Below are 56,813 nucleotides of genomic sequence, written 5' to 3'. Positions count from 1 at the left end.
GCACGTTCTCGCTTCGGTAACAAAAGAGGTGTTCTAATGGCTCAGACAAAACTGAATGTTGTCGAAGATACGATCGAAAACCAGATTGCCGAGTTGCGCTCGCAAATTTCGTCTCTCTCCAAATCCGTTTCCGCCCGCGCGGAGGGTGTCGGCGAGGATGCGTCGGAATTTCTGGATGAGGCGCGTGGCCGCGTTCGCAAGGCAGCGCATAATGTCCGCGCCCAGGGCCAGAATGTCGTGGAGGCGGTCAAGGAAAACCCAGGCACCGCAACCTCGCTGCTGACGATCGTCGGCGCACTCGGTTTCGCGATCGGTTATGCGATCGGCTCCGGCTCGCAGCATAGCTCCTCGAACAGCAGCCTTTATCGCTGGCGTTGATCGCCGCTTATAAAGACCGTATCCAGGCAAGGCGAGACGCATTCCGCCTTGCCTGTTCGCATTGATTTCAAGGACACGAAAACGGGGGGCGGAATGCTGTTCAGTGACGATCTTGAAGAGGCATTGTCGGATTTTGCGAGAGATCACGGCATCGACAGGGATGAGGCCATCCAGCGCATCATCCGCGCCGCCCTTATAAATACGGGTTATCTCGCCTCCGGCGAAGAAGGCATTCCGCCGGAAAAGCTGAACGCCAGCAACGACGATTGAGTTTAATAGCCGGATTTCGCCGGTGCGGGCGCTGCCCCACCCTTGTAGCGGGCGGAGAGAGAACGCAGCGTGTTGGCGAACTCCGTCACATCCGCGCCGACCGCGACGAAAGACGCGCCGAGTTCCAGATAACGGCGATTGAAGGTCTCGTTGAAGGTCAGGATACCGGCGGCCTTGCCGGCTGCGACGATCTTGACGATCGCGGCTTCGATCACTGCCTGCACTTCCGGCTCATCCAGCTTGCCAAGATAGCCCATATCCGCCGCCAGATCGGCCGGGCCGATAAAGACGCCATCCACGCCCTCCACCGCCAGGATATTGTCGAGATCGTCGATTGCGGCCCGCGTTTCGGCCTGAACCAGCAGACAAACGCTGTCGGAAGCGCTTTCCGCATAATCCGAGATGGTGTTGAAGGCTGACGCGCGGGCAACGGCCGCCCCCATGCCACGAATGCCGCGTGGCGGATAATGCATTGCGCTGACCAAACCTTCAGCCTGATCAGCCGAATCGACCATCGGCACCAGAAGCGTGCGCGCGCCCGCGTCCAGCAGCTGCTTGATCATCCAGCTTTCGCCGACAGGCACGCGCACCACCGGTTCCGCCGGTGAGGTGGCAAGCGCCCGCAACTGGTCGATGATGCTGCGCAGATCGTTCGGCCCGTGCTCGCCATCTATCACCAGCCAATCGAACCCGGCCGTTCCGGCGATTTCCGCCGTGATGGCCTCGCCCATATCCAGCCAGAGGCCAATTTGCGGCTTACCCGCGTGAATGGCGGTTTTGAAACGGTTTTCGGGAGCGGGCATGTTTTCCTCAGGAGAGCAGTAATTTCAGATCGGCGGACAAGTCCGCCAGGATGGCGCGATCCGGCTCGGCGCCGGTATCGAGCAGCTTCTTGCCGGCAACATAGGCCTTGGCATCGTTGACGGCATCGACGGCCACGAAGCGCCCGTCGCGGAAATACCAGACCGACCAGCTGCCTTCGCGCGGGCCGCGGCGCAGGACCGTTTCGTCGTAACCGAGATTGAAACCGGCGATCTGCAGCTTCACCTCGTATTGATCCGACCAGAACCATGGCTTGGCGTCATAGGCGACATCGGCGCCAGCGAGGACCAGAGCGGCGGCCTCGGCCTGATCGACCGCGTTCTGCACCGATTCGAGGCGCACATGTTCGCCCCGCCAGGGCAGCAGCGCGCAATCGCCCACCGCATGAATGTCCTTGTCCGAACTGCGGGTATAGCTGTCCACCACGATGCCATTGCCGACATCGAGGCCCGTTTCGCGGGCAAGGCGGTCGTTCGGGGTTACGCCAATGCCGACGATGACAAAATCGACATCGAGCACCGAACCGTCCGAAAGCTCGGCGGCGGCCACCCGGCCTTCCATGCCGACAAGCCGCACGAGGCCGGTCTTTTCGCGGATGGAGACGCCGTGCGCCTGATGGATATCGCGCATGATGTCGGCGGTTTCCTTCGCCGCGACGCGCTGGAGAATGCGATCGGCCATTTCGATGAGCGTGACCTCGAGACCGAGCTTGCGGGCGACGGCGGCCGCTTCCAGGCCGATATAACCGCCGCCGATCACTAGCAGCCTGCGACCGGGCTTCATCTCCTCGACCAGCAGGTCGGCATCGCGCTTGTCGCGAACGGTCAAAACCCCTTCGAGATCACCGCCAATGCTGGCGGGCAGCAGGCGGGGCGCTGCCCCGGTCGCCAGCACCAGCTTGTCGTAGGAAAGCGTGCTGCCATCTTGCATACGCACGGATTTGGCGGAGCGGTCGATCTCCTCCACCCAGGTGGAGAGCCGGATATCGACATTGTTTTCCGCGTACCATTCCTCCGGCCGGAACATCAGCCGGTCGAATGTCATCTCGCCGAGAAGGTATTTTTTCGAGAGCGGCGGCCGCTGGTAGGGATAGGCGTCCTCGGAGCCGATGATGGTGATGGCGCGTTCGTCCTTCAGCGCCCTGAGCTTTGCCGCCAGCGCGAAAGCGGCCTGCCCCGCCCCGACGATTACCAGCCTTCCCGTCACAGTCCACTCCCAGAACAATCGCCAAGCGGCCGATCCTGCCGCACCTCGCGAAGCTATATTGCAGGATCAGGCGTAACGCCAAGTACGGCCCGCGTCAACCGCACAGCGACACCAGCCCGGTGCAAGCATGACACATTATCAGCACAGACTGCGACACCCCTGCAACCGGACGGAGCCGAGCGCATTTCCCTGAAGGGAAACATCGGCTTGCGAAAGGCGATCTGGCCCATGTCGAGACGGACAACAGACAATTGCGCGGATTTCCTTCACCCATCGGCAAGGAAGCGGCGTTAAAATCGGCACTAGGAAAAGGCAATCCGGGAGGTTGTCATGGCTTTACATATGAATCCCCATCAAAGCGTCCCTCAGGACGAGCAGTATGAGAAATTTCAGATCGACCGGCCCGGCAAGATCACCTTCATCGGGCATCATCTCAGCGCGAAGGACACCATGCGCTGCCTCGTGCGAACCATCTCCCTTTATGGTGCGGAGCTTGAGGTCAGCCCGCATCTGGAGATGCCCGCCAATTTCTATCTGGAAATTCTCGGCATCCGCGACGAGATCGGCTGCACGATGATCCGCCGGGAGGAAGAAAAGGTCACCATCGGCTTTAACATGCTGATCGATGCGGAATTCCTGCACCATGTGCGCCGGCTGAGCTTCGAGACCAGCGTCTAACACCTACGAAATCCAGCTCAGAGAATGCGGCTGCGCGGTGGCGGGAGGCCGTCACAACGCCTTATGACAGTCCAGACGTTTGGGTCTGCCGCCCTGCTCTTTCGACCGACTGCAACCGTAGCCGGAGGTCGAAAGTCAGGGCGGCCGTTATCATATCTTCACGACGGCCGCCGTGACGTACATGAACAATACGCCTGCCGCGAGGCCGCTAAGGACGGCTGGAGACAACGACAGCGAAGCAACGTCCCGGCCGTTGGTGCGGGCCATATAGGCTGCGACCTCGACGATAACCTGCAGGATGGCTCCCGCCCCGATGGCAAGCGCGAAGGCTGTCCAATGCGGCGCATAAGCGAGGCTGCCGAGCCACATGCCGAACACAGCCGGGCCGCCGGCCAGCAGGGTCAGTCCGGCGAAGACCCACAATGACGGCCGCTTTTTGAGAATCGGCGCGGCAATGCCGATGCCTTCGGTGACGTTGTGGATCGCAAAGCCCAGCACGAGGAAAGCGCCCAGCCCCGCAGAGCCTGCCGCAAAGGCCGCGCCGATCGCCAGCCCTTCGCCGAAATTGTGCAGGCCGATGCCGAGCGCGATATAGGTGGCGAGCGCCAGCCCGGTGGGCGTGCCATGCCGGCGGCCGACCGCCATCAGGACCAGGAAGGCCGCAAAAGCGCCGAGCACGACCATGACCCGACCCTGAAAAAGCGCGGCCGTCTCACCGGCGATTTCCAACGCCTCTTCCGTCATGTCGATGAGAAGATAAAGCAGCAGGCCGATCGTCAGCGCCAGAAGGAAATTCATGCCGCTTTGGCCGACATTGCGCAGGGCAGGATAGAACATCAGGCCGATCGCGACCGGCATGACCCCGACGATGATGCCGATCAGCGTCTGGGTCCAGAGTTGCCCCGATGTCGCGGTGGGGGTCGGCACCGCCACGGCGATTTTATGATCGAAACTGGTGCCGGAATTGGTCACGACGCGAACGGCGTGGGCGTCGGCGAGGTTCCACGGAAAATCGACATCCAGCCAGGCGGACGAACCTCTTGGGATTTCGCCCGGAGGTGATTGGGTGAATGTCCAGTAGGCGGCGTCCACCTGCACCTGGGCGATCGTCATCGGCTCCGAACCGCCGGCCCGAACCAGCAATTGCATGCCCTTGTCGTTGAGGATCGTACGCTCGAAGGTCAGGTTCTCGACAGGCGGCGCGCCGTTGTCGATCCGTCCGAGAGGATCGGCGACAAAAATCCAGGCGATGGCGGCGGCGAGCGCCAGAAGCGGCAGGGCGATCCAGACAAGGGTGATGCCGGAACGGGCGGGTGCGGTTGTTTTCGTTTCCATGACATTCATGACAGCTTCTCCACGACGTCGAACATGCCCATCCAGCCGAGTTCGGTGAATTCGGTCTGGTGGGGGTGGAACATATAGAGCCCGGGTTCGTGCTCGGCGAAGGTGAATTCCAGAATGCCGCGTTCCGCCTGGCACTGGGTAATGAGGTCGACAGTCTGCAATGTCGGCGTCAGCGTCGTGCCCTGATTGAAGTAGTTGAAGAAATTCGCATGCAGGTGGAACGAGTTGATCGGATCGAACTCCAGCACGTTGACGAGATAGATGCGCACCGGCTTCGAGCGGAGAATTTTGATCGGTTTTTTGGCGAAGGCATGCGCGACGGTGTTGACGGCGTAGAACTCGTTGTCCTCGTCGAAATTGGTGTCGAAGGCGTTCGAAACCATCACCATTTCCTGCCAGCCCGCGTTTTCGGGCGTGCCGAGCAGGCGCGAGCGCGCGACATCGGCGTGTTCGGGATGCCGGTCCGGATCGGGATCGATGATGAAGGCGCCATACATGCCCTTGTGCATGTGCCGGCGCAGCGGCACGTTGTGGCAATGATACAGGTGGCAGCCGAAAGGCTTGGCGTCGAATTCGTAGGTGAATTCGCCGCCCGGATCGACCATGCCCGGCGTGCCGGGAATGCCGTCCATCCGCGCCGAATGGATGCCGTGGAAATGCAGGGAATGCGGGTGGGAACCGTAATTCTTGAAATTCACCCGGATACGGTCGCCTTCCTTGGCGCGCAGCGCCGGTCCCGGTACGCGGCCATTATAGGTCCAGGCCGGAAACATGACGCCGGGAGCGATCTCGATGTCCTTGTCCTCGGCGGTAATCTCGAAGGTGCGAAGGGTGCGCCCGTCAGCGGTGCGCTCCACCGTGCCGGTCTCCCAATCCGTCAGCATCTCGTGGGGATCGAAGCCGTTGGTTTCGGAATTAACCTCGCCGACCGTCATCATCGATCCATGCGCGCCATGGGTGGAGGCGGCAGCGCTCGCCGGGGCGGACGCAGCTGTTGTGTGTCCCGAATGCGCGGTCTGGCCGGAGGCGTTCGTTGCCAGAAGCGCGCCTCCGCCCGCAGTGATCAGTCCCCCGGCGAGTAATCCTCTACGACTGACCAGTTCGCTCGCAGGCCGCGTCGGTGACTTCTTCTCCATTTTGAAACTTTCTTTCCATTTTTTGCAGCGGCTGTTGTCGTAAAACCCACCGACCTTGCGCTCATTATTGCAATTAAGAATTATTTGCAGAATATAACTATACTCACTATTCCATCCATATTCTGCAATTAGGAATTAATTGCAACAAGCTTTTGCGCGTGGGGCACAATATAGTGGCAGTCGATCGCCTCGCCCCAGCGGCTTCCGGCCGGGCAGCTCGATTTTCTACCAAGCGTCATTACAACAGGAGCGCAAATTCCGGCATGAGGGGGTTTCCAAACCGTTGGAAATCTGACTCATTGTGGCAAACTGCGCTTTGTCAGAACGAGCCTTCCCAACTGCATATCGGATTCAACAATGTCATCCTTTTCACGCCTTACGCCGCTTGCCGTCTCTCTTCCTTCAACCGTTCCTTTCGTCGGCCCGGAAGCCATCGAGCGCAACCGTGGCCTGAAGGTGGAAGCGCGGATAGGCGCCAATGAAAGCGGCTTCGGCCCCGCCCCTTCCGTGCTTCTGGCCATGCGGGATGCGGCGGCCGAGACATGGATGTATAGCGATCCTGAGAATTTCGAGCTGAAGGAAGCGCTCGCCATCCACCATGGCGTCTCGCGCGACAATATTGCCATCGGCTGCGGTGTGGACGGGTTGCTCGGCGAAATCGCCAGATTGATCGTCGAGCCGGGTACGCCGGTGGTCACGTCGCTCGGCGGTTATCCCACCTTCAATTACCATGTGAACGGTTTTGGCGGAAAACTCGTGACCACGCCCTATGTCGACGATCACGAGGATCTCGACGGGCTTCTCGATCTGGTTATCCGGGAAAATGCGCCGCTCGTTTATTTCGCCAATCCAGACAACCCGATGGGAAGCTGGTGGGAGGCAAGCGAGGTCGTGGCTTTTGCCCGCGCGCTGCCGGAAACCTGCCTGCTCATTCTGGACGAGGCCTATTGCGAAACCGCGCCCGCCAGCGCCGTGCCAGTCATCGATACGCTCGTCGGCCAGCCGAACATCCTGCGTATGCGGACTTTCTCGAAAGCCTACGGGCTTGCCGGCGCCCGCGTGGGTTATGCCATCGGCACGCTTGGCAATGTCGAAGCCTTCGACAAGATCCGCAACCATTTCGGCATGGCGCGCATTTCGGTCGCCGGCGCCCTGGCCGCACTTAGGGATCAGGCCTATCTGCATGAGGTTGTCGGAAAAATTTCAGACGCGCGCGAGCGTATTTCCGCAATCGCCCGCGACAACGGCTTCTCACCCCTGCCCTCCGCCACCAACTTCGTCACCATCGATTGCCATCGCGACGGCACCTATGCCCGCGCCATCGTCGACGGATTGATGGACCATGGCGTGTTTATCCGCATGCCGGGCATTGCCCCGCTCAACCGCTGTGTTCGCGTGAGTGTGGGACCGGAGGACAAGCTCGATCTTTTCGAGCAGGCTCTACCGAAGGTCATCAAGGCGCTTGGGTAAGGTTTAGCAACTCCCGTTCCGTCATTCGGCCTCGAGCCGGAATCCAGCATGATCAAGTCCTTGATCATGAAAGACTCTTTCACGGCGCAGACGCGTCGTGGCTGGATGCCGGATCAGGTCCGGCATGACGGAGAACAACAGCATCCCGATGAGCCTGCGGCATCAGGTTCAAGCTGAACGTCGGGTGCTGTGAAGATGATTCAACGCCCTCCCGCAAACCACTGTTCGCGAATCGTTTTCCAGCAACCGATATCGCCAAACATAAGAAAACCGCGCCGGCCTTGTTCCTGCCGGTCGCGGTTTGATGTGTCAGCGCAAAAGCTTCTTTTTCAGAAACCCTCGCCGCATTCCCCTTCGGGTTTACTTTCGTTTGCACCGGTCTTCGGGACTGGAGGGAACCGGACCGGAAATTCTATCGCGGATGCGGTGCTTTAGTGCATCGTCATCCAGTCGCGTGCGGCACGCAGCGCTTCGGCCAGTTCCGCCTTGGTCATGTTGCGGGCGAGATCAGCGCGCAGCGAGGCGGCTCTTTCCGATCCGCGGATCGCGGCGATGTTGAGCCATTTGTGAGCCGCGACCAGATCCACCTCGCATCCCCGGCCGGTCGCATAGACCAGGCCGAGATTGCAAAGGGTGTCGGCGCGGGTTTCGCTACCGGCAACTGCCATTTCGATATCGCGAATTTCAAAGCGTGCCATTGTTTTAATCCCTGTCTTCTCGCCTGTTTCATCAAGTGCCTTCTTGTCGAGGCTAACCTTTGGAACTGCCGTCTTTTGCGGCTTTTTTGTTCTTCCGGCCGGCAGGTTTTCCCTGCGCTTTTGATGAGCCCAATATGCCATGAGGCTTTCAACGGGCGCTTAAAAGGCATGATTAATGTGAGGCAAACAAACTGCAAACGATTGGTAAAATTGGGTTTTTGTTAAATATCACAAGGTGCGGAAATTAAGGACTTTGGAGCGAATTTTACGAAAACTTTAGAATTGGATTTCAACCCTTCATTCACCACGATCCAAACAACGATTTTCGAATTTCCCGCTCTTCCGCGTGTTCCGCAGGTGCAAATCCCCCGTCACAGCCGTAAATTTCTATTTCCTTTTACGTGAACGTAAAATAATATCCGCCTGCCTGTCATGAGGATGAAACAGGCAAAGGACAAAGCGAACGTGGCGAGCAATCGTTGCGCCGCAGGGTGGCCATGCGTCGTGGATGGCGTATGGCATGCCGAAGAGGTTTGGATCTGCGCATATAGTCCCTGACCGGGTTCAGGAGAGGCTGTGCGAATTTCGGGAGGAGTTTTTATGAAGCGTGTGATGATGATTGCCGCCGCCCTCATGCTGGGCGGCAACCTTGCTTTTGCCGCCGAGCCGATTGAAGGCAACTGGAAGACGGCAAGCGGCGAGACAGCCGTAATCGGCCCCTGCGGCACGGCCTTTTGCGTGACGCTGAAGACCGGCAAACATGCCGGAAAACAGATCGGCAAGCTTTCCGGCAAGGGAAACAGCTATGCCGGCGATATCACCGATCCCGCCAACGACAAGACCTATAGCGGCTCCGGCACCGTTTCCGGCAACTCGCTGAGCATGAAGGGCTGCGTGCTGAAGATCCTGTGCAAATCGCAGACCTGGACACGGCTATAAGATAGGCGCGGCGGGCAGGCCTTTGACCGCTTGTCCGCCCTCGCAAGCGCATGCCGTGTGGAACACATGTATCCGTTGATGTATCGTTGCGGCCAGCCGAACACCATCGAGAGCGACGCATGCGCCCCACCCTTTCGACAATCCTGATTTCGGGCACCTCGCATGTCGGTAAAAGCACCCTTGCCGCTCTGTTGAGCGCAAAGCTTGGTTGCGAGGCAATATCGACCGACGGTCTCGCACGCCATCCGGGACGGCCCTGGCCCGGCATACCGGCGCCTGTGGAGGAGTATTACAGGCAGCTGTCGGCAGACACGATCTATTGGTTTCTGAAGGTCCATCACCAGAACATCTGGCCGCTTATCCGCGCGCGGATCGACAGCCGATCCGGCACCGGCAAGCTCACCGTTTTCGAAGGGGCTGCTCTGCGGCCGGAACTCATAGCGCCGCTTTTGGAAGACACCACCGCCGGTGTCTTCCTGCATGCAGAGAATGATTTTCTTCTTGAGAGAATGCGCTCGGAGGCACGATACGAAGATGCGGCGGCTGACCAGCGCCGGATCATGGACGCCTTCATCGAGCGATCGCTGCGTGAAAATACCGAAATGCTGGCATCGGCGCGGCAACACGGTATGCAGCTTGTCGATGTTGCGAAACCCACAGCGCTCGAGAGGCTTGTCATTGAACTTGCCGAGCGCGCCGCAGCATCTCCTATATGATGCGAAAGGCGGGCGTCCACGCTCCTCCGCCATCGAAAGTTTCAATTTCTGCCGCAACGATCCCGTTAATCTCCCTGAACACCATATGAACCGGGGTCTCAGGGTCCGTTCAGTCCGAGTGTGGCAAAACTCTGTCCATGAACTCCAATAAAGGGGAATGGACATGACAAAGTTGATCAGCCGGCTGGCAATCTTCGCGTTTCTCATGGCGATCTTCGCCATGTCCTTCGCCTCGCTCGTCGTTAATCCCAACCGCAGCTTTCAGCGGGTGAATGCCGGTGCGGCCATTGCCTGCCAGCATAGCCCGACGACCAGCGCCAATTGCCCCGTCGTGCTTTGAGGATCGACCAATGACCCGCAGCTTTTCCAACGGCCTGTTTTCCGCACTGAGACTGGTGCTGATGGCCTCGATCTTTCTCGGCCCGGTGGCGGGCCTTGCGGTCTACAAGGCCGATCCCCGCACCGCATCGAAAGGCGCCGGTTTCGTGCTGCTGATGAGCCTGCAACGCGGTGCGCTCGGCTGAGATTTCGCCGCCCCGCCACTATCCCCGCCGCTTTTTCCGTTTCTTTTCAGTTTCTTCGTATTTCTGTCGCTTGCCTGTCGAAATAGGCCTCTTATAATGGGCCATGACAATAGCAAAACGAACGATTCCGCCCTTTGCCTTCATCAGCCCCGAGCCTTTCGCGCCGCAGACATTCACGGACCCGAAAGAAGCAGTCGAGGCTTTGACCGCGCTTTACGAACGCAATACGGCGTTCCTCATCAATTCCTTCACCGAACTTGCCAAGGGCGCACCGATCACCGGTCGTTACCGCGCCTGCTATCCGCAGGTCAGCCTCGAGACCGCCACCTTCGGCCATGTCGATTCGCGCCTTTCCTATGGCCATGTCTCCGCCCCCGGCGTCTATACGACGACGATCACCCGGCCGGAGCTTTTCCGCCATTACCTGAAAGAGCAGCTGGGGCTTCTGATCAAGAACCACGGCGTTCCGGTGACGGTTGCTGAATCGGCCACGCCCATTCCCTTGCATTTCGCTTTCGGTGAAGGTGCTTATGTCGAGGCGGCTGCGGCATCCTCGCTTTCCGACGTGCCGCTGCGCGATCTTTTCGATACGCCCGACCTTAACAACACCGACGATCTGATCGCCAATGGCGAATATGATCAGGTGCCGGGCGAACCCGCGCCGCTGGCGCCCTTCACCGCGCAGCGCATCGATTACTCGCTCGCCCGCCTCAGTCACTATACGGCGACGAGCGCCAGCCATTTTCAGAATTTCGTGCTGTTCACCAACTACCAGTTCTATATCGATGAATTCGCCGCATGGGCGCGTCAGTTGATGAAGAATGGCGGCGAGGGTTACACATCCTTCGTGGAGCCGGGCAACATCATTACCCTCGCCGGCTCCGACAAGCCGGAAACGGACTCGGTGCTCGGCCGCCTGCCGCAGATGCCCGCCTATCACCTGAAGAAAAAGGGCCATGCCGGCATTACGCTGGTCAATATCGGCGTCGGCCCTTCGAATGCCAAGACGATCACCGACCATATCGCCGTGCTGCGCCCGCATGCATGGCTGATGGTCGGCCATTGCGCCGGCCTGCGCAACAGCCAACGGCTGGGCGATTATGTTCTGGCGCATGCCTATGTGCGCGAGGATCACGTTCTGGACGACGACCTGCCGGTCTGGGTGCCTATTCCCGCTCTCGCCGAAGTGCAGCTGGCGCTGGAAGGTGCGGTGGCGGAAGTCACCGGTTACGAGGGCTTCGAGCTGAAACGCATCATGCGCACCGGCACCGTCGCCACCATCGACAACCGCAACTGGGAGCTTCGTGATCAGGCGGGTCCGGTCAAGCGCCTGTCGCAATCGCGCGCCATCGCGCTCGACATGGAATCGGCCACCATCGCCGCCAACGGCTTCCGCTTCCGCGTACCCTACGGCACCCTGCTCTGCGTCTCCGACAAACCGCTGCATGGCGAACTGAAACTACCCGGCATGGCCACGGAGTTCTACCGCACGCAGGTCGCCCAGCACCTGCAAATCGGCATCCGCGCCGTGCAGAAACTGGCCGCCATGCCGACGGAAACCCTGCATTCGCGCAAGCTCAGAAGCTTTTACGAGACGGCGTTCCAGTAAGATCGCGCATCTTCGCCCTCAAGGTGTCTATGTTGTCTCAAACACCTTGAGACGTTGAAATGCATGTCACTATCGACCTTGATGACGAGTTGATCGCGGAGGTCATGGACATTACCGGGTTATCCAACTGCGAAGCAGCAGTTGAAATGGCCTTAAGAGAATTTGTCCGGATACACCGGCAGCGACGCGCGCTTGAGGAACTGCGGGGCATTGGCTGGGAAGGCAATCTCGAGGAAATCCGCGAAAGCTGGAGCACGGATAAAGCCTAGCAGTTGAAGGTAGACGTAAGCTGTCATCTTCCGGTTTGCCCCCTTGCTGCCCGGCTTAATTTCGGGACACGCTGCATTGCATTGAAGTTAATCGCAAAGAGTGCGCATCTTTTCAGCGTCATCCTTGGGCTTGTCCCAAGGATCTAAACACATCAATAAAGTCAATCCGTTGCAGATCCTCGGGACAGGCCCGAGGATGACGGCAGAGTGTTTGGCGCGATTCATCATTCCATCTAACGACGCCACGCTTCGTTCGTTTCCGGCGCGTCGCGACACGTCTGAATGCCATGGACCTTGTCCAGAAATCTAACCGGACAGCGGTGGTCAGGCCCGAGCATGACATCGAGTGTGAAGTAAGCCTTTCAGCAGCTCGCGATGAAAGGTTGGGTCCACCTAAACCACCTTCACCGTACCCTCCACACGCACGGAAAAATTCACCGACCGTGCGATGAAACATTTCTCGTGAGCGTCGTGGTGCAATTCATCCGCCCTGGCAGGATCGCCTTTCGAGATGGTGATGACGGGTTTCAGCACCACTTCGCTGAAATGGCCCGCACCGTCCTTTTCCATAACCAGCGTGCCTTCGGCATTGTCGATGTAGTCTTCGACGATGATGCCGTTGACCGAGCAGAAATGCAGGTACCAGAGCTTGTGGCAGGCCGAGAGCGAGGCAACCAGCAGGTCTTCCGGGTTCCAGCGGGAGGGATCGCCGCGGAAGGCGGGGTCGGATGAGCCGGCGATATCGGCTTTTCCTTCCGCCGAAATGACGTGATCGCGTTCATAGTCGCGGTAGCCGGAAGTCCCCTTGCCACGATTGCCCGTCCACTTCACCTGAACGGCGTAATGATGTTCCTGTCCTGCCATGTCATTCCTCCCTTAGAGTATTTTGTCACATTTCCGGCCGCGCATCGCGCAGGTGGTCGAGCCCCTTGCGCAACGTCTCGATGATCTGGTCCACTTCTGAGCGGCTGATTGTCAGCGCCGGCGAGGCGAGCATACGGTCGCCCGTGGCGCGCATGACGAGACCGTTTGCCAGGCAGTGGTTGCGCACCGCAGTGCCGATGTCATCAGGCTTGGCAAAACGCCGGCGAGTCGCCTTGTCCGCCGTCAGTTGCAGGCCGCCCATAAGGCCGACATTCACCGCCTCCCCCACCAGTTCGTGATCGGTCAGGCTATTCCAGCCTTGCGAAAAATAAGGGCCGATATCGTCGCGCACCCGCTCCACCAGCCCCTCATCCTCGATGATTCGGAGGTTTTCAAGGGCGGCAGCGGCGCAGACGGGGTGACCGGAATAGGTAAAGCCGTGGTTGAAATCACCGACTTCGGACAACATCACCTCCGCCACCCGGTCGGAAACGATGACGCCGCCGATCGGCAGATAACCGGATGACAGGCCCTTGGCGACGGGCGCAAAATCCGGCTCGACGCCGAAATGCTGATATCCGCACCATGAGCCGAGACGGCCGAAACCACAGATCACCTCATCGGAAACCAACAGGATATTACGCGCCTTGCAGATGCGGGCGATTTCCGGCCAATAGGTCTCAGGTGGCACGATGACGCCGCCTGCCCCCTGAATGGGTTCCGCTACGAAAGCGGCGACATTCTCCTCGCCAAGTTCGTCGATCTTCGCGTCAAGTTCGCGGGCGACCTTGAGACCAAATTCAGCCGGTGAGAGATCGCCGCCTTCCGCATACCAATAGGGCTGGCCGATATGGGCGACACCCTCGATCGGCAGGTTGCCCTGCTCGTGCATCCATTTCATGCCGCCGAGCGAAGCGCCGGCCACGGTCGAGCCGTGATAGCCGTTGCGCCTTGCGATCACCTTGATCTTTGCGGGATGGCCGAGCGCCTTCCAGTAAACCCGCGCCATGCGGAACCAGGTGTCGGTGGCTTCCGAACCGGAATTGGTGAAGAACACATGGTTCATCTTCGGCCCGGCACGGGACGCGATCTTCTGCGCCAGAAGCGTGGCTGATGGTGTCGTGGTGCCGAAAAAGGCGTTGTAGTAGGGCAGCTCGTTCATCTGGCGCTGCACGACATCGGCAATCTCGCGACGTCCGTAGCCGATATTCACGCACCAAAGCCCGGCAAAAGCGTCGAGATACTTCTTGCCGGTGCTGTCATAGATGAAGACCCCTTCCGCCCGCTCGATGATGCGGGTGCCTGCGGCGTTCAGCTTGCCCATATCGGAAAAGGGGTGAAGGTGGTGGGCGGCATCGATGGCGGCCAGATTGGATATCGCCGTGGGGACTTCATTCATGACAGATCGCACTCCCGCAAAAGCAACGGCGCTCGCGCCACCGCATCCAACCGAACATGGCCGGGCGGCTCCGATTTGGCAAGACTGGCGTTTTCGGGGGAACAACCATCCTTTGAGCGAGCGGTCGCCGCTTGTTTCTTCTCCCCGCCGGGGAGAAGTCCGCGGCAGCGGGATGAGGGGGCGAGCGTCGAGGTGTACGGAGGGGTTGCCCCCTCATCCGGCGCTTCGCGCCACCTTCTCCCCGGCGGGGAGAAGAAACCGGCGGCACCCCCTCGTTCTTTCTGCCGTGTGGGCGCTACGCTAAGAACCCTCGCCCCACCAGCACCTTCAATTCGCCGGCATGGACCTTCAGCGCCACGTCGCGTTCCATCGGCAGCAATTCGCCATCGATGACGCAACGCAGATCGTGGCGCCTCTTCGGAAAATGCAGTTCCACATCTGTCACGGTCGTGGCCGTCACGGCGGCGTTTTCCTTCAGCCTGCCGCGCAGAATGTCGAAAACAAGCCTTGCGACACCTGAAGGAGAAAGAGGATCGGTGAGGTAAAAACCAAGATGACCACCTGACACATTATCCGCCACCAAAAGCGAATTCTGGCCGAATTCGTTGTTGGAGACGGAAATGGCCGAGACCTTGCGGTGCTGCATCGCGCCGTTGACGGTGTACTCCACCTCGAACACCGGCGGATTGAGAATGACGCTGATGGCGGCGCGGATGCTGGCCTTGATCTTGCCGAGGCGGGAGGCGAAGGCGAGATTGTTGCGGTAGCGCACCATGCGCGAATGCAGGCCCGCAGAAAACTGGTGGACGAAGAGGCGGCCGTTGGCGCTGGCGATATCGACATTGGCGATCTCGCCATTCGCCAGCGTCTCCAGCACCTGGCGGATGTCGAGCGGCAGCTTCAGCGAGCGGGCGAACAGGTTCATGGTGCCGGCCGGCACGACGCCGAGTGCGATGCCGTGTTTCCAGGCGATGCTGGCCGCCACCGAAATGGTGCCGTCGCCGCCGCCGGCAATGATGCCTTCGATATCAGGCTCCTCGGCGGCATATTGCATTTCCTCAACGATTTCCTTGCCGGAAACGACGCGGCAATCGATAGCGTGGCCGGCGCTTGAAAAGACCTCGCGGACGTGGTCACAATAGGCATCCATATCCGTGGTGCGAAAGGTGCCGCCGTCACGATTGAAAATTGCAATGAGCTTCATATACCAACCCGATCCCGTGATGCAGCCGCGCGTAAATGCCTGGCGCCCCATAGAGTTCCGAACACCATCGCGTGAAGATCGTCTTTTGCCGAGAATCGCTCTACCGCAATGCATCATTTCATGTTAGGGATCACTTAAGGTCATTTTCATGACCGCGCATCTCCAGTCAGGGCAGGCCGTTCCCATACGGTCTTGCCCTTTTTTCTGTGGGGTCCTCCCCCTTCTCAGGTAGCAATGAGCCAGTCGAATATGTCGGAAGCCCGCCTTGGGGTGGAGAGTGAAACCGTTTACACGGCAGCGCCGGCTGTGGCCCTGTCGCCGCTTGCCGTCGCTCTGATCGAACTGGCGCTTGCCGCCGGCGGCTTTGGCATCGGCACCGGCGAATTCGCCATCATGGGCCTGCTGCCGGATGTCGCCACGACCTATGGCGTGACGGTGCCGCAGGCAGGTTACGTCATCACGGCCTATGCGCTGGGTGTCGTCATCGGTGCACCCATCATCGCGGTTCTGGCTGCGCGCATGACGCGGCGCACATTGCTTCTCGGCCTCATGGGACTTTTCGCACTCGGCAATATCTTAAGCGCCGTCGCACCTGATTTCCTGAGCTTTACCGTGCTGCGCTTCATCACCGGCCTGCCGCACGGCGCCTATTTCGGCGTTGCAGCGCTGGTCGCCGCCTCCATGGCGCCAATCCATAAACGCGCCCGCGCCGTCGGCCGCGTCATGCTCGGCCTCACCATCGCCACCCTGCTCGGCACCCCGCTCGCCACCTTCTTCGGCCAGATGCTTTCCTGGCGCGCGGCCTTCATGCTGGTCGGCGGCATCGGGCTGTTGACCGTCGCCCTCCTGTGGCTGTTCCAGCCGCGTGACAGGGTAGAGGAAGGCGCGAGCGTGTGGCGTGAACTCGGCGCTTTCCGCCGCGTGCAGGTGTGGCTGACGCTCGCCATCGCCTCGGTCGGTTTCGGCGGCATGTTTTCGGTTTTCAGCTATATCGCCAAAACCACCACCGATGTCGCGATGATGCCGGTTTCCACCGTCTCCATGGTGCTGGCGCTGTTCGGCATCGGCATGAATGTCGGCAATGTGGTCGGTTCGCGGCTCGCCGATATCTCGCTCAATGGCACGATCGGCGGCATGCTGGCTTTCAACGTGGTGGTCATGGCCGTCTTCGGCATGACGGCGCATGATCCGTTCATGCTGTGCCTCTGCGTTTTCCTGATCGGCTGCGGTTTTGCCGCCTGCCCCGCCGTGCAGACACGGCTGATGGATGTCGCGGCGGATGCGCAAACGCTTGCGGCCGCCTCCAATCATTCCGCCTTCAACATCGCCAACGCGCTCGGCGCATGGCTTGGCGGCATGGTCATCGCCATGGGCTATGGATATGCCTCCACCGGTTATGTGGGCGCGGTTCTTTCCCTTCTCGGGCTTGGCGTTTTCCTCGTTTCCGTCACCGTCGAACGGCGCGCAAAAGCCGGCTGAATGCCGGTTTTTCAGCAGCCGGAACACCCGTTCCGGCACCTGCGTGAAATCTTACGCAGATTTCACATTTGGCTCGCTTGACTCTTTTGCATTTCAGGCGCAACACGGCCTCACGCGCAGGCCGTAACCCGGCACGGCGCGGATTTCAACGGAGCATCATTTGATGTCTAGCGACAGTAGTAGTCGATTGCCTTTGCCGAAAGCGGCGAACGGGAACTGATCCGACCCCTGTCGGCTCACCACCGCGTTCGCCGTAATCGGCGAATCGACGGAAAGGTGAGCAATCATGAACTTCCACACCCTCTCCCAGAGAGCCAGCAAAGCTGCACGTCTTCTCCGCAGCGGAAATTCCGGCTCCACGACCATTGCAGAACGCGTCGAGCACCTCAACACGCTCGATACCGACGCTGCCGTAACCGCGCTCCTTGCCTTGCCGCAGGCAAAGGCCGTCGCCATTCTCGACCGGCCGGAACTGCATGACGCAGCCGCGATCATTGCCGGCATTCCGCTTGAACAGGCCGCCCGCTTCGTCAACCTGATGTCCGACGACCGCGTGGCCGACGTTCTGGCGGAAATGGCAGAAGAGCCCCGCGCAAAGCTGTTTTCCCGGCTGGACCGCACGACCGCGCTCTCCATCCAGCATCTGATGGGTTATCCGCCGCGCACCGCCGGCTCGATCATGACCACGGAATTCGTCAGCGTGCCTGATGACTGGACGGTGGAACAGACCCTTTCGCACATCCGCATCGTCGAGCGGTCGCGTGAAACGGTCTATGCCATCTATGTGCTGGCGCAGGACGGAACGCTCTCGACCGTCGTGACGCTGCGTCGCCTGCTTACCGGCGAGGCCGGCGCATCCATTCTCTCCGTCGCATCGAAGGAAGGCACCGTCTGTGCCAGCCCCTTGATGTCGCAGGAGGATGTCGCCCGGCTGATCCGCAAGCACGACCTTCTGGCGCTTCCCGTCGTTGACGACCACTCGCACATTCTCGGCATCGTCACCGTCGACGACGTCATCGACACCATGATCGCCGACACCACGGAAGACGCCCACAAGTTCGGTGGTATGGAAGCGCTCGGCAAGCCCTATATGGCAATGGGCTTTCCGGACATGGTCCGCAAGCGCGCCGGCTGGCTTGCCGCCCTGTTCCTCGGCGAAATGCTGACGGCCAGCGCCATGCAGCACTTCGAAGGCGAGCTGGAAAAGGCCGTCGTACTGACGCTGTTCATTCCGCTCATCATGTCATCCGGCGGCAACTCCGGTTCGCAGGCCACCTCGCTCATCATCCGGGCGCTGGCGCTCGGCGAACTCAAGCTTTCGGACTGGTGGCGGGTGCTGCTGCGGGAAATCCCGACGGGTCTCACGCTCGGCTGCATTCTGGGCGCCATCGGCTTCCTGCGTCTGACCATCTGGCAGCAGGCGGGCTTCTATGATTACGGCGAGCACTGGCTGCTGGTCGGCGCCACCGTGTTTTCCGCCCTTGTCGGCATCGTCACCTTCGGCTCGCTGGCCGGCTCCATGCTGCCTTTCCTGTTGCAGCGCCTGCGGCTCGATCCCGCCAGCGCATCCGCACCCTTCGTCGCCACGCTGGTGGATGTCAGCGGCCTCGTCATCTACTTCTCGGTGGCGCTGATGATCTTGAGCGGTACGTTGCTTTGAAATATCCTTGCACAATATTGGCATAGATCAAACGGCTCACTGAACATTGTCAGTGAGCCGTTTTTTTAATTTCCTCCGCAAGTGCTTCGACTTCTTCTAAGCGAAAAAGCTTCGCACCAGCTCGTTCAAAATCATGTCGAAGGTTTTCGACGAAACGATCAGGTTGATCACCAAACTCTCCAACAACGATCAAACGGTTGCCTAGCGTTTCTGATAGCGCTCTTCCTTCCAACACCCTTTTCCCCGCCTCCGCTAAACCACGTTGAGGGTTATCGAAGCGGGCCGCATCTATGAAGTTATAGACTCCATTTTGATAACCGTAGTCAGCTTGCAGATTAACGCCATATTGTTCGATAAGAACTGGACTTGGCCGTTTATCGAGAAGAGATAAGACACCCGCCTCTCGGAAGGCGCTAGTAAGCAACGTGTTAACTCGATCAACCTTCTTCGATCGTGCATCCCATGCCACAAGATCAATAAACAACTTTTCTACTGCAATATGGGCACTTTTACCAGCAACTGCATTCAATGGCGTTAAACGAAATATATCTGCTCTTTTAGAATTGAAGTCATCAATCCAACTACGAGTAATCGCAGGCCGCGAAAAATGAAATTCGATCCTCTGATAGAAATCGTGAAGAGCATATTTTAGAAATGTCGTATTTATATCTCCAAATACTTTTCTTGCGCGAGTAAAATCATCCGCTAATTTAACGACAACTTTACCCTGATCATTTTCAAAAACGGCCACTCCGACATTTATATATTCAAATCGCTCAGGAAACGGGCTGAGTTGTATTATCGAATAAAATAGCTTCATCTTTTCCACGTCATCCCTCCTTCCTAATCAAACTTCATTTCTTGTTGAGCAAATATCGCATCTGGAACCCAGTTACGCATGCAATCTGCCCGGTGAACCAGCGCTTCTGCCAATCGATGGGCTGTATTATTCATAAAGCCCCATTCGGGTGGAGAGGCGGCACATATATCCTCTATTTTATCAATTGCTATCGTGCACAACCTATCTAAGGCGCTTTTAACGTCATTTCGAGTTAGCATTGCGGCAAACTCTTTAAATAGTCCGTAAACTATTTGCTCCTTCGCCCACTCATCATTGATTTCGTCCTCCAGAGAGGTTTCTGCAAAGGCGTGGCTATGATCAATCACAAGTAGCTGGGTCTTCCGTCGATCCGCCTTGAATAGAATATTATCGTAATTTAATACCTCCCCGTTTGCGTCGTCGGCGAAGCGATCCTTGTTTCTAATCCAAGTGTCAAACACAACAAGAAGCGCGACTTCACTTGGATTTCGTAGATTTGCCAGAAGCCTTGAATTTGGTGCCAGACTAGATGCTTGCTCCCAACGTGAGAAAAATGCCGGCCCGGGCAGAACCGTTACAAAGGGATCCTCGGTTGTCAGCTCTGAAATTTCAGCAACGGCGAAATCGGGAGTACACAATCCGACAAGTCCGGCCAATTCGGCGGCCAACAACTCGCTCACAAGCGCATCTAATCCTTGTCGGTTTCCCATATATTTCACTAAAGCCATTCCGGCATCTGTGACAACGTACAATGGCTTGGTGCTTGTTGAAAGCACCGAGCTAATACGTTCTATACGAGTGGGTCGCCACTTCGTTCCTGCCAGCAATTTCCACCCTCCGTTGCATCGGTGGTACACCAGCAAACCAAGGACTTCAATTAGGGAGATTATAACGGCCGCTTTCTGTCCAATAAAATGGCGGGCAAGAGCTGCTTAGCCGCCAGCATTGATGACGCCCGTGCCCAGCAGCCCCAGAAGAATGACGCCGATGACGACACGGTACCAGACGAAGGGCATATAGCTCTTGGTGGATACCAGCTTGAGGAAGACGACGATCACGGCGTAGCCGACCACGAAGGCGATCAGGGTCGCGAGCCCTGTCGGTCCCCAGCCGACCGGATTGTCCTCGCCGATGCTTTTGAACAGCTGGTAGAAACCCGAGCCGAAGACGGCGGGAACGGCGAGCAGGAATGAATAACGTGCGGCCGCCTCACGCGTGTAGCCTAAAAGCAGGCCGGCGCTGATGGTGCCGCCAGAACGCGAGACACCAGGGATGAGCGCCATGGCCTGCGCGAAACCGAACAGGATGCCGTCGCGCCAGATCAGCTGGTTGAGCTTATAGCGTTTTTCACCGATCCTGTCAGCAATGCCAAGGACGATGCCGAAGACGATCAGCATGACGGCGGTGATATAGAGGTTACGCAGCGAATGCTCGATGGCGTCCTTGAAGAACAGGCCAAGCAGCACGATCGGCACGGAGCCGACGATGATCAGCCAGCCGAGCCGCGCATCCGCCTTGTCATAAAGGCCGAGGCGAAAGTTCTGCCGGAGCCAGGCGGCGGCGATCCGCATGATATCCGACCAGAAATAGACCAGCACCGCCGCTTCCGTACCGATTTGCGTGATCGCGGTGAAGGCGGCGCCGGGATCTGCACCGGAGGGCAGAAACTCTCCCGCTATCCTCAGATGCGCGCTTGAAGAAACCGGAAGAAACTCCGTAAGCCCTTGCAAAAGGCCGAGAAATGCGGCCTCCAACCAACCGATGCTCATGTGATTTGATGTCCCTGCTGCGAATCGAGTTCGCAGCATTATGCATCAATCGGGGCAAATCCGTGTTGCAGCGCACCATGAAAAAAGACCCGGCGCGGGCATGGTTTTACCCGTGATTTTTCAGGCCGCCTTCTCCGCAGCCTCCGGAAGTTGGGTGTATTTCGTGCCGTTCTTGCACACGACATGGGCGTCGCCCCAGCTTTTCAGCGCCGCGATCACCGGCTTCATGGTCTCGCCGAGCGGCGTCAGCGCATAATCCACGCGCGGCGGCACCACCGGGAAGACGGTGCGCGAAATCAAGCCCGCCTCTTCCAGCTCCCGCAGCTGCTTGGTCAGCATGCGCTGGGTGACGCTTGGAATGTGGCGGCGCAGTTCGTTGAAGCGCAGCGTGCCTTCGTTGACGAGATGATAGAGGATTACGCCCTTCCATTTGCCGTCGAGAAAACTCAAGGCGGACTCCACCGGGCAGCCGGGAAAATTGCCGGTAAGCTTGGCGCGCGGTCGCGACATCACAGTATCCTTTTTGTATGTATCGTCACAAAATGTGCATTCTTGCGATCGATGTTCATATGTATCAAGTAAGAGGCACGCAAACAAGCAAAGGAGACTGTTCATGCGCGCCATCGGTTACAAGACAAGCCAGCCCATCACCGCGACGGATGCCCTTGTCGACATCGACCTGCCGCAGCCGGAAGCCACAGGGCACGACATTCTGGTGGAGGTGAAGGCCGTTTCGGTCAATCCTGTCGACACCAAGGTGCGACGCAACCAGGCGCCGGAAAACGGCGCTGTCCGCGTGCTGGGTTTCGATGCGGCTGGTGTGGTCAAGGCCGTCGGCGACAAGGTCTCGCTGTTCAAGCCCGGCGACGAAGTGTTTTACGCTGGCGTCATCAATCGCCCCGGCTCCAACAGCGAATTCCATCTGGTCGACGAGCGCATCGTCGGCGCAAAGCCGAAATCGCTGAATTTCGAGGAGGCCGCAGCACTACCGCTGACCGCGATCACCGCTTACGAGACGCTGTTCGACCGGCTGCGGGTGAAGGAGCCGGTTCCGGGTGCCGCCAATGCGGTTCTGGTGATCGGTGGTGCCGGCGGCGTCGGTTCGATCGCCATCCAGCTTCTGCGCGCGCTGACTGATCTCACCGTCATCGCCACGGCTTCGCGGCCGGAAACGATGCAATGGGTGAAGGAACTGGGCGCGCATCATGTCGTAGATCACAACAAGCCGATTGCCCCGCAGGTGGAGGCGCTTGGGCTCGGCGCACCGGGTTTCGTGTTCTCGACCACCCATAGCGACATCCACGCCGCCGACAGCGTGGCGGCCATCGCGCCGCAGGGTCGTTTTGCGCTGATCGACGATCCGGTCGGCGGTTTCGACATCATGGCCTTCAAACGCAAATGCGTTTCGATCCATTGGGAAATGATGTTCGCCCGCGCCGTCTTCCAGACGCCTGATATGATCGAACAGCACAGGCTGCTCAACCACGTCGCCGAACTGGTCGACGCCGGCAAGATCAAGACGACGCTTACGGAGGTTTTCGGCACCATCAATGCCGCAAATCTGATCAAGGCGCATGCGCTGATCGAGAGCAACAAGGCCAGGGGCAAGGTCGTGCTTTCGGGCTTCTGATCGACGCTCGGGGCATCCGCATTTGCGCGGATGCCGCCATGCTGCGTTTTTTTACCTCAGCCATGCGCGAAAGATCGCGCGTGGCTTTCCCTTCCCATCAATCGTCGTCCGGGTCTTCCGGGCAAGGCCACGAGGCGGGCGTCGTCAGGCCGTTCGGCAATTTGGTCTTGGCGTCGCCGCAGGCAATATCGATCTGCCTTTGCTCCAGCCCGGTCGCCGCGGAAAGATCCACCCCTTCGATCCGGGTCAACAGCAAGAAGGCGCTGGTGAAATCCACTGGACCACCGAGCTTTGCGCCACCGAAACGGGCGCGCGACAGGTTGGTCAGGGAGAACTTCGAGCCATTGAGCGTTGCACCCTCGAAATCGGCCCGCCCGAGTTCCGCCTTGGTGAAATCCGTGCCGTCAAGCTTGGTGTTCTCGAACTTCGCCCGCTGCATTTCCGCATTGTTGAATTTGGCGTTGGTGGCATCGGCAGCGGAAAAATCGCTGCGATAGGCTTCCACCTTGGTCAGATTGGCGCCCTGCAGGTTCGCCTCTCCCAGAGCCGAGCGGATGAGTTTCGCCTTTTCCAGATTGGCGCCCTTCAGCGACGAGCCGCGCAAGTCGGTATAGGTGAAATCCGTCCCGTAAAGCATCGCCGAATCGAGATTGCTGCCGCCGAGCATCAGGAGGCGCTTGTTGCATTCGCGCCAGTCGATGCCGGCCATGGCATCGGCGCGGCAGCTGGCAGCCATGGCGGGGCCACCGCTGAGCGAAACTGCGATTGCCACACCTGCCGCCAAACCGGTAAAAAACCCTGTCTTCCACAGTATATTCAGCCTTTGAAAGCCGGACATTCTCTTACTCCTGCCGCCGGGCAACGGCGCAAACGCAACAGCTTTTGAGCCGAACCAGGGACCATATGTACATTCAAGGCGTTACCGCATCCTTGACCCACACTCCATGGGCCACGCGACGGTACAACACCCCAACATCCTATATGTAAGAAATCGAAGGGCAATCCACAAATACAGGGGGGAAGAGGCTTTCGACGCCTCCCGCACACGACGTCATCCTCGGGCTCGTCCCGAGGATCCAACCACGTATCGTAAAATCAATTGGTTGCAGATGCCCGGGACAGGCCCGAGCATGACGAAGGTTGTCGGCTGGCCGGCACCAAATTCACATATTGGCGTAAACCGGCCCCTCGCCACCCTGTGGCGGCACCCAGTTGATGTTCTGGTTGGGGTCCTTGATGTCGCAGGTCTTGCAGTGCACGCAGTTCTGCGCGTTGATGACGAAGACTTCCTCGCCGTCCTTTTCCACCCACTCATAAACGCCTGCCGGACAATAGCGCGTCGAAGGGCCGGCATAGACGTCGTGTTCGGAACGCCTTTGCAACTCCATATCCTTCACCTGAAGATGCACCGGCTGGTCCTCTTCATGGTTGGTGGAGGACAGGAACACCGATGACAGCCGGTCGAAGGTCAAAACCCCGTCCGGCCTCGGATAGGCGATCGGCTTGTGTTTTGAGGCCGGTTCAAGGCTCTGCGCATCGGTCTTGCCGTGTTTCAGCGTGCCGAAGAACGAGAAGCCGAACAGCTGGTTCGTCCACATATCGAGACCACCAAGACCGACTCCAACAAGCGTGCCGAACTTCGACCAAAGCGGCTTGACGTTGCGCACTTGGCTCAGGTCCTTGCCGATGTCGCCATCGCGCCATTCCGCCTCGATCTCGGCTACCTCGTCATGGGCGCGGCCGGCAGCAATCGCGGCCGCGATCTTTTCCGCCGCCAGCATGCCCGACAGCACCGCATTGTGGCTGCCCTTGATGCGCGGAACGTTGACGAGCCCGGCGGAACAGCCGATCAGCGCCCCACCGGGGAAGGTCAGCTTCGGCACGGACTGGTAACCGCCCTCGGTGATGGCGCGTGCACCGTAGGAGATACGCTTGCCGCCCTCGAAAGTGTCGCGGATGGCCGGATGCGTCTTGAAGCGTTGGAATTCCTCGAAAGGATAGAGATAGGGGTTCTTGTAATTGAGATGCACCACAAAGCCGACGGCAACGAGATTGTCTTCCAGATGGTAGAGGAACGAGCCGCCACCGGTCTTGAAGCCGAGCGGCCAGCCGAAGGAGTGCTGGACAAGGCCCTGTTTGTGGTGTTCCGGCTTGACCTGCCACAGTTCCTTGATGCCGATGCCGAATTTCTGCGGCTCGCGATCTTTCGAGAGGTCGAATCTGGCGATCAGCTGCTTGGCGAGCGAACCGCGCACGCCCTCGCCGATCAGCACATATTTGCCGTGCAGCTCCATGCCGCGGGTGAAGGCAGGCCCCGGCTCGCCGTTCTTCTCGATGCCCATATCGCCGGTGGCGACGCCGATCACAGCACCTTCGTCATTATAAAGCACTTCGGTGGCGGCAAAGCCCGGATAGATCTCGACGCCGAGCGCTTCCGCCTTTTCCGCCAGCCAGCGACAGACCAGCCCCAGCGAGACGATGTAATTGCCGTGATTGTTCATCAAGGGCGGCATCATGAAGTTCGGCAGGCGGATAGAGCCGGCCGGGCCCAAGAACATGAACTGGTCGTCCGTGACCTCGGTCTTGAAGGGATGCCCCTCCTCCTCGCGCCAGCCCGGCAGCAGCCGGTCGATGCCGATGGGATCGACCACAGCACCTGAGAGGATATGCGCGCCGACCTCAGCACCTTTTTCCAGAACGACGACCGAAAGCTCCGGCTCGACCTGCTTCAGACGGATCGCGGCGGCAAGACCCGCAGGACCTGCACCGACGATAACAACGTCGAATTCCATCGCTTCGCGTTCGGGCAGTTCCATCGCTTCCGTCATCTTATCCTCTCACATCGCCGGTCCCTTCCGGCTGTAGTTATATCCGCTTTCCGGCATTCACGCCGTATTGTCCGCGCCGGGCAAAAAGCCCGTCTGCAACAAGGCGTTCACATCGTCTGTCTTCGCAAAGCGAAACGCCTTTGTCGAGCTTCCATAGCGGCAAAACATGTCGCATGCCACCCAATTGTCAGACAACCTGATGAGTATTTTATTACTTTTACGTGCACGTAAGACAAAGAATAAGAACTGGAAGCGTAGGCGTCAAGGGTAGTCAGCATTTGCGCCGCTCTTGCGTTTATCGCCGCAACTGAAACGCCCATTCGGCTAGCTTCATCAATGACGACGCTTCCGTTTTGCGCCAAAAGAAGCCATACGGTTCTGATGGTTTCGTGCTACTGGCGTGCACGCGTTGAAACCAGCACCTATCCTCGGGAACAGCATCCGTGGTCTACAGCAGGAAAGATCGAGCGTTGGCCCGCAAGAACAGAGATGAGCTAGCTTCATGGGACGAGCCTACGCCAGAGCTGGTGTTCTGTCCGATGTGCGAGCGCGTCATCCCGGAGGATCAGAGAGATGAGCATCATCTCGTTCCCAAGAGTAAGGGTGGAAAGAAAATCGTCTGCCTGCACCGTATCTGCCACGACCAGATCCATTCGATCTTTACCGATGCCCAACTCGCCAAGAAGTTTTCCACGATCGAAACCATCATGGAAGACCCTGCGGTGCGGACATTCGTCACTTGGGTGAGAAACAAGCCTCCGGGCTTTTCGGATTCTGCAAAGGAATCACGGCAATCATTCCGTCGAGGCCGCTAACCGCCATGATTTCGTGGCTGTCGACAACTTTGGCGAAATCGGATTTGAGATGGGCCATGGTGACATCAAAAATCGCGCGAGCAGACAGATTTTCATCGGGAAGGTCGAAACACATGACGGCATCGCGGACCACGATCATCGTGAACCCAAGATCCGACCCAACTCGAACGGTCGTGTTAACACAGTAACCTGCAACGGCACCCGTGACGACGAGAGCTTCGATGCGATTGTCCCGGAGATAGTTTTCCATCTCGGTCGATGCAAAGGGCGATGATGTGCTTTTGACAAAAACGGGTTCGCCGCAAAGGGGTTCGACGCCTGGCATCACCCGTTGTGCTGGTGCGCCTGGGTGCATCGGCGATGCCGGATCGGGGTCGCCATGATGAACATGGATTATCGTCTCACCGTCCTTACGAAATTTCGCAGCTAGTGCGGCGATCTTGACGATGGCATCGCCATTGATATGATCCCGCCCGCTATCGAGGCGGTCCTGCAAGTACGTCTGCATATCAACGATAACAAGAGCTTTTTTCAAAATCCGTGATCCTGTACGTCTGCAAAGGCAATAGTCTCGCCTATCATGTGCCAACATGTCCGCAAAGGGCCACAAGCCGACTTAGCTACAATCACTCTCCCCACCTCAAATCGCCCATTCCTCATCCGTCGTAAACACAATCGTCAGCCACCGATCCGTCCCCTCGCCGCCGAGCGCATCGCCGATCTCGTCGCGGATCGCGTCCCACTCTTCCAGACGCCGGGCTGGCCAGTTCTTCGGCACGATGAAGAACAGTTCGATCTGACGGCCGCGCCCTACCCTTGCCACATAGGAATAATGCGAGGCGAAGCCGAATTTTTCGACGGTTTCCGCCGCCACATTGTCCACATGCTGTTTGAACTCCAGCGGCGTCACCAGAAGTATATCGCCGAGCGCCTGTTTCACATTGCCGAGCGGCATGGGAATGATGACGAGGCAGACCAGTGCCAGCACGGCGGGGTCGATATAGGGAGCGATCCACTGATGCGCCGTTCCCGTCAGCCCGTAACCGATGGCGAAGGCGAGGAACAGGGCCACGCTCAGGAGCGCGCTCATCAGCCAGCTTTTGGCGTCCAGCGCCACGAAGGCGGATTTCAGCTTGCGGTTTTGGCCTCTGACGAACCATGCCATGGCGAGCGAGACGGCGAAACTGACGAAGGTGACGATGACGGCGTAGTCGAACTCGATCGACCTGCCGCCGTCCATCAGGCTGTCTATGGCATTGATCAGGGCATAAATCGCAGCCCCCATCAGGAGCGTGCCGTTAAGGCCGAGCACCATCGGCTCCAGATGCCAGAAACCCATGGTGAAGCGTTCCGCCAGCCTGCCACCGGGCTTGGGTGCAGCAGAGGCGGCAATCAGCCGCGCCACGAGCAACGCCAGCACCGTCATGAAAGCGTCGGTCAGGGCATAAACGCCATCGAACACCACCGCGAAGGAACCGGAGAACAAGCCCGCGCCGATGCCGACGACGGCCAGAAGAACCGTAACGGCGATGGAGACTTTAAGCAGGGATTGTTCCGTCATGACGTGTATTTTACCTTCAAAAGCGGACGCCACCTTCCTATAAACAGGGCAGACACAGCGGGATAGCGAAAAATATGTGCGATTTTCGCCGGTAATCCCGCTCTCATTCTTCGATCTAGTGCAAACAGGACAGGACAAAACCCATGGATCTCGGTATTTCCGGCAAACGCGCCCTCGTTCTCGCCTCTTCACGCGGCCTTGGGCTGGGCATTGCAACGGCGCTGGCGAAAGAAGGGGCGCATGTCCTTCTGGTTGGCAGAAGCGGTGAGAAGCTGGATGCGAACTGCAAGGCGATCAATGCACTCGGCAAAGGCAAGGCCGATTGGGTGTGGGGCGATCTGGCAGAGGATAATTTCGTCGAGGCCATGGTTCAGGCCGTCAAGGACAAGCTCGGCGGCATCGATATTCTCGTCAACAATACCGGCGGTCCGACGCCGGGTAGCGCGCAGGAGATCACGGTCGAGAAGCTGGAGGGCTTCTTCCAGTCGATGGTGCTGCGGGTCATCACGCTTACCAACGCGCTGTTGCCGCAGATGAAGGAACAGGGTTTTGGCCGCATCCTGACCGTCGCTTCCTCCGGCGTGTTCGAACCGATCCCCAATCTGGCGCTGTCCAACACGCTGCGCGGGGCGCTTGTCGGCTGGAGCAAGACGCTGTCCTCCGAAGTGGCCGGGTTCGGCATCACCTCCAACCTTCTCCTGCCCGGCCGCATCCACACCGACCGCATCGACGAACTGGATGGCGCCAACGCCAAGCGTCTGGGTAAAAGCGTCGAGGAAATCCGCGAGGCTTCCGTCAAGAGCATTCCGGCTGGCCGCCTCGGCACGGTCGAAGAATTCGCCGCCGCTGGCGCTTTCCTCTGCTCGGTGCCGGCAAGCTACATCACCGGCACGATGCTCAGGGTAGATGGCGGCGCGGCAAAATCGAACTGACGCCGAAAAGACATCAAGAGACCGCTCCGTAGATCACGAAGCGGTTTCGGCCGGTATTCTTGGCTTCATAAAGCGCCGTGTCGGCGCGGCGCAGCACCTCGCTGGCGCTCTCACCGGGATTTGCGAAAGCGATGCCGGCCGAGCAGCTATAGCGGAAATCGGGCACATCCTTCAGCGGCGACGCCTCGGTCAGCGACGATAGCAGGCTTTGCACGATGCTTTCGGCGCTCAGCATTCGCGAACCGCTGAGCACCAGCAGGAACTCCTCGCCGCCGATCCGGCCGGCCAGATCGTCGCGGCCGATGGCGGCGGAAAACCGGGCCGCAAAATCCTTGAGCACCAGATCGCCGCACGCATGCCCGAAACGGTCGTTCACCGCCTTGAAGTGATCGATATCCATGATGATCACCGCAAGGGCCTGGGCCTTGTTGGGTCCAAGCATCTGGTTGAGAATATCCATGGCGTAACGGCGGTTGCCGAGGCCGGTCAACTCGTCGCTCAGCGCCGATTTCAACGCCCTGTCGCGCTCCTGCCGCAGATCGCGCAATTCGACGCCAAGCTCGGAAATATCGGTCATGACACACAACATCCAGCCGCCCGGCAGCGTCGTTTCCGTCGTCAATATCCAGCGTCCGTCATTGAGGCTGGTTTCGATGGTGCGGAAAGGCAACTTGCCGCGCCTCGTTTTGGCGGAGCGCAGCCATAGTTCGAAATCGGAGGTTTCGACGGCGGTGCCGGTGGAACTGCGGTAGCCGCTGCGCATCAGTTCCACCCAGCTTGAAAAGTCATCCGGCCCCATGCCGAGCGCGTTGCGGAACGTAGTATTGGCGAAACGCAGCTCGTCGTCACCGTCGAAAAGGGCATAACCCTGCTGCGACGCTTCCATGAGATCCATCAGGTGGCGATTGAAGCTATCCGCGTCGCCGCGCACAGGGACCATTGGTTCGGGCAGCGCATCTTCGAGGGCGGAACGGGCCGGCTTGTGGGACATCGAGGCTTCCGTTTACAAACGCAACACGATAAAACGAAATCTATTCTTTAGCGCTATATTTCAACTTTATACTCAGCGTGTACGAAAAAATATTTAATGCGGACGGCGAGACTGCATCCCCTTGCGAATATTACTTCATGCAAATGTCACGATAAACCTCAAGACGGCGCTTGCCATTCCATCGGGCTTGTGCAATCAACCGCCCTCCTCTGACATCGGGACGCCAAGGGCGTCCTTTATTTTCACGCAGGGCCGCTTTTCAGGCCGGGCGAGCATTTCTATCGGCGACAAGGATATGGCGATGACGCAAAAGCGGGCACTGGGCCTCGATTTCGGCACGACCAACACGGTCATGGCTCTTTCCGACGGCAGCGGCGACAGCCGTTCCATGCGCTTCACCAGCAGCGCGGGCACGGATGACAGCATGCGCACGGCGCTCTCCTTCATGAAGGATTCCGGCCTCGGTGCTGCCGCCCTGCATGTGGAAGCGGGCCACGCCGCCATCCGGCAATTCATCGACAATGCGGGCGATTGCCGCTTTCTGCAATCGATCAAGACCTTTGCGGCCTCGTCGCTGTTTCAGGGCACGCTGATTTTCGCCAAGCGCCAGAGCTTCGAAGATCTGATGGACGTGTTCCTGCGCAAGCTGAAGACCTATGCGGGCGCGGAATGGCCGAGCGACGTCTCGACCGTCATCGCCGGCCGGCCGGTGCGTTTCGCCGGCAGCAATCCGAACGAAACCCTGGCGCTCGCCCGTTACAACGAGGCGCTGACCCGGGCCGGTTTTCCGGACATCCACTATGTCTACGAGCCGGTGGCGGCCGCCTATTATTTCGCCCAGAGCCTGAAAAAGGACGCCAACGTGCTGGTGGCGGATTTCGGCGGCGGCACCACCGATTATTCGCTGATCCGCTTCGAGACCCATGCCGGCAAGCTTTCCGCCACCCCCATCGGCCATTCCGGCGTCGGCGTGGCGGGCGATCATTTCGACTTCCGCATGATCGACAATCTGGTCTCGCCGGAAATCGGCAAGGGCAGCAAGTTCAAAAGCTTCGACAAGGTGCTGGACGTGCCTTCCGGTTATTACGTGAATTTCGGCCGCTGGAACCAGCTGTCGATCTTCAAGACCTCCAAGGAATTCACCGACCTGAAATCGCTGGTGCGCTCGGCGATCGAGCCGGACAAACTCGAACTCTTCATCGATCTGGTGGAACATGACGAGGGTTATCCGCTCTATCAGTCGATTTCCGCCACCAAGATGGCGCTGTCTTCGGCTGAGGAGGCGGAATTCAACTTCGCGCCGCTCGGCAAGGCCGGCCGCAAGATGGTCAAGCGCAGCGATTTCAACAGCTGGATCGCCGATGACCTTGCCAAAATCGAAGGCGCACTGGACGAGGTTCTGGAAAAGACGCAGGTCGCACCTGATGCAATCGACAAGGTGTTCCTCACCGGCGGCACCTCTTTCGTGCCGGCTGTGCGGGAGCTTTTCACCCGCCGTTTCGATGCGGGCCGCATCGAAACCGGCGGCGAGCTGCTCTCGATTGCCCATGGTCTCGCCATGATCGGCGAAAGCGGCGACATTCAGCGCTGGACAGCGTGATTTACGGGTTCCCCGAGCGGGGAACATGGGATAATTTCCGCCCATGATCGCCGCTCACGACCTTTCCCCGGCCGAACTCGCCGCGCTTCTGCATTTTCATGCGGATGCGGGTGTGGACTGGTTGCTCGAAGAGCAGCCGGTCGACCGTTTCGCCGAGTTTGCCGCCGCCCGCCCGGCCCGCCCCGCAGCGCGGCAGGAAAGTTCTGCGCCCGCGCGCCAGACGGAGGGCGGTTCGCCCGAGCGCCGTGCCGATGCTCCCCAGCGGCAGACGGCAAGCCGCACCGCGCCGGCGAGAGGCGCGCCGCCTGCCCCCGCAATTCAGCAAAATGTCGCCATGCCGGACGAACAGGCCGTGGCGGCCGCACGGTTTGCGGCAGAGAGCGCAAGGTCGCTTTCCGAACTGAAGACCGCGCTAGAGGGTTTCAGCGGCTGCAACCTCAAGAACAGCGCCCGCAACACGGTATTCACCGAAGGCGATCCCGCCTCCGCCGTCATGGTCATCGGCCCCATGCCGGATGCGGATGACGACCGCGAGGGCATGCCCTTTGCCGGCAAATCCGGGCTGCTGCTCAACCGTATGCTGGCCGCAATCGGCCTTGAACGCTCAGGCATCATGCTCGGCAATGTCGTGCCCTGGCGGCCGCCGGGCAACCGCCCGCCGACTCAGGCCGAAATGGATATTTGCCGGCCCTTCATTGAGCGGCAGATTGCCCTTGCGGAGCCGAAACACCTGTTGCTTCTTGGCAACTTGACCGCACGTTTCTTCTTCGGCGGCACCGGAACGATCCATACGCTGCGTGGACAGTGGCGTGATGTCGCAGCCGGACACCTGGTTTTACCGGCGCTGGCCAGCCTGCATCCGCAGGAACTTCTGAACGCACCTGCCAGCAAGTCATTGGCATGGCAGGATTTATTAGCCTTTCAGGCAAAAATATCCGAAGGCTGATTGCCTCATTCTTATTCAGTGTAAATGAATTATGAAAAAAGCCATGCGCAGTTTGCATAACAGCGCCGCATTTGGCCGCATTGCCGAATCCATGCTGCACTGCGATAAGCCGTCGTGTCTTGGGAGGAATTCGGTTTAAGGAACCAAGGCAATGACCACTCGCTTCCGTCCGGTGCATTCCGGCTTTGAAACGCTCCGCCTGGCGGGCCTCGGCCCTCGCTCCAGTCAGGGTTACCATCGTTTCGGCGCTGCCGCTAACGAACAGATGACCGCACGCGCTGCCATGCAGCAGGTTCGCGTCACACGTCCTGCAGCTGTCTTCGCGGATTTCCGCGAGCGCTGAGAACACTCAGACCGGCGTAAAACCGGTCACATCTATGATTGCGCGCTGGCGTCTTTCTTCGGGAGGGCGCCTTTTGCTTTTGCAGGGCTCATACGCCGACTTGGCCTGAAGATGCCGCGCGGCTTGCGGCACACACCGCGCATGCCGCGTTGCGTTTGGGCGCATTCATGCGCAGCATCACCCCTGCGGCGTTGAGGCCTTGCGGGCCGCCCTTCGCGCTAGCCCCAGCTGATGTTCACGGAAAATGATGAAGATGCCTGCGAATACCACGATCGCCGTACCGATCAGCATGGTGAGGGTGGGAATGTCTCCGAACAGGATGTAGGCGACCGCGATCCCGAACACGATGGAGCTGTATTCGAAGGGTGCGATGGTGGAGACCTCCGCATGACGATAGCTCTCCGTCAGGAAGATTTGCGCGACGCCGCCACAAATACCGCTGGTGATCAGCAGAACGGACTGTCTCGCATCCAGGTCGCTCCAGCCGAAAGGCACGCTGACCAGCGACAGCAATGTGGCGGTAAGCGAGAAATAAAGCACGATGGTCGGTGTTTTTTCCGTGTCCACCAGTTGCCGCACCTGGATCATCGCAAGACCGCCGAGTGCCGCGCCGCAAAGCACGGCAATGGCGCCCAGCCCCTCGCCCGCGGCAAAACCGCCCTCCCTCAGCAGCGTCAGCTTCGGCCACAGGATCACCAGCACGCCCATCATGCCGACAAAAACCGCGCTCCAGCGGTAGATGCGCACCTTCTCGCGCAGGATGAAGGCTGCAAAGACGACGGCCAGTAACGGCGAGGCGTAACCGATGGCGATGAATTCCGGCAGCGGCAACAGGGTCAGCCCGTAAAAACCGCAGGCCATGGAGAGAATGCCGAGAAAACCGCGCTTGAAATGGCCGAGAAGATTGTTGGTGTGCAGCGCGCTTGTCAGCGCATGCAGCCAGGCAAGGTAAACGACGATGGGAATGATGGCGAAAGCGGAGCGGAAGAAGGTGATCTGGCCCGCCGGCACATCGGGACCGGAGGCCTTGATACAGGTCTGCATTACCAGAAAGAAGCCGACCGAAATCAGCTTCATACTTATCCCCCGAAAGGGATTTGTCGGTTCGGCGTTCATCGGGCAGTTACTCATATCGGCTGCGCAAACACGCCATCTGGTAATTTTTCACGGGGGAAGGACGACCTAAGGGGAATTGGACTGGCGCAAGGCTAGAACAATTACACCAATCGCTTACATCAAAAATTGTTATTCACCCATGAATTCGGTTGATCTGACTGCGGCGCGGGACCGTTTTCGACCGGCAAAGGCACGCCTGCTAAAATTTGAAGAAAATAAAATACAATTTCAGCAATCGTTCAACATTTGCTGGCATGGTCCGCAGGTCCGGCAGCGGGAGGATCGTCTGCGGGGCTGGAACAGCCTTCCATGGCGGGACAGAACGTCCTCCGACGCGCACATGATCGTGACGAATACTGCACCTATTTTACATCCGGGCCTTATGGCGACATGATGCCCCGGAGGACAACGACAAAGTTATTCAGGAACAGTCATGCGAACAGACACGGGCCAGATCGTTCACCTGGCAGATTACCGCCCCACCGATTTCGTTCTGGAGCGGGTGGATCTCACCTTCGAACTCGACCCCAGGAATACCAAGGTCGAAGCCCGTCTCATCTTTCACCGCCGGGAAGGCTCGGACCAGACGGCGCCGCTCGTTCTCGATGGCGACGAGTTGAAGCTTTCAGGCCTGCTGCTCGATCAGATGGAGGTTCCCGTCGCGCAATATGATGCGACGCCGGATAGCCTGACCATCCGCGATCTGCCGGCGGAGGCCCCCTTCGAGATATGCATCACCAATTACATCAATCCGCAGGTCAATACGCAGCTGATGGGGCTTTACCGCACCAATGGCGTCTATTGCACCCAATGCGAGGCGGAAGGTTTCCGCCGCATCACCTATTTCCCGGACCGGCCGGATGTTCTGGCGCCCTATACGGTGACGATCATCGCCGCCAAGGAAGGCAATCCGCTGCTGCTGTCGAACGGCAATTTCCTCGGCGGCGGCAATTACGATGAAGGCCGCCATTTCGCCGCATGGTTCGATCCACACCCGAAACCCAGCTATCTGTTCGCGCTCGTCGCCGGCGATCTCGGCGTGGTGGAAGACACGTTCACCACCGTCTCCGGCCGCGAAGTGGCGCTGAAGATTTACGTTGAGCACGGCAAGGAGCCGCGCGCGGCCTATGCCATGGACGCGCTGAAACGTTCGATGAAATGGGACGAGGAGCGATTCGGCCGCGAATACGACCTCGATATATTCATGATTGTCGCCGTGTCCGATTTCAACATGGGCGCGATGGAGAACAAGGGTCTCAACGTCTTCAACGACAAATTCGTTCTGGCCGACCCGGAAACCGCATCCGACGCGGATTACGCCAATATCGAGCGCATCATCGCGCATGAATATTTCCACAACTGGACCGGCAACCGCATCACCTGCCGCGACTGGTTCCAGCTCTGCCTGAAGGAAGGCCTGACGGTCTATCGCGACCAGGAATTTTCCGCCGATATGCGCTCGCGCCCGGTCAAGCGCATCGCCGATGTGCGTCACCTGAAATCGGAGCAGTTTCCGGAGGATTCCGGCCCGCTGGCACACCCGCCGCGCCCGGATACCTACCGCGAAATCAACAATTTCTACACGACGACCGTTTATGAAAAAGGCGCCGAAGTCACCCGCATGATCGCCACGATCCTTGGGGAAGACGACTTCAAGAAGGGCATGGACCTTTATTTCGAACGTCATGACGGCGACGCGGCGACAGTCGAGGATTTCGTCAAGAGTTTTGCCGATGCCAGCGGCCGCGACCTGTCACAGTTTTCGCTGTGGTACGTCGAGGCCGGAACACCGCTCATCTCCGTCTCCTCCGGTTACGATGCCGGAACTGCCACCTTCAGGCTGACGCTGGAACAGACCGTGGCCCCCACACCCGGCCAGCCGTTGAAACAGCCTCGGCATATTCCCCTGTCGGCGGCGCTGATCCTTGATAACGGCCAGATCGCCGAACCGCAGGCAGTTACGGGCGGCGAATACCGCAACGGCGTGCTGCACCTGACCGAACGCAACCAGACATTTTCCTTTACCGGCATTTCCTCGCGGCCGGTGCTGTCGATCAACCGCAGCTTCTCTGCGCCGGTCAACCTGCACTTCGAACAGGGTGCTAGCGACCTCGTGCAGATCGCCCGGCACGAGACGGATATGTTTGCCCGCTTCCAGGCCCTCACCGATCTGGCTTTGCCCACGCTGATTACCGCCACCAAGGCCGTCCAGAACGGCAAGGAAGTGCGCATCGACGCGGACCTCGTCGCGACGCTGATCGAAATCGTCGGTGACGACACGCTCGAACCGGCTTTCCGGGCGCAGGCGCTGGCGCTGCCGAGCGAAACGGATATTGCCCGGGAACTGGGCGGCGGCTACGATCCCGACGCCATTCACAAGGCGCGTAATGCCACGATCAAGGCGATTGCAACGGCTGGACTGGAAACCTTCAGACAGCTTGCGGACGACAAGGCTGACGGCGAGGCCTATAGCCCGGATGCCGCCAGTGCCGGACGTCGCTCGCTGCGCAACGGTGCGCTCAACTATCTCGCCTTTGCGGAAGGAACACCGCTGCGGGCGGCAAAGGCCTATGCCGACGCCACCAACATGACCGATCTTGCGCATGCGTTAGGCGTGTTGACCCAGCGTTTCCCCGATAGCACCGAGACGAAAGAAGCGCTCGCCGCCTTCGAAACGCGCTTTGCCGACAATGCGCTGGTGCTAGACAAGTGGTTCTCGCTGCAGGCCGCCATTCCGGGCGACGGCGCGCTGGACCGCATCAAGGCGCTGATGAAATCGAAACATTTCGTCGCTACCAATCCGAACCGGGTGCGTTCTCTGGTGGGCACGCTCGCCTTCTCCAACCCCACCGGTTTCCACCGTGCCGACGGGGAGGCCTATCGGTTCCTTGCGGAGCAGATCGTCGCCATCGACAAGCGCAATCCGCAGCTTGCCGCCCGCATTCTTACCTCCATGCGCTCCTGGCGGTCGCTGGAGGCAAGCCGCGCTGAACATGCCAAGGTCGCACTTTCGACGATCGCCGACGCAAAAGGCCTTTCAACGGATGTCAGTGACATCGTCGGGCGTATCCTGAAGGGCTGATTTCCTTCACTTTTCCGGCAGTTCGAAACGGACTGCCGGACCTGTCCCGAAAAAATACGGAGTCGGTTCAAGGGGTTAAAATTCTTTTAACTATTGCCTCTGGACACGGCGAATCGCATTTGATTCACTACGTATATTCGAGCGGCGGCGCTTCGAATCACTGGGGATATCACGAAGGCGGGACAATGACGAACGTGCGGCGGGCGACTGCGGGCGATGAGCGACCGTATGCCAAATTTTCTGATCTTGCGGCCTGGGGCGAAAGGCTCTCCAGCGACCTGATGGGTTTGATGAATGGCTCCGACCGCCCGATGCCGCAGGTTGAGACCCTGCTGAAACGCCTGATCCCCATTCTCATCCTCGCCTTTCTCGTCGTCATCGCCGCCTCGCGCATGCTGGGCATTGTTGCCGAATACAGCCGCATGGAAGAGGCCGCCCGCCACTCCACGGCGCTGACGGCGCTGACCGCCAAGGCCGCCCTTATCAACAACGGTATTGTCTTTGCCTCGCAAGAGCGCACCCGTGCCGAGGCGAGCCTTGCCGCAGCGCTGCCTTCGGGCAGCCTCGCAGATGGCACCATGGTTCTTCTGTCCGGCAGCAATGGCCGGATTTTCGCGGGCGCCGGCAAGGACGCCACGCTTTATATCGGCACGTCGTTGCCCGCCTTGCTGCCTGAAATCGCCATCGTACAGCGTTTTCCCGGCGCACCCGGCACCATCGAGACCAATATCGAAGGCGAGCCGCATTATGCGACGATGATCCCCTTCGGCGACGATGGCGGCATGGTGATCGCGTGGCGCTCGCTGCAGCCGATCCGCTCGTTCTGGCGCAGCGAAATCGCCATGAATGTTACACTCTTCGCCGGCATATCCTCGATCCTTCTCGTCGTGCTCTACGCCTATTACATGCAGGTCAAACGCGCCCGCGACGCCGACGACATCTTCGCCGAATCCAACCTGCGGGTGGAGACGGCGCTGTCGCGCGGCCGTTGCGGCCTCTGGGACTTCGATCTTTCGACACGGCGCATGTTCTGGTCCGGCTCGCTTTACGAAATCCTCGGCAGGCCGCCGAAAGCAGCGCCGCTGTCCTTTTCCGATGCGGCGCGGATGATGCATTCCGAAGACGGTAATCTCTACGAGCTTGCCCGCGCTGTCGGCTGCGGCGATCTACGTCAGATCGACCAGATCTTCCGCATGCGCCATGCCAAGGGCCACTATGTCTGGCTGCGCGCCCGCGCCCAGGTCATCCGCACCAATAATGGCCCGCGCGTCATCGGCATCGCCATGGATGTTACGGAACAGCATCGCCTCGCACAACGCTATGCCGAGGCCGACCAGCGCCTGGCCGACGCCATCGAATCCACCTCGGAAGCCTTCGTGCTGTGGGACAAGAACGACCGTCTCGTAATGTGCAACACCCATTACCAGAAGGCTTACGGTCTTCCGGACAGCGTGCTGGTGGCAGGTACGGAGAAAAGCACCGTGCATGCGGCGGCCGCACGCCCGGTGGTGGAGCGGCGCGTTGCGGACCCCGACCAGTCAGGCCTTTCGCGCACCACGGAAGTGCAGCTCGCCGACGATCGCTGGCTGCAGATCAACGAACGCCGCACCCGTGACGGCGGCCTCGTTTCCGTCGGCACCGACATCACGCTTCTGAAGCGCCATCAGGAACGCCTACGCGATTCCGAACGCCGGCTGATGGCCACCATCGGCGATCTTTCCGCCTCGCAGCACAAGCTGGAACGGCAGAAGACCGAGCTTTCCGACGCCAACGCCAATTATCTCGCCGAGAAAGAGCGCGCCCAGGCCGCCAACCTCGCAAAATCCGAATTCCTCGCCAATATGAGCCATGAGCTGCGCACGCCGCTCAACGCCATTCTCGGCTTTTCCGAAATCCTGCAAAACGAGATGTTCGGGCCGGTCGGTTCGCCGAAATATTCCGAATATGCCCGCGATATCCATGACAGCGGCAAGCACCTGCTCAACGTCATCAACGACATTCTCGACATGTCGAAGATCGAGGCGGGCCATATGCGCATCAATCGCGAGACGATCGATCTGGCGCCGCTCATCGAGGAAACCCTGCGGCTGACCGCCATTCAGGCCGAGCAGAAGAACATCACCGTGCAGCAGAAGGTCTGCGCCGGGCTGACGATGCAGGGCGACCGCCGCGCCATGAAGCAGATCATGCTCAACCTGCTCTCCAATGCCGTGAAGTTCACCGGCGATGGCGGCCGCATCGCGCTGCGCACCCATGTGCACGAGGCCGCCATGATCCTCACCATCGCCGATACCGGCATCGGCATACCCGCCCAGGCGCTTGACAAGATCGGCCAGCCTTTCGAGCAGGTGCAGAGCCAATACGCCAAAAGCCAGGGCGGCTCCGGCCTCGGCCTTGCCATATCCCGCTCGCTCGTCAGGCTGCATGGCGGCACGATGAAAATCCGCTCCTGCGAAGGCCGGGGAACAGTGGTGACGATCATCATCCCGCATGCGGCGGGGCATTGCGGCACGGTGCATTGAGTGGGTGTGGGGTCGCGCTAAAGCAACGGCAGCGCGCGCAGCCACCCCCCTCTGCCCTGCCGGGCATCTCCCCCTCAAGGGGGGAGATCGGCCAGGAGCTAACACTAGCTCATTCGCAACATTAGAGATGGCCTAAAAGGTGCCGCATATCGATCTCCCCCCTTGAGGGGGAGATGCCCAGCAGGGCAGAGGGGGGTATCGCACCCACCATCAGCCACCATCATCCACCATTCTTCACCGTCGCCACAAAAGCCTTCCGCACCGTCTTCGCCAACCGCTTCACCTCGCCCTCCAGCGTGGAAATATCCGGGCAGTCTCCAGCCCGGCAGACGAGATCGATGAGGCCGGCCGGAGCCTCCTTCGGGTTAAAGGCGCCGTCGATGCACAGCCGCACGATCTGGGAAATCTCGGTATAAAGCGCCATTGCCGCCATGCAGTCGTCGAAGGATTGCTGCTCCATCACCGGCGCGGCCAGCACCTGCAACGCCGATGCCGTATTTCGCCCGGGTTCGTGCGGGGCGAGACCCTTCACCGGGCCGACCAACGCCAGATATTGGGCGATGAATTCCAGATCGACCAGACCGCCATTGATGAGCTTGAAGTCCCAGATGTTTTCCGGCGGCTTTTCCTGTTCGATGAGGCTGCGCATTTCCAGCACGTCGGCGGAGACTTTCGCCACCTCCCGTTTCCGGGAAAGCACCGAGGCAACGATGTGGCGCGCATCTTCGATAAGCGAAACATCGCCGCAGATCAGGCGGGCGCGGGAAAGCGCCATATGTTCCCAGGTCCAGGCTTCCTCGCGCTGGTATTTCTCGAAGGCGGAAATGCGTGTCGCCACCGGCCCCTTGTTGCCGGAGGGGCGAAGCCGCATGTCCACCTCGTAAAGCACGCCTTCGGCCGTTGGCGCCGACAGCGCCGCGATCAGCCTTTGGGTGACGCGGGTGAAATAACGCACCACGTCAAGCGGCTTTGCGCCGGTGGATTCATGGGCGGCATCGTCATAATCATAGAGGAGGATGAGGTCGACATCCGAACCGGCCGTCAGCTCGAAGGAGCCGAGCTTGCCCATGCCCATGACGGCCACGCGCCCGCCGGGATAGGGTCCGTGCGCCGCCTCCATCTCCGAAAGAACCGCATTCAGGGCCGCCTCGATCACCAGATCGGCGAGATGGGTGAAGGCGCGGGCGGCGATCTCACCACGGATAGCACCGGTCAGAAGCCGAACGCCGATCAGGAAACGCTGCTCGGCCGCGAAGATGCGCAGCCGGTCGAGAATATCCTCGTAGTGGCGGGCATTGGAGAGAAAACTCGCCATCCGGCTGCCGAGATAGTCGCGCGTCGGCACGTCGCTCATCAGCGCCGGGTCGAGCATGCCGTCGAAGACATGCGGACGCGCGGCGATAATCTCGGCAAGGCGCGGCGCCGACGACATGATCGTCACCAACAGTGACAGCAGCGCCTGATTATTGCCGAGCAGCGAGAAAAGCTGAATGCCCGCCGGCAGGCCGGAGAGGAAATTGTCGAAGCGCAGCAGGGCTTCGTCCGCCCGCTTGCTTTCGCCGAAGGCCCTGAGCAGATCCGGCGTCAGTTCCGTCAGCCGCTCACGCGCCTCGACCGATTGTGTCGCGCGGTAGCGGCCATTGTGCCAGGTGCGGATGACGCGGGAAATATCCTCCGGGCGTTCGAAACCCAATGCCGCGAGCGTCTTCAACGTATCGGGATCGTCTTTCTGCCCGGTGAAGACCAGATTTCCTGCCTCACCGGAGAGCTTCGTTTCCTGCTCGAACAGCGCCGAGTAACGGCGTTCCACCAGCCGCAGCACCTCTTCCAGTCTTTCGGAAAACGCCTTCGTATCGGCAAAACCGAGCATGAAGGCGATGCGCTTCAATTCCGTCTCGGTGTCGGGCAGCACATGGGTCTGCTCGTCGCGCACCATCTGGATACGGTGCTCCACCTCGCGAAGGAACCAATAGGCCTCCGTCAGGCTGTCGCGCGTTTCGGCGTCGATCCATTGCGCCTCGGTCAGCGCCGCAAGCGCATTTTCCGTTGCCCGCACCCGCAGCGCCGGCATACGGCCGCCGGCGATAAGCTGCTGCGTCTGCGCGAAAAACTCGATCTCGCGGATGCCGCCGCGCCCGAGCTTGACGTTGTGGCCCTTCACCGCAATCGCGCCATGGCCCTTATGGGCGTGAATCTGCCGTTTGATGGAATGGATATCGGCAATCGCCGCATAATCGAGATATTTGCGGAAGATGAAGGGCGTCAGTTCGCGCAGGAAGTTTTCGCCTGCCGCAAGGTCGCCCGCCACCGGACGCGCCTTGATATAGGCGGCGCGTTCCCAGTTCTGGCCCCTGCCCTCGTAATAAAGCAGCGCCGCTTCCACGGGTATGGCAAGCGGCGTCGAGCCGGGGTCTGGCCGGAGCCTGAGATCAGTGCGAAAGACGTAACCATCTGCCGTGCGCTCCTGCATGATGCGCACGAGGCGGCGCATCATGCGGCCGAAATTCTCCGTTGCATCATAGGGATCGTCGATGATGCCCGCCGACGGCTCGAAGAACACCACCGCGTCGATATCGGAGGAATAGTTGAGTTCGCGTGCGCCGAGCTTGCCCATGCCGAGCACGATCAGTCCCGAGCCTTCACTTGGCGCGGCGATGTTCTTCAGTTTGAGCTTGCCGCTTTCATGGGCGACGAGCAGCAGGTGATCGATGGCGGCGGAAAGCGATGCATCCGCCATGTCGCTCAGCCACCGCGTCGTATCGCGGGCGGTGAAAATGCGCGCCAGATCGGCGAGTGCTGCGACGAAGGAAAGCCGCCGTTTGGCTATTCTCAAACGCGACATCACCTCGTTTTCGACGGGCACGCCACCCTCTTGCCCGGGCTTCCAGCAATCGCGGGCCTGACGGACAAGATCGGTCAACAGCGGCTCCAGCGGTTTGGAAATAGCAAGCGTCAGCAGCCCTTCATCGGCCGCAGCCATGTCGCGCAGATAGGGCGACAGCGTGAAAGCTGCGGCAATGAATTCCTTCAGCGGGCTTTCACCGGCAAGCAGCGCGGCCACCGCCGGCTCATTCTTGCCGATGTCTTTCAGCGTCGAAAGAACCGATTTCAGCTCCGTCTGCGTATAGGGGCGGATCACGCCCGGCAGAACCTCGCTCAGCCGCCTTTGCGCGGTTTGGGGTTGCGTCACTGTCTCTCTCCCTCTCCCGACTGTCCCGTCCGCCCTTCGACCGTGCCTCGCTTCCGGAACGCACCGCCTCCGAAAACCGTCCTGCCGCCGCACGTCGTCGAAGCCTCCGGGCGCATACACTCCCGCGTTGTAACAAATGCGGGGCGCTTTGCGATCAGGAAAACCGCTTATGCCGATGTTTTCCAGATCCGGCACTCGGGCTTTCGTTTCGCACGCTGAGGACCGCACCGCGTAATGTCGCTGCAATTATGCCCGCGTAGCGTCCTCATCAACGAAACCCGACTCCAGGTTTTCCGGCGCTTCAAGCCCAGCCCGGAAATTCATCAAGGCTGCAACGGATATGATCATGAAACAGATTTTTACGGCAAAATGGCACAAAAACCTGCGCGCGCTGGCATTGTGCCTGACAGCGTTGCCGATGGCGCAGGCCGTCTGCACGCCCGTTTTCGCGGCCGATATCGGTAAATCGGACAGGTCGGCCGATCCGCAGGGCAATTTCGACGACGCCCGCTACAGCAGTTCCAGCGAATGGAAAATCACGCTCGGCGTGGGTGCGGTCTATGCGCCCAAATACGAGGGTTCGGACAAGTTCGAGGCCGGCCCCTTCCCGCTGGTTTCCGTCGAGTACGGCGATACGCTGAGCATCGATTTCAGCGGCGCCACCGTCAACCTCTTCAACCAGAACGGCTTCAGACTGGGCGTCAAGGGCGGCTGGGAAGAAGGGCGCAAGGAAAAGGACGACAAGAAAAATCTTCGCGGGATGGGCGACATCAAGGCAGGCGGCGTGGTCGGCGGTGTCATCGCCTATGGCATCGACCCCTTCGAAATCTATGCCAAGGTGGACAAGACTATCGGCGGCAGCGAAAGTCTGACCGCCACTGTCGGCGCAAGCGTCTCCCAGAAATACGAGCAATTCATCTTCGGTGCTGATCTGTCCGCCACCTGGGCGGACGACAACCATATGAAATCCTATTTCGGCGTAACCTCTGCCCAGTCCGCCCGTTCGGGCCTGCGCCGATACGACGCGAAGTCGGGCTTCAAGCGCATCGACGCCAGTGCCTCCGTCTCCTATCTGATGACGGAAAACTGGACGTTGACGGGTGCCGGCGGCGTCGGCTTCCTGATCGGCGACGCCAAGGAAAGCCCGCTCTCGAAGAAGGACATTCAGCCCTTCGCGATGCTTGGTGTGTCCTATACGTTCTGAGCCGGAGCAGGCCTCAACGACCGTTCTCGGGAAAGACCATCGAAACGGTCAGTCCCGGGCGGGCGGCGTTCGATGCGTCGGTGTCCGACAGCACGAGCGATCCGCCGTGCAGTTCCATCACGGCTTCCACCAGGGATAAGCCAAGTCCCGTGCCGGGTTTCGAGCGGCTTTCATCCAGCCGCACGAAACGTTTCAGCACCTCGCCGCGTTTGTCGGCGGGGATGCCGGGGCCATTGTCGGCGACGGAAAGCACGATGGCGTCCGGCTGTCTTGCCAGACGCACGACGAGTTTTTTTTCGCCTTCGCCCTCGCAGGCATATTTCATGGCGTTGTCGATGAGGTTCGAAAGCGCCTGGCCGATCAGTTCGCGGTTGCCCTGTACCGAAAGGCCCGGTTCGATCTCGGCCTCCAGTGCCAACCCGGCATCTTCGGCCACCGGTTCGTAAAGCTCGGCGCTGTCGGCGGCGATCGCCGACATATCCACATCGGTCATCTCGGCGGCAATCGAGCCTGCCTCGACGCGGGAAATCATCAATAGCGCGTTGAAAGTACGGATAAGCTGGTCGGATTCGGCGATGATGCCTTCGAGCGCCGCGCGCCGTTTCGTCTCGTCATTATCGTCCAGTGCTGCGGCGGCCTTGTTGCGCAGCCGGGTCAACGGCGTTTTCAAGTCATGGGCGATATTGTCGGAGACCTGCCGCAAGCCCTCGTTCAGCTTCTCGATACGGCCGAGCATGGCATTGAGCGAGCCGGATAACCTGTCGAATTCGTCGCCGGAGCGGCCCTGCGGCAGGCGCTGCGAAAGATCGCCGGCCATGATTTTCTTTGTCGCCGCCGACATGCGGTCGATGCGTTTGAGGGCATTGCGGCCAATGCCGAACCAGATCAGCAGCGCACCGGCACTCATGATGGCGAGCGCCACCATCAGCGCGTTGCGCACCAGCGCCCGGAACTTGGTCGGCTCGCCGAGATCGCGGCCGATCAGGATACGCAGGCCGTTGTCCAGCATGAAGACATTGGCGGTCGCCATATGCTGCACGCTGTCGCCGCTTTCGGAATAACGCTCGTAGCGGAAGGGGAAACCCGTCCAGCCCTCCTTGTCGAACACGCCAGGCTGCACGGAAGCGACATTGCCGGCAAGGATTTCGCCATTCGGGCCGGCGATGATGTAAAGGCTCGCCCCCGGCTGGCGGGCGCGGCGCTCCATCATCCGCAGAAGCGGGTTGATGCCGCCGCGATTATAGATGCGCTGCACGTCCGACACTTCCTGCAGCACCGCATCACGCGTCTGCTGGTTCAGCAGCCGTTCGGAAAGGGCGGTGACATAAAAGACCAGAAAGGCGGCGCAGAGCGCAAATAGCAGGATATACAGCGCCGAAAGGCGCACCGCTGTCGACCGGAACAATATTCTGAGGCGGGCCATTTTCGCCAATCAGCCCTCGTCCTTCATCATGTAGCCCGCGCCGCGAATGGTCTTCAAAAGCGGCTTGTCGAAGTCCTTCTCGATCTTCGAGCGGAGGCGGGACACGTGGACGTCGATCACATTGGTCTGCGGGTCGAAATGATAATCCCAGACGTTTTCCAGAAGCATCGTGCGCGTCACCACCTGGCCGGCATTCTTCATGAGATATTCCAGCAGTCGGAATTCGCGCGGCTGCAACAGGATTTCCTTGCCGCCGCGACGGACATCGTGCGACAGCCGGTCGAGTTCGAGATCACCGACCCGGTAGATCATATCCTGCTCGGGCTTGCCCTTGCGGCGGCCGAGCACCTCGATGCGGGCGAGCAGTTCGGAAAAGGCATAGGGTTTCGGCAGATAATCATCACCGCCGGCGCGCAGGCCCGTCACGCGGTCATCCACCTGCCCCAGCGCGGAAAGAATAAGGACCGGCGTCTCGATACCGCGCCGGCGCAGCTCGCTGATGACGGAAAGCCCGTCGCGGCGCGGCAGCATGCGGTCGATCACCATCACGTCATAGGAATTCTCGCAGCCCATGAACAGGCCGCTTTCACCATCGCTCGCGTGGTCGGCGACGATACCAACCTCCCGGAACGCCTTGGTCATATAGGCCGCAGCCTCGAGATCGTCTTCAATAACAAGAATCTTCATGTGCGGGACCATAGCGCCCTCGCCCTTTTCCGCACAACCGGAAACAGATGCGACAGACATTTCCTGAACCTTGTTTTCCATGAGATTTCCTCCGAAGACCTGATCTCTAGCGTCTCCCGGCCTTGAGACGGGGCGATCCGCATATGGACGGGTGGTTTCCGCTTGTTTCTTCTCCCCGCCGGGGAGAAGGTCGCGGCAGCGGGATGAGGGGGCGACGTTAGCGATAGACCGAGGGGTTGCCCCCTCATCTGCCCCTTTGGGGCATCTTCTCCCCGGCGGGGAGAAGAAATGGCCGGCAACGCCCTGCCATACTCAACCGCCCCATCTCAAGAGCGGGATACGATGCCGGCCTCGCAAGAGAAACCGGCATCGCATTTCACATTCTTAGCTCTGGTCGATATCGAGAGCGACAAAGCGGCTGCCATTGTCCGTCTGGATCTGGAACAGCGCCTTGGAGCGTCCGTCCTTCTTGGCCTGTTCGAGAATTTTCTCGATCTCGGCGGCGGAAGCCACCTGCTGGTTGTTGACGGAGGTGATCTTTTCACCCGTCTTCAGGCCACGGGCAGCAGCGTCACTGTCCGGGTCGACGTCGGTGATGGCAAGGCCGTTGCCGTCATCGGCGGGAGAAACCGTCAGGCCGAGGCTGGACAGCACCTTCTCGCTGGAGGACTGGCTGCCGCTGTCGTTGTTCTGGCCCGGCGTCGCCTTGGAGGCGTCGTCGCTTGCGAGATCACCGAGCGTTACCGTCACCGACTGCGACTTGCCACCGCGCCAGAGCGAGATTTCAACCTTGGCATTGGGGGCCATGCCGCCGATGCGACGCGACAGGTCACGGGCATCCTTGACAGGCTCGCCGTTGACGGCGGTGATGATGTCACCCTGCTTGATACCGGCCTTGTCGCCCGGCGAGCCGGACTGCGGCGAGACGACGAGCGCACCGCTCGCTTCGGCAAGACCGAGCGATTCGGCAATGTCCTTGCTGACGGGCTGGATCTGCACGCCGAGCCAGCCGCGTTCGACCTTGCCGTCCTTCTGCAGGTCGGCGATCACGTCCTTGGCCACCGATGCCGGAATGGCGAAGGCGATGCCGACGTTGCCGCCGGAGGGCGAGAAGATCGCGGTGTTGATGCCGACCACTTCACCGTTGAGGTTGAAGGCGGGACCGCCGGAGTTACCGCGGTTCACGGCGGCGTCGATCTGAAGGTAATCGTCATAGGGGCCGGAGCCGATATCGCGGCCACGGGCCGAGATGATACCGGAGGTAACCGTGCCGCCAAGGCCGAAGGGGTTGCCGACGGCGACGACCCAGTCACCGACGCGGATCTTGCTGTCATCGGCAAACTGCACATAGGTGAACTTGCGGTTCACATCGACCTTCAGCAGCGCCAGATCGGTGCGCGGATCGCGGCCGACGAGCTTTGCTTCGAGTTCGGTGCCGTCATTCATCACGACCGTATAGGCGGAACCGTCATCGACCACGTGATTGTTGGTCACCACATAACCGTCTTCGGAGATGAAGAAACCGGACCCCTGAGCGACCGGACGCAGCGGACCCTTGCCATCACGATGGCGGTTCGGGCCACGGTCGGAGCGATCCTGGTTGGGGCCGCCGAATTCCTTGAAGAAGCGCTTCAGCGGATGGTCGTCCGGCAGCTGATCGAGACCACGGCCACCGAAGTTGAAGGAGAAGTTGCTGGCGTCATCGGAAGCGGGCTGCACGTTCGACTGGACGCGAACGGAGACGACGGCGGGCGAAACCGCGTCGACCACATTGGCGAAGCTCGGAACCTGCGGCGCGGTCACTTCGACGGGCGCGGCAAACAAATGGGTGATCGGTGCGGCGATGCCGGTCGAAAGCATCAGCGCGGCAAGACCGCCAACGGTCGTCGCCTTCAGAACCGTCTTCAGCGAGGAACGTCCGTTTTGCGAGTGAGACATGGTGTACCTTCTTTCTTCATTCAGACTGGAGCCCGTTTTACCGGGGAGAAGCGGTGGATGAGAAAGATATAGGAGGTGACACCTTACAGCGAAGTGTCTGACGAATGAAAAATCCGTAATGTTGAAAAAGAACCGAGGACAGACATGGAAATCGATTATTTTTCAATGAGATTGCGAATTCGCTCTTCTTCGTCCGCGCTCAGCTTTTGCGGCCGCTCCTGCGTTGCCCGGCGGCGCGAAAAGATAAACACGGCAAAAATTCCCGCAAGGGTGAGACCGATGGGCGCGCCCCACAAAAGCACGGTGCGAAGGCTGAGGCGCGGTTTCAGCAGCACGAACTCGCCGTAGCGCGACACGACGTAATCGATCACGGCCCTGTCACTGTCGCCCTCAACCAGCCTGTCGCGCACCAGGACGCGCAGATCGCGCGCCAGTTCGGCATTGCTGTCGTCGATCGACTGGTTCTGACAGACCATGCAGCGCAGTTGCGAGGTGAGGTTCCTCGCCCGCTGTTCGAGCACAGGGTCCTTCAGCACCTCGTCGGGATTGAAGGCCGAGGCGGGAAACGCGGCGAATATGAGGGTGAGAAGAAGAGTTAGCCTCACCACACCCTCCCTCATTCCTGTGCTCGTCACAGGAATCCAGCCAGCCCAAGTCCTTGGGCTGAAAGGGGTCTTTCGCCGCGCAGACGCGCGTCGACTGGATTCCTGTGACAGGCACATGAATGAGGGTAGGAAGGCCGCACTCATTCCGCCGCCTCCGGCATCGCGGCCGCTTTTACCGGCTTCGCCTTGCGGTTCGGCGCGCCCACCCGCAACCGTCTGTCGGAGAGCGAGATGAAGCCGCCTGCCATCATGAAGAGCGTGCCGCCCCAGATGCAGAGGATGAAGGGTTTCCACCAGATGCGCACCACCATGCCGCCATCGGCCATGGGATCGCCGAGCGAGACATAGAGCTGGCTGAGGCCGAAGGTCACGATGCCCGCTTCCGTCGTCGGCATGCGGCGTGCGGTGTAGAGCCGCTTGGAAGACCAGACGTCGGCCACCTCCACGCCCGCCTTGCGCACGGTGAAATGGCCGCGATCCTCGGTGAAGTTCGGGCCGACGGCATGGCGGATGCCGTCGAAGGTGAGGCTATAACCGCCCGCTTCCGCCACCATGCCCTGCTTCATTTCCAGAACCGTTTCGGTCTCGAAGGTGGTGACGGTGACGATGCCGAGCACGGTGATGCCAAGCCCCATATGGGCAAGCGCGGCACCGAAAGCCGAGCGCGGCAGGCCCTTGAGGCGGCGGAACGCAATGCCAAAGGCCAGCTTGCCGAAGTTGGCGCGATACCAGAGATCGGCGAACGCCCCGAAGATCAGCCAGAAGCCGGCGGCAATGCCGAGTGCCGCCAGCACCGGACCACCGTTTTCCACATACCACAGCGTCAGCCCGGCAAGGGCTGCAACGGCCGCCGCCACATAAAGCCGCTGGAACGCCCCGAGAAGATCGCCGCGTTTCCAGGCCAGCATCGGCCCAAAGGGCGTGACGATCAGGATCGGGATCATCAGGAGGCCGAAGGTGAGGTTGAAGAACGGCGCACCGACCGAGATTTTTTCACCCGTCAGCGTTTCGAGAATGAGCGGGTAAAGCGTGCCGATCAGCACGGTCGCGGTCGATACCGTCAGGATCAGGTTGTTGAGGACGAGCGCGCCTTCGCGCGAGATCGGCGCAAACAACCCGCCCACCTTCAATGTCGGCGCGCGCCACGCGAAGAGCGCAAAGGCTCCGCCGATGAAAAGCGTCAGAATGCAGAGGATGAAGATGCCACGGCTCGGATCGGTGGCGAAGGCGTGCACGGAGGTCAGAACGCCGGAGCGCACGAGGAAGGTGCCGAGCAGCGACAGCGAAAACGTCATGATCGCCAGAAGCACGGTCCAGATTTTAAGCGCCTCGCGCTTTTCCATGACGAGCGCCGAATGCAGCAGCGCCGTGCCCGCAAGCCATGGCATGAAGGAGGCGTTTTCCACCGGGTCCCAGAACCACCAGCCGCCCCAGCCGAGTTCGTAATAGGCCCAATAGGACCCCATGGAGATGCCCGCCGTCAGGAAGGTCCATGCTGCCAGCGTCCACGGCCTTACCCAGCGCGCCCATGCCGCATCGATCCGACCTTCCAGAAGTGCTGCGACGGCGAAGGAAAAACAGACGGAAAAGCCGACATAACCGAGATAGAGCAGCGGCGGATGGATGGCGAGACCGAAATCCTGAAGGATCGGGTTCAGGTCCTGCCCTTCGGCCGGCACCCGCTCCAGACGCATGAACGGATTGGAGGTGAGCAGGATGAACAGCAGGAAAGCGACGGAAATCCAAGCCTGCACGGAGAGCACATTGGCTTTGAGCGTTTCCGGCAGGTTGCGACCGAAGACGGCGACGAGCATGCTGAAAAACACCAGGATCAGCAGCCACAGCAACATGGAGCCTTCGTGGTTGCCCCATACGCCGGTCAGCTTGTAGAGCATCGGCATCAGCGAATGGGAGTTTTCCCAAACATTACGGACGGAGAAATCCGAGACGGCGTAAGCCCGCGTCAACGCCGCGAAGGACAAGGCCACCAGCAGGAACATCATGATGGAGCCGATCGAGGCGATATCCATCAACGCGCGGTCGTTGCGGCGTGCACCGATCACCGGCAGCGTCGAGACGATCAGCCCCACGGCGAGCGCCAGAACCAGAACATAGTGGCCGATCTCGTTGATCATCGCGTCGCTCCGGTCTTGTCGGCCGAAGCCCCGTCTGTGGAAACGCCGGAAGGCTGTCCGCCCCCCTCGGTTTGCTGCCACAGGCCCTTGTCCTTCAGCCGGTCGGCCACTTCCTTCGGCATATAGTTCTCGTCGTGTTTGGCCAGAACGCTGTCAGCCACAAAACCGCGGGTCGCGGCATCGAAAACGCCTTCCGTCACCACGCCCTGCCCCTCGCGGAAGAGATCGGGCAGGATGCCGGTATAGCTGACCGGTACGTTTGCTTCGCCGTCGGTCACGGTGAAGCTTACCGTGCGGCCCTCGCCGCGCTTGACGGAGCCTTCCGCCACCAGCCCGCCAAGGCGGATGCGGGTGCCGGGATTGACCGGCGTCTTCTCCAGATCGGCCGGCATGTAGAAATAGGCGATGGACTGGCCGAAGGCGAACATGACGAGTAACACCGCCGCGACGATGAAGCTCATGCCGCCGCCGATGATCGCCAGCCGTTTCTGTTTGCGGGTCATTGCGTCACTCCCTGCGGCGCCGCATTCGGCGGAGCGCTCCCCCTGACCGGTCCGGCCGAAACGCCCAATTCCTTTGCCAGCGCCAGAAGCTGTCTGCCCTGCTCGCCCTCGGGCGGAAAAGCCTGCAGGCCGGCTCTCAATGCCGCACCCGCCTTCGCTTCGTTCTTCAAGACGGAATAGGCGCGCATGAGACGCATCCAGCCCTCGAGATCAGCGGGGTCTTCTTTCAGCTTGGCGTCGAGGCTCGCCACCATGCCCTCGATCATTGCCTGCCGATCGGCGGGCGTCATGTCTTTCGCCGCCGCCACATCGTCTGCGGTCGGGCCGGGTGCTGTGGGCGCTGCCTTACCGCCGGTTCTGGCGATATGTTCACGCACCAGCGGCAACCATGGCGCACCGGCGGGCGCATCCGCCGCCAGCGCCGCAAAGGCCGCGCGCGCTTCTTCGGCCTTACCCGCCTGCTCCAGCGAAAGCGCCAGATAAAATCGGGCGCGCGGGTTGCCGGGCTTCAACCGCTCGGCTTCGGCAAAGGCCTTGCGCGCGGCTTCGATGACGATGCCGTCATTGCCCGCCACCAGCGTTTCGCCAAGTCCCGTCAGTCGTTCCGGGTTTGGTCCGTCGAGCCGAAGCGCATTGCGATAGGCAAGCTCGGCATCGCCAAGCCGCATCGTCTTGAAATAGATCGGCGCGAGGATATCCCAGCCAGCGCCGTCATCCGGGTTCTGCGCCAGATGCCTTTCGGCCCGGGCGACGAGAAGGTTCATGTCGTTGCCGGGGTTTTCAAGACGTGCTTCCAGCGGCATGTCCGGCACCTCCGGACTTCCCTTCCAGACGTAAAGACAGAGGCCGAGTGCCGGCAGCAGAACGGTGATCAGGGTTACGGCGAGATTGTGCCCAAGCGGCCGGGCGCTGCTTTCAGCACCTTGCCCGGCATCGGCGGCGGCAAGCAGCCGGCGGCCAATTTCGGCGCGGGCATATTCGGCCTCGGTTTCGCCGATCAGGCCGGCCGCGCGTTCACGGTCGAGTTCGGCAAGCTGGTCGCGATAGACGGCAACTTCGCCGTCGCGCCGCGTCTGCGACACCTCGGTCTTCCGCATCAGCGGGTACATCAGGACGATGGCGACAGCCGCCGTCAGTATCGCAACGACAATCCAGAACATAAGGCTCAATTACTCGAATGCACGGCACATGGAAACATGAAGCACGGAGATGACGTGAATTTGAGACATCACGCCGCACCGCCCGGCATGTTCCGGCTGCACCGCGATGCCCCTTCCTGTCATTGTGGAAAATCCGCGACCTTGATTTACGTCAAAGGAGACCAGCTGCCATCGGCATTGCGGCAGGCCGCACCGCGCACCCGGGTTTCCTTTTCATCGACGGTCAGGGTGTGGGAATATTGCCGGCAATTCTGGTTGCCGACCTGATAGGGCGCGTTGGCGACCACCTGCCCGCTGGCATCGTCGCCGGTCCATGAGACCGGCGTGCCGACCGGGGACGTTTCCAGCGCCTTATATTCCGCCTCGAGCGCCTTGGTCTGGTCGCCCCTGTCAAGTTGCACGCCGCTTCGCCCGACAATGCCGCCCTGCAGATTGGCAAGGAACGGTGTCGAAGGCTGCGCCGAGCGGCCAAACAGGCTGCCACCGCCCGCCGGGCGGGTGCCCGTGGTGGTGCAGGCGCTCAGCATCGAAACGCACAGGATCGAGAGAAGTGCCGGGCGTGACACCAGCGAACGCATCGTCACGGAGCGACAGCCATCATACACGTCAACCAAACCCTGTCCTCTTTCCGCTACCGCATTGCACCTAATATACCGGCATTGAATTTCTTGCCTTTTTTCGTGGCTCACGCAAGCTCTTTCGAGAGGCCGGGCAAAATCAGATCGGCTTTCAGCCCACCTATCCCGCTGCGCGAGAGGGAAAAACGGCCATGGTATTCAGACACCACCTCGGAAACGATCGACAATCCGAGGCCCGTTCCCGGTCGGCTCTCATCCAGCCGCCTGCCGCGCTTCATCGCTTCGCTGATCTGTTCCGGCTCCAGCCCCGGCCCATCATCCTCGACAGTCAGCTCCACCCAGGAACGGCGCGCGATTTCAGCATCGGAGGACGGGTGTGTGCCGGCGGTAAGCGTGACGACCACTCTCGTCTCGGCAAAACGCGCGGCATTTTCCAGAAGGTTGCCGACGACCTCCTCCAGATCCTGCTGCTCCATGCCAAGCACGGTGCCGGGTTGTTCGAAATTCAGCACGAACTGCTTGTCCGGGTTCAGGCGGCGCATCACGCGCACCAGCCGTTCCAGCGCCGGCTCCGCTTCCACTCGGGCAAGGATCGAGCCGCGCTGGGCGGCGATGCGGGCGCGGGAAAGATAGGACTGCACCTGCGCCTGCATGGCGTCGGCCTGCGCACGCACCAGATCGCCATGCTGCGGCTCCAGCGTGCGGGCCTCGTTCAGAAGCACGGCAATCGGCGTTTTCAGCGAATGCGCGAGATTGCCGACCTGCATGCGGGCGCGCTCCACAAGCCGCCGGTTGCTGTCGATCAGCGCGTTGACCTCGTTCGCCAGCGGCTGGATTTCGCGCGGGAAATCACCTTCGAGGCTTTCCGCCTCCCCGCCCCTGATCTTGCCGAGCGCCACGCGGGCCTGATCGAGCGGCCGCAGACTGTAGAGAATGGCGAGACCGTTGACGACCAGACTGCCGACGCCGAAGACGGCGAGCGCCAGATAAAGGCTGTTGGAAAAATCGCGCACATCGTCTTCAACGACATTCAGATTGCCGGAGACGCGAAACCGCGCCGCACGACCCTCACCATCAAGCACGACTTCCGTTTCGGCCACGCGCACCTTATTGCCCGCCTCATCGGTGACGGCATAAAACCGCTCATAGCGGTTATCGAAAGGCGCATCGATGATGCTCGGCACCGGCAGGGACGAGACGCCGAGCGAAGAGGAGACCAGCGGCGCGGTCTGGAAGTTGCCGAGCGGCTCCACCACCCAGTACCAGCCGGTATCGGGCTGCGAGAACCTGAGATCGCCGAGCTGCGGACTGCCCGCCAGCGTGTTCTCGTTGGAAATCGTCACGGAATTGATGACGTTATAGAGCTGGGCGCGCAGGAGATCGGTGAAGCTACGCTCCACGCCCTGCCGGTAGAGCGTCGAAATCACAACAGCGATCACCACCAGCGCCAGCGCCGACCAGGCAGAGGCGAGCAGCAGAACGCGGGCGGTAAGAGAGTTACTTCGCATCTGCCGGCGCTTGCATCCGGTAACCGAGACCACGGATCGTCTCGATCAGATCAACCCCGAGCTTCTTGCGCAAACGTCCGACAAACACCTCGATCGTGTTGGAATCCCTATCGAAATCCTGATCGTACATATGTTCGACCAGCTCCGTGCGCGAGACGACCTCGCCCATGTGATGCATGAGATAGGAGAGCAGGCGGAACTCGTGCGAGGTGAGCTTCAGCGTCACGCCGTTGACGGTCGCCTTGGAGGATTTGGTGTCGAGCTTGACCGGACCGCAGACGAGTTCGGAGGAGGCATGGCCGGCGGCGCGGCGGATGAGCGCGCGCACACGGGCGAGGACCTCTTCGACATGGAAGGGCTTGGTCACGTAATCGTCGGCACCGGCATCGATGCCCGCCACCTTGTCGCTCCAGCGATCGCGGGCAGTGAGAATGAGGACCGGCATGGCCTTGCCTGCGGCGCGCCATTTCTCGACGACGGTGATGCCGTCCATCTGCGGCAGGCCGATATCGAGAACGATCGCGTCATAGGGCTCGGTATCGCCGAGATAATGCCCTTCCTCGCCGTCGAATGCCTGATCGACAACATAACCGGCTTCTTTCAGCGCATCGGTCAGCTGACGATTGAGATTGGCATCATCCTCAACCACGAGAATACGCATTGTCCGCCCTTTCCTGTGTCCCGGCCCGCGCGCGCGTTGCCGGTCATGCTAAGTCTCTCGGATCGTTTTCCGATATTTCGGCGATGCGGGCAAGGCTACATCGGCACGCGCATCGTCACCTTGCGCGGGCGCTCGCCATTACCCTGGACGAGAACGGTGACGACACAGGACTGACCGTCGCCGGAGGGATAGACCGAAAGAAGCTGGCCGCCGGTTTCGCGCACCACACGGGAGACGGCTGCGCCGCAGTCGCTCGCAGCCAGAATGTAATGGCCCTGCAAATCAGCCTCGGGCGCCGTGAAACCGGAAAGCCCGGCTGCAAGCGTCGCGATGATGAGAGGTGATGCCATTGCACAAATCTTCCAGATAAATCGGGTGCGTCTCGAACCGTATTGTGACCGAAGTTGTAGCGCAAAGCGTCTGAATGGCAAATGAATGCCGCCCCCGCCGCGACGGCGCACGGTGGGGACGGCATGGGCGCAAACGTTGTCAGCGGATGGCGCGGGTTGCCGAAAGGCGGCCGTAAAGCGCGATCAGGCCGCCAATTCCGCCCGCCACCGTCACCAGCCCCTCCGCCAGCTCGCCCTGCAGGCCTGCGGGCAGGTTAAGACCGGCGATGCTGAAAAGCGGCGCGAAAACCGCAATCAGCGCCCCCCAGATCGTGCGCGATTGATACCATGGCTTGGTAGTGTCCATAATCTCGTCCTTTGCGTTGTTTTTCAGGCAGTTGTCAGAGCGGGAGAAGGGCTTGCGCCGCCACTCCCGAGGGCACCGCGCGGCCGAGCTGGCGGACACGCACGGAAATGTGATCCCGCAATGCCGGGAAATCTGTGAGTTCATCCGTGGCGGGGTACAACCATAAGGGTTCGGAGACCTCCGCCGTGCGTCGTACTGCCTCGCCGTCCAGCACCTCCACGCGGTAACGCTCGAAAGGCTCGTCCAGTGGTATCTCCGTGGCGTCCCAGCCATCGGCGTCCACCCGGCCCCGGCGCATCCAGCGCAGCAGAACGCCGTCCCTGCGTCGCTCGCCGGAAAGATGCGCCGGCGCAAGCGGCGTCTGCGCCCGCATGCCACCCTCGAAGGCGAAAGGCCCGGCGGGAGCGCCCGCCTTTCCCGCGACTTCAGCGATCCAGTTCAGGCGACGTCCGCAGTCGCTCGCGGCAAGGCCGAGCGGCTGCACCGCCGCATCCAGCACCACGACCGCGCTGCCGATGGCCGCGCCTGCGGCAAGCGCGTCTTCCGTGCAGCCAAGCCCACGCAGCAGGGCGGAAAGCCGCCAGCGAGAGGGCGCGATTTCCTCGGCCCGCGCAAAAGCGACGATCTCCCAGACACCGTTTGCGGCCCTGACCGCGATGCGGTTCTCACCGTTCAGCACCGAAAGTTCCTCAGCCGAGGAAAGCTCGCCGGAGGGCAGATCGATCAGGATGGTGTTTTTGCGGTCGAAACGGCCGGACGGACCGGGCGTCAGAGGCATCGTCAGCGCACCGATCATCGCGGGCCGGTCGAACACGGCGCGTTGGCGATAGCCTTCCGCACCCGGCGAAGCGGAGACGAGAACCGGCCGCCAGGGCCTCGCAAAAACTGCGATCCGCGCCGAATCT

Annotated in this window: 53 protein-coding genes (1 of these 53 only partly in view); 20 read left to right on the top strand and 33 right to left on the bottom strand. The window is 60.3% G+C overall.

The annotated features are described in order from the left end of the window. Positions 1–36 precede the first annotated feature (36 nt). Together QSK43_RS23570 and QSK43_RS23565 are read left to right on the top strand one after the other, a co-directional pair. Positions 37–378, top strand: coding sequence for a hypothetical protein (locus tag QSK43_RS23570; RefSeq protein ID WP_332305507.1), 342 nt, complete (start codon positions 37–39; stop codon positions 376–378). A 93-nt stretch (positions 379–471) separates the two neighbouring features. Then, entirely contained in the window at positions 472–648 is a 177-nt protein-coding gene (locus tag QSK43_RS23565; RefSeq protein ID WP_167341578.1) for a hypothetical protein, read from the top strand. Positions 649–650: 2 nt separating this feature from the next. On the opposite strand, the gene QSK43_RS23560 is transcribed toward QSK43_RS23565, so the two are convergent. Together QSK43_RS23560 and QSK43_RS23555 are read right to left on the bottom strand one after the other, a co-directional pair. Further along, positions 651–1,451, bottom strand: a complete 801-nt coding sequence (locus QSK43_RS23560; RefSeq protein WP_332305506.1) for an HpcH/HpaI aldolase/citrate lyase family protein — start codon at positions 1,449–1,451, stop codon at positions 651–653. 7 nt (positions 1,452–1,458) lie between these two features. Continuing rightward, complete coding sequence (locus QSK43_RS23555) at positions 1,459–2,676, bottom strand: NAD(P)/FAD-dependent oxidoreductase (protein ID WP_332305505.1); 1,218 nt, start codon at positions 2,674–2,676, stop codon at positions 1,459–1,461. 330 nt (positions 2,677–3,006) lie between these two features. Here QSK43_RS23555 and QSK43_RS23550 point away from each other — a divergent pair, with 330 nt between their 5' ends. After that, the gene (locus QSK43_RS23550) at positions 3,007–3,354 is read left to right on the top strand and encodes a hypothetical protein (protein ID WP_332305504.1); all 348 of its coding nucleotides are present in this window, start codon (positions 3,007–3,009) and stop codon (positions 3,352–3,354) included. A gap of 150 nt (positions 3,355–3,504) precedes the next feature. Here QSK43_RS23550 and QSK43_RS23545 read toward each other — a convergent pair whose 3' ends face one another. Both QSK43_RS23545 and QSK43_RS23540 read right to left on the bottom strand, forming a co-directional pair. Then, positions 3,505–4,698, bottom strand: coding sequence for a ZIP family metal transporter (locus QSK43_RS23545; protein WP_332305503.1), 1,194 nt, complete (start codon positions 4,696–4,698; stop codon positions 3,505–3,507). Continuing rightward, complete coding sequence (locus tag QSK43_RS23540; protein WP_332305502.1) at positions 4,695–5,834, bottom strand: multicopper oxidase domain-containing protein; 1,140 nt, start codon at positions 5,832–5,834, stop codon at positions 4,695–4,697. Before QSK43_RS23540 ends, QSK43_RS23545 begins: the two co-directional genes overlap by 4 nt. Before the next feature lie 357 nt (positions 5,835–6,191). Here QSK43_RS23540 and QSK43_RS23535 point away from each other — a divergent pair, with 357 nt between their 5' ends. Continuing rightward, the gene (locus QSK43_RS23535) at positions 6,192–7,304 is read left to right on the top strand and encodes a pyridoxal phosphate-dependent aminotransferase (RefSeq protein ID WP_332305501.1); all 1,113 of its coding nucleotides are present in this window, start codon (positions 6,192–6,194) and stop codon (positions 7,302–7,304) included. A 79-nt stretch (positions 7,305–7,383) separates the two neighbouring features. On the opposite strand, the gene QSK43_RS23530 is transcribed toward QSK43_RS23535, so the two are convergent. Both QSK43_RS23530 and QSK43_RS23525 read right to left on the bottom strand, forming a co-directional pair. Continuing rightward, the gene (locus QSK43_RS23530) at positions 7,384–7,680 is read right to left on the bottom strand and encodes a hypothetical protein (RefSeq protein ID WP_332305500.1); all 297 of its coding nucleotides are present in this window, start codon (positions 7,678–7,680) and stop codon (positions 7,384–7,386) included. A gap of 55 nt (positions 7,681–7,735) precedes the next feature. Next, positions 7,736–8,002: a sel1 repeat family protein gene (locus tag QSK43_RS23525; RefSeq protein WP_045017053.1), complete on the bottom strand. Its 267-nt coding sequence runs from the start codon at positions 8,000–8,002 to the stop codon at positions 7,736–7,738. A 600-nt stretch (positions 8,003–8,602) separates the two neighbouring features. Between QSK43_RS23525 and QSK43_RS23520 the strand changes: the two genes are divergently transcribed. The 6 genes from QSK43_RS23520 to QSK43_RS23495 all read left to right on the top strand — a co-directional run bounded on the left by QSK43_RS23520 (position 8,603) and on the right by QSK43_RS23495 (position 12,059). Beyond that, the gene (locus tag QSK43_RS23520) at positions 8,603–8,941 is read left to right on the top strand and encodes a DUF2147 domain-containing protein (protein WP_045017054.1); all 339 of its coding nucleotides are present in this window, start codon (positions 8,603–8,605) and stop codon (positions 8,939–8,941) included. 119 nt (positions 8,942–9,060) lie between these two features. Beyond that, the gene (locus QSK43_RS23515; RefSeq protein ID WP_332305499.1) at positions 9,061–9,657 is read left to right on the top strand and encodes a hypothetical protein; all 597 of its coding nucleotides are present in this window, start codon (positions 9,061–9,063) and stop codon (positions 9,655–9,657) included. Positions 9,658–9,814: 157 nt separating this feature from the next. Then, on the top strand, positions 9,815–9,997 hold the full coding sequence (locus tag QSK43_RS23510; RefSeq protein WP_332305498.1) for a hypothetical protein: 183 nt from the start codon (positions 9,815–9,817) through the stop codon (positions 9,995–9,997). A gap of 10 nt (positions 9,998–10,007) precedes the next feature. Then, a complete protein-coding gene (locus QSK43_RS23505) occupies positions 10,008–10,181 on the top strand; it encodes a hypothetical protein (RefSeq protein WP_332305497.1) in 174 nt (57 codons plus the stop codon). A gap of 103 nt (positions 10,182–10,284) precedes the next feature. Continuing rightward, entirely contained in the window at positions 10,285–11,790 is a 1,506-nt protein-coding gene (gene amn / locus QSK43_RS23500; RefSeq protein WP_332305496.1) for an AMP nucleosidase, read from the top strand. 59 nt (positions 11,791–11,849) lie between these two features. Then, positions 11,850–12,059: a type II toxin-antitoxin system VapB family antitoxin gene (locus tag QSK43_RS23495; RefSeq protein ID WP_332305495.1), complete on the top strand. Its 210-nt coding sequence runs from the start codon at positions 11,850–11,852 to the stop codon at positions 12,057–12,059. A gap of 393 nt (positions 12,060–12,452) precedes the next feature. On the opposite strand, the gene QSK43_RS23490 is transcribed toward QSK43_RS23495, so the two are convergent. From QSK43_RS23490 to QSK43_RS23480, 3 genes are all read right to left on the bottom strand, one after another. Then, the gene (locus tag QSK43_RS23490; protein WP_332305494.1) at positions 12,453–12,923 is read right to left on the bottom strand and encodes an OsmC family protein; all 471 of its coding nucleotides are present in this window, start codon (positions 12,921–12,923) and stop codon (positions 12,453–12,455) included. A gap of 25 nt (positions 12,924–12,948) precedes the next feature. Next, positions 12,949–14,322 (bottom strand): aspartate aminotransferase family protein, encoded by a 1,374-nt coding sequence (locus tag QSK43_RS23485; RefSeq protein ID WP_332305493.1) that lies wholly within the window; start codon positions 14,320–14,322, stop codon positions 12,949–12,951. Positions 14,323–14,617: 295 nt separating this feature from the next. Next, positions 14,618–15,526 carry a diacylglycerol/lipid kinase family protein gene (locus QSK43_RS23480; protein WP_332305492.1) on the bottom strand — a complete coding sequence of 303 codons (909 nt, stop codon included), beginning with the start codon at positions 15,524–15,526 and terminating at the stop codon, positions 14,618–14,620. A gap of 234 nt (positions 15,527–15,760) precedes the next feature. On the opposite strand from QSK43_RS23480, the gene QSK43_RS23475 reads away from it, so the two are divergent. Together QSK43_RS23475 and mgtE are read left to right on the top strand one after the other, a co-directional pair. Further along, positions 15,761–17,005, top strand: a complete 1,245-nt coding sequence (locus QSK43_RS23475; protein WP_332305491.1) for an MFS transporter — start codon at positions 15,761–15,763, stop codon at positions 17,003–17,005. 286 nt (positions 17,006–17,291) lie between these two features. Continuing rightward, the gene (mgtE, locus tag QSK43_RS23470) at positions 17,292–18,665 is read left to right on the top strand and encodes a magnesium transporter (protein ID WP_332305490.1); all 1,374 of its coding nucleotides are present in this window, start codon (positions 17,292–17,294) and stop codon (positions 18,663–18,665) included. A gap of 49 nt (positions 18,666–18,714) precedes the next feature. On the opposite strand, the gene QSK43_RS23465 is transcribed toward mgtE, so the two are convergent. The 4 genes from QSK43_RS23465 to QSK43_RS23450 all read right to left on the bottom strand — a co-directional run bounded on the left by QSK43_RS23465 (position 18,715) and on the right by QSK43_RS23450 (position 21,764). Next, a complete protein-coding gene (locus QSK43_RS23465) occupies positions 18,715–19,485 on the bottom strand; it encodes a DUF3037 domain-containing protein (protein ID WP_332305516.1) in 771 nt (256 codons plus the stop codon). Positions 19,486–19,508: 23 nt separating this feature from the next. Continuing rightward, a complete protein-coding gene (locus QSK43_RS23460) occupies positions 19,509–20,312 on the bottom strand; it encodes a HipA family kinase (RefSeq protein ID WP_332305489.1) in 804 nt (267 codons plus the stop codon). Between the two features lie 105 nt (positions 20,313–20,417). Further along, the gene (locus tag QSK43_RS23455; RefSeq protein WP_332305488.1) at positions 20,418–21,254 is read right to left on the bottom strand and encodes an undecaprenyl-diphosphate phosphatase; all 837 of its coding nucleotides are present in this window, start codon (positions 21,252–21,254) and stop codon (positions 20,418–20,420) included. Positions 21,255–21,374: 120 nt separating this feature from the next. Continuing rightward, a complete protein-coding gene (locus QSK43_RS23450; RefSeq protein WP_332305487.1) occupies positions 21,375–21,764 on the bottom strand; it encodes a winged helix-turn-helix transcriptional regulator in 390 nt (129 codons plus the stop codon). Positions 21,765–21,867: 103 nt separating this feature from the next. Between QSK43_RS23450 and QSK43_RS23445 the strand changes: the two genes are divergently transcribed. Continuing rightward, positions 21,868–22,884 carry a zinc-binding alcohol dehydrogenase family protein gene (locus QSK43_RS23445; protein WP_332305486.1) on the top strand — a complete coding sequence of 339 codons (1,017 nt, stop codon included), beginning with the start codon at positions 21,868–21,870 and terminating at the stop codon, positions 22,882–22,884. A 97-nt stretch (positions 22,885–22,981) separates the two neighbouring features. Here the strand turns inward: QSK43_RS23445 and QSK43_RS23440 are convergent, their stop codons facing one another. The 4 genes from QSK43_RS23440 to QSK43_RS23425 form a co-directional block, all read right to left on the bottom strand. Further along, positions 22,982–23,722 (bottom strand): pentapeptide repeat-containing protein, encoded by a 741-nt coding sequence (locus QSK43_RS23440; RefSeq protein ID WP_332305485.1) that lies wholly within the window; start codon positions 23,720–23,722, stop codon positions 22,982–22,984. 325 nt (positions 23,723–24,047) lie between these two features. Next, positions 24,048–25,712, bottom strand: a complete 1,665-nt coding sequence (locus tag QSK43_RS23435) for an electron transfer flavoprotein-ubiquinone oxidoreductase (RefSeq protein ID WP_332305484.1) — start codon at positions 25,710–25,712, stop codon at positions 24,048–24,050. Positions 25,713–26,447: 735 nt separating this feature from the next. Next, a complete protein-coding gene (locus tag QSK43_RS23430; RefSeq protein ID WP_332305483.1) occupies positions 26,448–27,062 on the bottom strand; it encodes an isochorismatase family protein in 615 nt (204 codons plus the stop codon). A gap of 105 nt (positions 27,063–27,167) precedes the next feature. Next, complete coding sequence (locus QSK43_RS23425; RefSeq protein ID WP_332305482.1) at positions 27,168–28,088, bottom strand: cation diffusion facilitator family transporter; 921 nt, start codon at positions 28,086–28,088, stop codon at positions 27,168–27,170. 143 nt (positions 28,089–28,231) lie between these two features. Between QSK43_RS23425 and QSK43_RS23420 the strand changes: the two genes are divergently transcribed. Further along, a complete protein-coding gene (locus QSK43_RS23420; RefSeq protein WP_332305481.1) occupies positions 28,232–29,020 on the top strand; it encodes an SDR family oxidoreductase in 789 nt (262 codons plus the stop codon). 13 nt (positions 29,021–29,033) lie between these two features. Here the strand turns inward: QSK43_RS23420 and QSK43_RS23415 are convergent, their stop codons facing one another. After that, entirely contained in the window at positions 29,034–30,011 is a 978-nt protein-coding gene (locus tag QSK43_RS23415) for a GGDEF domain-containing protein (RefSeq protein ID WP_332305480.1), read from the bottom strand. A 301-nt stretch (positions 30,012–30,312) separates the two neighbouring features. Between QSK43_RS23415 and QSK43_RS23410 the strand changes: the two genes are divergently transcribed. The 3 genes from QSK43_RS23410 to QSK43_RS23400 all read left to right on the top strand — a co-directional run bounded on the left by QSK43_RS23410 (position 30,313) and on the right by QSK43_RS23400 (position 32,900). Continuing rightward, complete coding sequence (locus QSK43_RS23410) at positions 30,313–31,611, top strand: Hsp70 family protein (RefSeq protein ID WP_332305479.1); 1,299 nt, start codon at positions 30,313–30,315, stop codon at positions 31,609–31,611. Between the two features lie 43 nt (positions 31,612–31,654). Continuing rightward, a complete protein-coding gene (locus QSK43_RS23405) occupies positions 31,655–32,557 on the top strand; it encodes a uracil-DNA glycosylase (RefSeq protein ID WP_332305478.1) in 903 nt (300 codons plus the stop codon). 151 nt (positions 32,558–32,708) lie between these two features. Beyond that, complete coding sequence (locus QSK43_RS23400; protein WP_003497027.1) at positions 32,709–32,900, top strand: hypothetical protein; 192 nt, start codon at positions 32,709–32,711, stop codon at positions 32,898–32,900. A gap of 177 nt (positions 32,901–33,077) precedes the next feature. On the opposite strand, the gene QSK43_RS23395 is transcribed toward QSK43_RS23400, so the two are convergent. Continuing rightward, complete coding sequence (locus tag QSK43_RS23395; RefSeq protein WP_332305477.1) at positions 33,078–34,016, bottom strand: DMT family transporter; 939 nt, start codon at positions 34,014–34,016, stop codon at positions 33,078–33,080. Positions 34,017–34,449: 433 nt separating this feature from the next. On the opposite strand from QSK43_RS23395, the gene pepN reads away from it, so the two are divergent. Continuing rightward, entirely contained in the window at positions 34,450–37,098 is a 2,649-nt protein-coding gene (pepN, locus tag QSK43_RS23390; protein ID WP_332305476.1) for an aminopeptidase N, read from the top strand. A gap of 185 nt (positions 37,099–37,283) precedes the next feature. Continuing rightward, positions 37,284–39,620 carry a PAS domain-containing sensor histidine kinase gene (locus tag QSK43_RS23385; protein WP_332305475.1) on the top strand — a complete coding sequence of 779 codons (2,337 nt, stop codon included), beginning with the start codon at positions 37,284–37,286 and terminating at the stop codon, positions 39,618–39,620. 220 nt (positions 39,621–39,840) lie between these two features. On the opposite strand, the gene QSK43_RS23380 is transcribed toward QSK43_RS23385, so the two are convergent. Next, entirely contained in the window at positions 39,841–42,810 is a 2,970-nt protein-coding gene (locus QSK43_RS23380) for a bifunctional [glutamine synthetase] adenylyltransferase/[glutamine synthetase]-adenylyl-L-tyrosine phosphorylase (protein WP_332305474.1), read from the bottom strand. A 340-nt stretch (positions 42,811–43,150) separates the two neighbouring features. Here QSK43_RS23380 and QSK43_RS23375 point away from each other — a divergent pair, with 340 nt between their 5' ends. Then, on the top strand, positions 43,151–44,014 hold the full coding sequence (locus tag QSK43_RS23375) for a MipA/OmpV family protein (protein ID WP_332305473.1): 864 nt from the start codon (positions 43,151–43,153) through the stop codon (positions 44,012–44,014). Between the two features lie 13 nt (positions 44,015–44,027). Here QSK43_RS23375 and QSK43_RS23370 read toward each other — a convergent pair whose 3' ends face one another. From QSK43_RS23370 to QSK43_RS23310, 13 genes are all read right to left on the bottom strand, one after another. Beyond that, the gene (locus tag QSK43_RS23370) at positions 44,028–45,437 is read right to left on the bottom strand and encodes a sensor histidine kinase (RefSeq protein ID WP_045017091.1); all 1,410 of its coding nucleotides are present in this window, start codon (positions 45,435–45,437) and stop codon (positions 44,028–44,030) included. 9 nt (positions 45,438–45,446) lie between these two features. Beyond that, positions 45,447–46,205 (bottom strand): response regulator transcription factor, encoded by a 759-nt coding sequence (locus QSK43_RS23365; RefSeq protein ID WP_045017093.1) that lies wholly within the window; start codon positions 46,203–46,205, stop codon positions 45,447–45,449. 303 nt (positions 46,206–46,508) lie between these two features. Continuing rightward, the gene (locus QSK43_RS23360) at positions 46,509–48,062 is read right to left on the bottom strand and encodes a Do family serine endopeptidase (RefSeq protein ID WP_045017094.1); all 1,554 of its coding nucleotides are present in this window, start codon (positions 48,060–48,062) and stop codon (positions 46,509–46,511) included. Positions 48,063–48,217: 155 nt separating this feature from the next. Beyond that, the gene (locus QSK43_RS23355) at positions 48,218–48,682 is read right to left on the bottom strand and encodes a cytochrome c-type biogenesis protein (protein WP_332305472.1); all 465 of its coding nucleotides are present in this window, start codon (positions 48,680–48,682) and stop codon (positions 48,218–48,220) included. Between the two features lie 125 nt (positions 48,683–48,807). Then, positions 48,808–50,802: a heme lyase CcmF/NrfE family subunit gene (locus QSK43_RS23350; RefSeq protein WP_332305471.1), complete on the bottom strand. Its 1,995-nt coding sequence runs from the start codon at positions 50,800–50,802 to the stop codon at positions 48,808–48,810. After that, complete coding sequence (gene ccmE / locus QSK43_RS23345) at positions 50,799–51,305, bottom strand: cytochrome c maturation protein CcmE (protein WP_332305470.1); 507 nt, start codon at positions 51,303–51,305, stop codon at positions 50,799–50,801. The genes QSK43_RS23350 and ccmE overlap by 4 nt, the downstream gene beginning before the upstream one ends. After that, entirely contained in the window at positions 51,302–52,465 is a 1,164-nt protein-coding gene (ccmI, locus tag QSK43_RS23340) for a c-type cytochrome biogenesis protein CcmI (RefSeq protein ID WP_332305515.1), read from the bottom strand. Before ccmI ends, ccmE begins: the two co-directional genes overlap by 4 nt. A 146-nt stretch (positions 52,466–52,611) precedes the next feature. Then, on the bottom strand, positions 52,612–53,043 hold the full coding sequence (locus tag QSK43_RS23335) for a hypothetical protein (RefSeq protein WP_332305514.1): 432 nt from the start codon (positions 53,041–53,043) through the stop codon (positions 52,612–52,614). A gap of 107 nt (positions 53,044–53,150) precedes the next feature. Beyond that, a complete protein-coding gene (locus QSK43_RS23330; RefSeq protein WP_332305469.1) occupies positions 53,151–54,551 on the bottom strand; it encodes a HAMP domain-containing sensor histidine kinase in 1,401 nt (466 codons plus the stop codon). After that, positions 54,541–55,212: a response regulator transcription factor gene (locus tag QSK43_RS23325; protein ID WP_003512135.1), complete on the bottom strand. Its 672-nt coding sequence runs from the start codon at positions 55,210–55,212 to the stop codon at positions 54,541–54,543. The genes QSK43_RS23330 and QSK43_RS23325 overlap by 11 nt, the downstream gene beginning before the upstream one ends. 95 nt (positions 55,213–55,307) lie before the next feature. Next, positions 55,308–55,562, bottom strand: coding sequence for a hypothetical protein (locus QSK43_RS23320; RefSeq protein ID WP_045017107.1), 255 nt, complete (start codon positions 55,560–55,562; stop codon positions 55,308–55,310). 139 nt (positions 55,563–55,701) lie between these two features. Beyond that, on the bottom strand, positions 55,702–55,908 hold the full coding sequence (locus tag QSK43_RS23315) for a hypothetical protein (RefSeq protein ID WP_045017109.1): 207 nt from the start codon (positions 55,906–55,908) through the stop codon (positions 55,702–55,704). A 34-nt stretch (positions 55,909–55,942) separates the two neighbouring features. Next, on the bottom strand, positions 55,943–56,813 hold the end of the coding sequence (locus QSK43_RS23310; RefSeq protein WP_332305468.1) for a baseplate multidomain protein megatron. The gene runs 2,933 nt beyond the window's last position; only the last 871 of its 3,804 coding nucleotides appear in the window; the start codon falls outside the window, past its right edge — the gene reads right to left on this strand; its stop codon occupies positions 55,943–55,945.

This window comes from Rhizobium sp. GR12 (assembly GCF_036596185.1).
In the GTDB taxonomy this organism is placed as follows: Bacteria; Pseudomonadota; Alphaproteobacteria; order Rhizobiales; family Rhizobiaceae; genus Agrobacterium; species Agrobacterium nepotum.
The sequence above is the reverse complement of the archived record's forward strand: the minus strand, read 5'-3'. Positions and strand labels throughout refer to the sequence as shown.

Bases quoted from the DNA above. Each gene is read 5' to 3' on its own strand.
- QSK43_RS23315 (WP_045017109.1), bottom strand. From the start codon at position 55,908: ATGGACACTACCAAGCCATGGTATCAATCGCGCACGATCTGGGGGGCG.
- QSK43_RS23370 (WP_045017091.1), bottom strand. From the start codon at position 45,437: ATGGCCCGCCTCAGAATATTGTTCCGGTCGACAGCGGTGCGCCTTTCG.
- QSK43_RS23335 (WP_332305514.1), bottom strand. From the start codon at position 53,043: ATGCGTTCGCTGGTGTCACGCCCGGCACTTCTCTCGATCCTGTGCGTT.
- pepN (WP_332305476.1), top strand. From the start codon at position 34,450: ATGCGAACAGACACGGGCCAGATCGTTCACCTGGCAGATTACCGCCCC.
- mgtE (WP_332305490.1), top strand. From the start codon at position 17,292: ATGAACTTCCACACCCTCTCCCAGAGAGCCAGCAAAGCTGCACGTCTT.
- ccmI (WP_332305515.1), bottom strand. From the start codon at position 52,465: ATGTTCTGGATTGTCGTTGCGATACTGACGGCGGCTGTCGCCATCGTC.
- QSK43_RS23440 (WP_332305485.1), bottom strand. From the start codon at position 23,722: ATGTCCGGCTTTCAAAGGCTGAATATACTGTGGAAGACAGGGTTTTTT.
- QSK43_RS23515 (WP_332305499.1), top strand. From the start codon at position 9,061: ATGCGCCCCACCCTTTCGACAATCCTGATTTCGGGCACCTCGCATGTC.
- QSK43_RS23535 (WP_332305501.1), top strand. From the start codon at position 6,192: ATGTCATCCTTTTCACGCCTTACGCCGCTTGCCGTCTCTCTTCCTTCA.
- QSK43_RS23480 (WP_332305492.1), bottom strand. From the start codon at position 15,526: ATGAAGCTCATTGCAATTTTCAATCGTGACGGCGGCACCTTTCGCACC.
- QSK43_RS23325 (WP_003512135.1), bottom strand. From the start codon at position 55,212: ATGCGTATTCTCGTGGTTGAGGATGATGCCAATCTCAATCGTCAGCTG.
- QSK43_RS23330 (WP_332305469.1), bottom strand. From the start codon at position 54,551: ATGCGAAGTAACTCTCTTACCGCCCGCGTTCTGCTGCTCGCCTCTGCC.
- QSK43_RS23560 (WP_332305506.1), bottom strand. From the start codon at position 1,451: ATGCCCGCTCCCGAAAACCGTTTCAAAACCGCCATTCACGCGGGTAAG.
- QSK43_RS23395 (WP_332305477.1), bottom strand. From the start codon at position 34,016: ATGAACGCCGAACCGACAAATCCCTTTCGGGGGATAAGTATGAAGCTG.
- QSK43_RS23405 (WP_332305478.1), top strand. From the start codon at position 31,655: ATGATCGCCGCTCACGACCTTTCCCCGGCCGAACTCGCCGCGCTTCTG.
- QSK43_RS23410 (WP_332305479.1), top strand. From the start codon at position 30,313: ATGACGCAAAAGCGGGCACTGGGCCTCGATTTCGGCACGACCAACACG.
- QSK43_RS23450 (WP_332305487.1), bottom strand. From the start codon at position 21,764: ATGTCGCGACCGCGCGCCAAGCTTACCGGCAATTTTCCCGGCTGCCCG.
- ccmE (WP_332305470.1), bottom strand. From the start codon at position 51,305: ATGACCCGCAAACAGAAACGGCTGGCGATCATCGGCGGCGGCATGAGC.
- QSK43_RS23510 (WP_332305498.1), top strand. From the start codon at position 9,815: ATGGACATGACAAAGTTGATCAGCCGGCTGGCAATCTTCGCGTTTCTC.
- QSK43_RS23420 (WP_332305481.1), top strand. From the start codon at position 28,232: ATGGATCTCGGTATTTCCGGCAAACGCGCCCTCGTTCTCGCCTCTTCA.
- QSK43_RS23375 (WP_332305473.1), top strand. From the start codon at position 43,151: ATGATCATGAAACAGATTTTTACGGCAAAATGGCACAAAAACCTGCGC.
- QSK43_RS23465 (WP_332305516.1), bottom strand. From the start codon at position 19,485: ATGAAGCTATTTTATTCGATAATACAACTCAGCCCGTTTCCTGAGCGA.
- QSK43_RS23495 (WP_332305495.1), top strand. From the start codon at position 11,850: ATGCATGTCACTATCGACCTTGATGACGAGTTGATCGCGGAGGTCATG.
- QSK43_RS23360 (WP_045017094.1), bottom strand. From the start codon at position 48,062: ATGTCTCACTCGCAAAACGGACGTTCCTCGCTGAAGACGGTTCTGAAG.
- QSK43_RS23400 (WP_003497027.1), top strand. From the start codon at position 32,709: ATGACCACTCGCTTCCGTCCGGTGCATTCCGGCTTTGAAACGCTCCGC.
- QSK43_RS23485 (WP_332305493.1), bottom strand. From the start codon at position 14,322: ATGAATGAAGTCCCCACGGCGATATCCAATCTGGCCGCCATCGATGCC.
- QSK43_RS23570 (WP_332305507.1), top strand. From the start codon at position 37: ATGGCTCAGACAAAACTGAATGTTGTCGAAGATACGATCGAAAACCAG.
- QSK43_RS23425 (WP_332305482.1), bottom strand. From the start codon at position 28,088: ATGACGGAACAATCCCTGCTTAAAGTCTCCATCGCCGTTACGGTTCTT.
- QSK43_RS23565 (WP_167341578.1), top strand. From the start codon at position 472: ATGCTGTTCAGTGACGATCTTGAAGAGGCATTGTCGGATTTTGCGAGA.
- QSK43_RS23475 (WP_332305491.1), top strand. From the start codon at position 15,761: ATGAGCCAGTCGAATATGTCGGAAGCCCGCCTTGGGGTGGAGAGTGAA.
- QSK43_RS23455 (WP_332305488.1), bottom strand. From the start codon at position 21,254: ATGAGCATCGGTTGGTTGGAGGCCGCATTTCTCGGCCTTTTGCAAGGG.
- QSK43_RS23540 (WP_332305502.1), bottom strand. From the start codon at position 5,834: ATGGAGAAGAAGTCACCGACGCGGCCTGCGAGCGAACTGGTCAGTCGT.
- QSK43_RS23490 (WP_332305494.1), bottom strand. From the start codon at position 12,923: ATGGCAGGACAGGAACATCATTACGCCGTTCAGGTGAAGTGGACGGGC.
- QSK43_RS23550 (WP_332305504.1), top strand. From the start codon at position 3,007: ATGGCTTTACATATGAATCCCCATCAAAGCGTCCCTCAGGACGAGCAG.
- QSK43_RS23415 (WP_332305480.1), bottom strand. From the start codon at position 30,011: ATGTCCCACAAGCCGGCCCGTTCCGCCCTCGAAGATGCGCTGCCCGAA.
- QSK43_RS23350 (WP_332305471.1), bottom strand. From the start codon at position 50,802: ATGATCAACGAGATCGGCCACTATGTTCTGGTTCTGGCGCTCGCCGTG.
- QSK43_RS23385 (WP_332305475.1), top strand. From the start codon at position 37,284: ATGACGAACGTGCGGCGGGCGACTGCGGGCGATGAGCGACCGTATGCC.
- QSK43_RS23545 (WP_332305503.1), bottom strand. From the start codon at position 4,698: ATGAATGTCATGGAAACGAAAACAACCGCACCCGCCCGTTCCGGCATC.
- QSK43_RS23525 (WP_045017053.1), bottom strand. From the start codon at position 8,002: ATGGCACGCTTTGAAATTCGCGATATCGAAATGGCAGTTGCCGGTAGC.
- QSK43_RS23505 (WP_332305497.1), top strand. From the start codon at position 10,008: ATGACCCGCAGCTTTTCCAACGGCCTGTTTTCCGCACTGAGACTGGTG.
- QSK43_RS23520 (WP_045017054.1), top strand. From the start codon at position 8,603: ATGAAGCGTGTGATGATGATTGCCGCCGCCCTCATGCTGGGCGGCAAC.
- amn (WP_332305496.1), top strand. From the start codon at position 10,285: ATGACAATAGCAAAACGAACGATTCCGCCCTTTGCCTTCATCAGCCCC.
- QSK43_RS23445 (WP_332305486.1), top strand. From the start codon at position 21,868: ATGCGCGCCATCGGTTACAAGACAAGCCAGCCCATCACCGCGACGGAT.
- QSK43_RS23320 (WP_045017107.1), bottom strand. From the start codon at position 55,562: ATGGCATCACCTCTCATCATCGCGACGCTTGCAGCCGGGCTTTCCGGT.
- QSK43_RS23435 (WP_332305484.1), bottom strand. From the start codon at position 25,712: ATGACGGAAGCGATGGAACTGCCCGAACGCGAAGCGATGGAATTCGAC.
- QSK43_RS23365 (WP_045017093.1), bottom strand. From the start codon at position 46,205: ATGGAAAACAAGGTTCAGGAAATGTCTGTCGCATCTGTTTCCGGTTGT.
- QSK43_RS23355 (WP_332305472.1), bottom strand. From the start codon at position 48,682: ATGAGGGAGGGTGTGGTGAGGCTAACTCTTCTTCTCACCCTCATATTC.